Annotated in this window: 53 protein-coding genes (1 of these 53 cut by a window edge); 15 read left to right on the forward strand and 38 right to left on the reverse strand. The window is 68.5% G+C overall.

All coding sequences use genetic code 11. The features are described 5' to 3' along the window. Nucleotides 1–38: 38 nt before the first annotated feature. From asnB to LCL61_RS41975, 5 genes are all read right to left on the reverse strand, one after another. On the reverse strand, nt 39–1952 hold the full coding sequence (gene asnB, locus LCL61_RS41955; protein ID WP_340684831.1) for an asparagine synthase (glutamine-hydrolyzing): 1914 nt from the start codon (nt 1950–1952) through the stop codon (nt 39–41). 15 nt (nt 1953–1967) lie between these two features. Then, nucleotides 1968–3698 (reverse strand): Wzz/FepE/Etk N-terminal domain-containing protein, encoded by a 1731-nt coding sequence (locus tag LCL61_RS41960; protein WP_340684832.1) that lies wholly within the window; start codon nt 3696–3698, stop codon nt 1968–1970. Then, nucleotides 3695–4975 carry an exopolysaccharide biosynthesis protein gene (locus LCL61_RS41965; protein ID WP_340684833.1) on the reverse strand — a complete coding sequence of 427 codons (1281 nt, stop codon included), beginning with the start codon at nt 4973–4975 and terminating at the stop codon, nt 3695–3697. The genes LCL61_RS41960 and LCL61_RS41965 overlap by 4 nt, the downstream gene beginning before the upstream one ends. A gap of 137 nt (nt 4976–5112) precedes the next feature. Beyond that, nucleotides 5113–6300: a glycosyltransferase family 4 protein gene (locus LCL61_RS41970; RefSeq protein ID WP_340684834.1), complete on the reverse strand. Its 1188-nt coding sequence runs from the start codon at nt 6298–6300 to the stop codon at nt 5113–5115. Continuing rightward, nucleotides 6281–7597 (reverse strand): nucleotide sugar dehydrogenase, encoded by a 1317-nt coding sequence (locus LCL61_RS41975; RefSeq protein WP_340684835.1) that lies wholly within the window; start codon nt 7595–7597, stop codon nt 6281–6283. The genes LCL61_RS41970 and LCL61_RS41975 overlap by 20 nt, the downstream gene beginning before the upstream one ends. 424 nt (nt 7598–8021) lie before the next feature. On the opposite strand from LCL61_RS41975, the gene LCL61_RS41980 reads away from it, so the two are divergent. Both LCL61_RS41980 and LCL61_RS41985 read left to right on the forward strand, forming a co-directional pair. Beyond that, a complete protein-coding gene (locus LCL61_RS41980) occupies nt 8022–9017 on the forward strand; it encodes a hypothetical protein (RefSeq protein WP_340684836.1) in 996 nt (331 codons plus the stop codon). Between the two features lie 178 nt (nt 9018–9195). Then, nucleotides 9196–10596, forward strand: coding sequence for an SdrD B-like domain-containing protein (locus tag LCL61_RS41985; RefSeq protein WP_340684837.1), 1401 nt, complete (start codon nt 9196–9198; stop codon nt 10594–10596). 54 nt (nt 10597–10650) lie between these two features. Here the strand turns inward: LCL61_RS41985 and LCL61_RS41990 are convergent, their stop codons facing one another. The 3 genes from LCL61_RS41990 to ddaH form a co-directional block, all read right to left on the reverse strand. Then, a complete protein-coding gene (locus LCL61_RS41990; protein WP_340684838.1) occupies nt 10651–11313 on the reverse strand; it encodes a glycoside hydrolase family 75 protein in 663 nt (220 codons plus the stop codon). Between the two features lie 105 nt (nt 11314–11418). Beyond that, a complete protein-coding gene (locus tag LCL61_RS41995; protein WP_340684839.1) occupies nt 11419–12075 on the reverse strand; it encodes a polysaccharide deacetylase family protein in 657 nt (218 codons plus the stop codon). 92 nt (nt 12076–12167) lie between these two features. After that, complete coding sequence (gene ddaH / locus LCL61_RS42000; protein ID WP_340684840.1) at nt 12168–13013, reverse strand: dimethylargininase; 846 nt, start codon at nt 13011–13013, stop codon at nt 12168–12170. Between the two features lie 74 nt (nt 13014–13087). On the opposite strand from ddaH, the gene LCL61_RS42005 reads away from it, so the two are divergent. The 4 genes from LCL61_RS42005 (at nt 13088) to LCL61_RS42020 (ending at nt 17603) form a co-directional block, all read left to right on the forward strand. Next, on the forward strand, nt 13088–13534 hold the full coding sequence (locus LCL61_RS42005; RefSeq protein ID WP_005151923.1) for an Lrp/AsnC family transcriptional regulator: 447 nt from the start codon (nt 13088–13090) through the stop codon (nt 13532–13534). 57 nt (nt 13535–13591) lie between these two features. Next, nucleotides 13592–14344 carry an enoyl-CoA hydratase gene (locus tag LCL61_RS42010; RefSeq protein ID WP_340684841.1) on the forward strand — a complete coding sequence of 251 codons (753 nt, stop codon included), beginning with the start codon at nt 13592–13594 and terminating at the stop codon, nt 14342–14344. 287 nt (nt 14345–14631) lie between these two features. Beyond that, complete coding sequence (locus tag LCL61_RS42015; protein ID WP_340684842.1) at nt 14632–16539, forward strand: 2-oxoacid:acceptor oxidoreductase subunit alpha; 1908 nt, start codon at nt 14632–14634, stop codon at nt 16537–16539. Then, complete coding sequence (locus LCL61_RS42020) at nt 16536–17603, forward strand: 2-oxoacid:ferredoxin oxidoreductase subunit beta (RefSeq protein ID WP_340684843.1); 1068 nt, start codon at nt 16536–16538, stop codon at nt 17601–17603. The genes LCL61_RS42015 and LCL61_RS42020 overlap by 4 nt, the downstream gene beginning before the upstream one ends. Nucleotides 17604–17725: 122 nt before the next feature. On the opposite strand, the gene LCL61_RS42025 is transcribed toward LCL61_RS42020, so the two are convergent. Then, nucleotides 17726–19051 carry a LapA family protein gene (locus LCL61_RS42025; protein WP_340684844.1) on the reverse strand — a complete coding sequence of 442 codons (1326 nt, stop codon included), beginning with the start codon at nt 19049–19051 and terminating at the stop codon, nt 17726–17728. A gap of 15 nt (nt 19052–19066) precedes the next feature. After that, nucleotides 19067–20092: a polyprenyl synthetase family protein gene (locus LCL61_RS42030; RefSeq protein ID WP_340688814.1), complete on the reverse strand. Its 1026-nt coding sequence runs from the start codon at nt 20090–20092 to the stop codon at nt 19067–19069. A gap of 159 nt (nt 20093–20251) precedes the next feature. Between LCL61_RS42030 and LCL61_RS42035 the strand changes: the two genes are divergently transcribed. Then, entirely contained in the window at nt 20252–20419 is a 168-nt protein-coding gene (locus tag LCL61_RS42035; RefSeq protein ID WP_340684845.1) for a hypothetical protein, read from the forward strand. 1 nt (nt 20420) lies between these two features. Here the strand turns inward: LCL61_RS42035 and LCL61_RS42040 are convergent, their stop codons facing one another. Then, nucleotides 20421–20726 (reverse strand): DUF6204 family protein, encoded by a 306-nt coding sequence (locus LCL61_RS42040; RefSeq protein WP_340684846.1) that lies wholly within the window; start codon nt 20724–20726, stop codon nt 20421–20423. Nucleotides 20727–20905: 179 nt separating this feature from the next. On the opposite strand from LCL61_RS42040, the gene LCL61_RS42045 reads away from it, so the two are divergent. Continuing rightward, on the forward strand, nt 20906–21565 hold the full coding sequence (locus LCL61_RS42045) for a hypothetical protein (RefSeq protein WP_340684847.1): 660 nt from the start codon (nt 20906–20908) through the stop codon (nt 21563–21565). Nucleotides 21566–21677: 112 nt separating this feature from the next. Next, nucleotides 21678–22313 (forward strand): SRPBCC family protein, encoded by a 636-nt coding sequence (locus tag LCL61_RS42050; protein ID WP_340684848.1) that lies wholly within the window; start codon nt 21678–21680, stop codon nt 22311–22313. Here LCL61_RS42050 and LCL61_RS42055 read toward each other — a convergent pair. From LCL61_RS42055 to LCL61_RS42065, 3 genes are all read right to left on the reverse strand, one after another. After that, entirely contained in the window at nt 22289–23029 is a 741-nt protein-coding gene (locus LCL61_RS42055) for an HNH endonuclease (RefSeq protein ID WP_340684849.1), read from the reverse strand. The two genes, LCL61_RS42050 and LCL61_RS42055, sit on opposite strands and share 25 nt — an antisense overlap. Beyond that, nucleotides 23026–24213, reverse strand: coding sequence for an AAA family ATPase (locus LCL61_RS42060; RefSeq protein ID WP_340684850.1), 1188 nt, complete (start codon nt 24211–24213; stop codon nt 23026–23028). The genes LCL61_RS42055 and LCL61_RS42060 overlap by 4 nt, the downstream gene beginning before the upstream one ends. 162 nt (nt 24214–24375) lie before the next feature. Then, nucleotides 24376–25524, reverse strand: coding sequence for a hypothetical protein (locus tag LCL61_RS42065; RefSeq protein ID WP_340684851.1), 1149 nt, complete (start codon nt 25522–25524; stop codon nt 24376–24378). Between the two features lie 305 nt (nt 25525–25829). Between LCL61_RS42065 and LCL61_RS42070 the strand changes: the two genes are divergently transcribed. The 4 genes from LCL61_RS42070 to LCL61_RS42085 are packed head-to-tail and all read left to right on the forward strand — an operon-like array spanning nt 25830 to nt 28923. Further along, nucleotides 25830–26246 carry a hypothetical protein gene (locus LCL61_RS42070; RefSeq protein WP_340684852.1) on the forward strand — a complete coding sequence of 139 codons (417 nt, stop codon included), beginning with the start codon at nt 25830–25832 and terminating at the stop codon, nt 26244–26246. Then, nucleotides 26246–26869: a DUF3558 domain-containing protein gene (locus LCL61_RS42075; RefSeq protein WP_340684853.1), complete on the forward strand. Its 624-nt coding sequence runs from the start codon at nt 26246–26248 to the stop codon at nt 26867–26869. The genes LCL61_RS42070 and LCL61_RS42075 overlap by 1 nt, the downstream gene beginning before the upstream one ends. Next, nucleotides 26869–28143, forward strand: a complete 1275-nt coding sequence (locus tag LCL61_RS42080) for a PPE domain-containing protein (protein ID WP_340684854.1) — start codon at nt 26869–26871, stop codon at nt 28141–28143. The genes LCL61_RS42075 and LCL61_RS42080 overlap by 1 nt, the downstream gene beginning before the upstream one ends. A 27-nt stretch (nt 28144–28170) precedes the next feature. Continuing rightward, on the forward strand, nt 28171–28923 hold the full coding sequence (locus LCL61_RS42085) for an ESX secretion-associated protein EspG (RefSeq protein WP_340684855.1): 753 nt from the start codon (nt 28171–28173) through the stop codon (nt 28921–28923). Here LCL61_RS42085 and LCL61_RS42090 read toward each other — a convergent pair. The 21 genes from LCL61_RS42090 to LCL61_RS42190 all read right to left on the reverse strand — a co-directional run bounded on the left by LCL61_RS42090 (nt 28876) and on the right by LCL61_RS42190 (nt 52049). Next, nucleotides 28876–29652, reverse strand: a complete 777-nt coding sequence (locus tag LCL61_RS42090; RefSeq protein ID WP_340684856.1) for a helix-turn-helix transcriptional regulator — start codon at nt 29650–29652, stop codon at nt 28876–28878. The two genes, LCL61_RS42085 and LCL61_RS42090, sit on opposite strands and share 48 nt — an antisense overlap. A 32-nt stretch (nt 29653–29684) precedes the next feature. Further along, nucleotides 29685–30470 carry an alpha/beta hydrolase gene (locus LCL61_RS42095; protein ID WP_340684857.1) on the reverse strand — a complete coding sequence of 262 codons (786 nt, stop codon included), beginning with the start codon at nt 30468–30470 and terminating at the stop codon, nt 29685–29687. Nucleotides 30471–30567: 97 nt separating this feature from the next. Beyond that, on the reverse strand, nt 30568–32133 hold the full coding sequence (nuoN, locus tag LCL61_RS42100) for an NADH-quinone oxidoreductase subunit NuoN (RefSeq protein WP_340684858.1): 1566 nt from the start codon (nt 32131–32133) through the stop codon (nt 30568–30570). 2 nt (nt 32134–32135) lie between these two features. Next, a complete protein-coding gene (locus LCL61_RS42105) occupies nt 32136–33686 on the reverse strand; it encodes an NADH-quinone oxidoreductase subunit M (protein ID WP_340684859.1) in 1551 nt (516 codons plus the stop codon). After that, nucleotides 33686–35584: an NADH-quinone oxidoreductase subunit L gene (nuoL, locus tag LCL61_RS42110; protein ID WP_340684860.1), complete on the reverse strand. Its 1899-nt coding sequence runs from the start codon at nt 35582–35584 to the stop codon at nt 33686–33688. Before nuoL ends, LCL61_RS42105 begins: the two co-directional genes overlap by 1 nt. A 12-nt stretch (nt 35585–35596) precedes the next feature. After that, nucleotides 35597–35896 carry an NADH-quinone oxidoreductase subunit NuoK gene (nuoK, locus tag LCL61_RS42115; RefSeq protein WP_005151882.1) on the reverse strand — a complete coding sequence of 100 codons (300 nt, stop codon included), beginning with the start codon at nt 35894–35896 and terminating at the stop codon, nt 35597–35599. Continuing rightward, entirely contained in the window at nt 35893–36753 is an 861-nt protein-coding gene (locus tag LCL61_RS42120) for an NADH-quinone oxidoreductase subunit J (protein ID WP_340684861.1), read from the reverse strand. Before LCL61_RS42120 ends, nuoK begins: the two co-directional genes overlap by 4 nt. Then, complete coding sequence (gene nuoI / locus LCL61_RS42125) at nt 36753–37295, reverse strand: NADH-quinone oxidoreductase subunit NuoI (RefSeq protein WP_340684862.1); 543 nt, start codon at nt 37293–37295, stop codon at nt 36753–36755. The genes LCL61_RS42120 and nuoI overlap by 1 nt, the downstream gene beginning before the upstream one ends. Then, the gene (gene nuoH, locus LCL61_RS42130) at nt 37282–38619 is read right to left on the reverse strand and encodes an NADH-quinone oxidoreductase subunit NuoH (RefSeq protein WP_340684863.1); all 1338 of its coding nucleotides are present in this window, start codon (nt 38617–38619) and stop codon (nt 37282–37284) included. The genes nuoI and nuoH overlap by 14 nt, the downstream gene beginning before the upstream one ends. After that, nucleotides 38616–41084, reverse strand: a complete 2469-nt coding sequence (locus LCL61_RS42135; protein ID WP_340684864.1) for an NADH-quinone oxidoreductase subunit G — start codon at nt 41082–41084, stop codon at nt 38616–38618. The genes nuoH and LCL61_RS42135 overlap by 4 nt, the downstream gene beginning before the upstream one ends. After that, on the reverse strand, nt 41081–42361 hold the full coding sequence (gene nuoF, locus LCL61_RS42140) for an NADH-quinone oxidoreductase subunit NuoF (protein WP_340684865.1): 1281 nt from the start codon (nt 42359–42361) through the stop codon (nt 41081–41083). The genes LCL61_RS42135 and nuoF overlap by 4 nt, the downstream gene beginning before the upstream one ends. Next, on the reverse strand, nt 42361–43233 hold the full coding sequence (gene nuoE / locus LCL61_RS42145) for an NADH-quinone oxidoreductase subunit NuoE (RefSeq protein ID WP_037332932.1): 873 nt from the start codon (nt 43231–43233) through the stop codon (nt 42361–42363). The genes nuoF and nuoE overlap by 1 nt, the downstream gene beginning before the upstream one ends. Beyond that, nucleotides 43230–44600, reverse strand: coding sequence for an NADH-quinone oxidoreductase subunit D (locus tag LCL61_RS42150; protein WP_340684866.1), 1371 nt, complete (start codon nt 44598–44600; stop codon nt 43230–43232). Before LCL61_RS42150 ends, nuoE begins: the two co-directional genes overlap by 4 nt. After that, nucleotides 44597–45361, reverse strand: coding sequence for an NADH-quinone oxidoreductase subunit C (locus LCL61_RS42155; RefSeq protein WP_340684867.1), 765 nt, complete (start codon nt 45359–45361; stop codon nt 44597–44599). The genes LCL61_RS42150 and LCL61_RS42155 overlap by 4 nt, the downstream gene beginning before the upstream one ends. A 5-nt stretch (nt 45362–45366) precedes the next feature. Further along, a complete protein-coding gene (locus LCL61_RS42160; protein ID WP_005151847.1) occupies nt 45367–45915 on the reverse strand; it encodes a NuoB/complex I 20 kDa subunit family protein in 549 nt (182 codons plus the stop codon). A 6-nt stretch (nt 45916–45921) separates the two neighbouring features. After that, nucleotides 45922–46329, reverse strand: coding sequence for an NADH-quinone oxidoreductase subunit A (locus LCL61_RS42165; protein ID WP_340688815.1), 408 nt, complete (start codon nt 46327–46329; stop codon nt 45922–45924). Nucleotides 46330–46834: 505 nt separating this feature from the next. Then, complete coding sequence (locus tag LCL61_RS42170; protein WP_340684868.1) at nt 46835–48121, reverse strand: geranylgeranyl reductase family protein; 1287 nt, start codon at nt 48119–48121, stop codon at nt 46835–46837. A 10-nt stretch (nt 48122–48131) separates the two neighbouring features. Further along, nucleotides 48132–48821 carry a demethylmenaquinone methyltransferase gene (locus LCL61_RS42175; RefSeq protein ID WP_340684869.1) on the reverse strand — a complete coding sequence of 230 codons (690 nt, stop codon included), beginning with the start codon at nt 48819–48821 and terminating at the stop codon, nt 48132–48134. 122 nt (nt 48822–48943) lie between these two features. Further along, the gene (locus LCL61_RS42180) at nt 48944–49714 is read right to left on the reverse strand and encodes an AfsR/SARP family transcriptional regulator (protein ID WP_340684870.1); all 771 of its coding nucleotides are present in this window, start codon (nt 49712–49714) and stop codon (nt 48944–48946) included. A 69-nt stretch (nt 49715–49783) separates the two neighbouring features. Continuing rightward, complete coding sequence (locus LCL61_RS42185) at nt 49784–50887, reverse strand: glycosyltransferase family 1 protein (protein WP_340684871.1); 1104 nt, start codon at nt 50885–50887, stop codon at nt 49784–49786. A 43-nt stretch (nt 50888–50930) separates the two neighbouring features. Beyond that, complete coding sequence (locus LCL61_RS42190; RefSeq protein ID WP_340684872.1) at nt 50931–52049, reverse strand: glycosyltransferase family 1 protein; 1119 nt, start codon at nt 52047–52049, stop codon at nt 50931–50933. A gap of 111 nt (nt 52050–52160) precedes the next feature. Between LCL61_RS42190 and LCL61_RS42195 the strand changes: the two genes are divergently transcribed. Next, complete coding sequence (locus LCL61_RS42195) at nt 52161–52991, forward strand: inositol monophosphatase (protein ID WP_340684873.1); 831 nt, start codon at nt 52161–52163, stop codon at nt 52989–52991. A 137-nt stretch (nt 52992–53128) separates the two neighbouring features. Here the strand turns inward: LCL61_RS42195 and LCL61_RS42200 are convergent, their stop codons facing one another. From LCL61_RS42200 to menD, 3 genes are all read right to left on the reverse strand, one after another. After that, nucleotides 53129–53572 (reverse strand): DUF3592 domain-containing protein, encoded by a 444-nt coding sequence (locus LCL61_RS42200; protein WP_340684874.1) that lies wholly within the window; start codon nt 53570–53572, stop codon nt 53129–53131. 22 nt (nt 53573–53594) lie between these two features. Next, a complete protein-coding gene (locus LCL61_RS42205) occupies nt 53595–55109 on the reverse strand; it encodes a M1 family metallopeptidase (protein ID WP_340684875.1) in 1515 nt (504 codons plus the stop codon). 108 nt (nt 55110–55217) lie between these two features. Further along, complete coding sequence (gene menD, locus LCL61_RS42210; RefSeq protein ID WP_340684876.1) at nt 55218–56894, reverse strand: 2-succinyl-5-enolpyruvyl-6-hydroxy-3-cyclohexene-1-carboxylic-acid synthase; 1677 nt, start codon at nt 56892–56894, stop codon at nt 55218–55220. A gap of 57 nt (nt 56895–56951) precedes the next feature. Between menD and LCL61_RS42215 the strand changes: the two genes are divergently transcribed. Continuing rightward, on the forward strand, nt 56952 holds a 1-nt sliver of the coding sequence (locus LCL61_RS42215) for a 1,4-dihydroxy-2-naphthoyl-CoA synthase (RefSeq protein WP_007030899.1). It continues 923 nt past the right edge of the window; just 1 of its 924 coding nucleotides falls inside the window; only part of the start codon is in view: it crosses the right edge, with 1 base visible at nt 56952; its stop codon lies beyond the right edge, outside the window.

The raw sequence follows: 56952 nt of genomic DNA on the forward strand, positions 1-56952 counted from the left end.
TCCGATCTGGCGATTCGGCTTCTAACCCGAATCGCCACTCACGACCCGCTGGACCAAGCTGTGACGGCGCCGCGATACCAGTACTCGAGGGTCAAGATGTGCCAGAGATGCTTGGATCGGTCCTGCTGACCGGACGCGTCTTCGTCGACGAGCTTCCGCAGGGCCTCACGACGGAGGAACCCGGCCTTCACCAATTCACCTTCGTTCGTCACCTCGCGCACCAACGGCGCGAGGTCGCGGCTCATCCAGGCCCGCAGCGGCGCGCTGAACAGGCCCTTCGACCGGTGCACGATCTCGGCGGGAAGGATCGACAGCGCCGCTTCCTTCAGCGCCATCTTCCCTTGGCGCTTCACGATCTTCCGGTCACCGGGGATCCGAAACGCGGCCTTCACGACCTCGATGTCGACGAACGGCGTCCGCACCTCGGCCGACGCCGCCATACTGGACCGGTCGGTGTAGGCGAGGTTGAGCCCCGGCAGGAAGAGCCGGGAATCGGCGAGGCACATGCGGTTCACGAAGTCCGACAACGTGTTGTCGTGGTAGGTGTCCGCGTGCTCGGTGATCACGTCGTCGACGGCGACGGCGAGGTCCGGGTTCAGCAGACCGGTGAGTTCGGCCTGGTCGTACATCGTGTAGCTGCGCCGGAACGCGGTCTCCTCGGGCAGCTCCGCGAACGAGAGGAACCGCTTGGCGAAGCGGACCGACCGGAATCCCCGTTTCGACGTCGCCACCGGCAGTCTGTCCACAAGGGACTCCACCGGGCGACGGACGAGGCCGGGAATCCGCTGGTACTGAACGGCGATCTTGTTCGCCAGATGCTTGCGATACCCGGCGAACAGCTCGTCGGCGCCCATGCCCGAGAGCATCACCTTGACGCCTGCCTCGCGAGCGGCGGCGCAGATCAGGTAGCTGTTGATCGCCGCCGGGTCACCGATCGGCTCGTCGAGGTGGTACGTCATCCGCGGCAACAGATCGAGCACCTGCGGCGCGATCTCGATCTCGTGCAGGTCGACACCGAACTTCGCGGCGACCTTCTTCGCGTACATCAGGTCGTCCGGCATCGCTTCGAACTTCGCGTCCTCGGCCCGGAAACCGATGGTGTACGCGGAGATCCCCGGCCGCTCGCGCGCGGCGAGCGCGGTCAGGTAGCTGGAGTCGAGCCCGCCGGAGAGGAACGTCGCGACCGGCACGTCCGCGATCAGGTGCTTGCGCGTGGAGTCCTCGATGACGGCATTGAGGTCGAACTCCCCCTCATACGCGGCCCCCTCTTCGGCGACCTGGCGCAGCGACCAGAAGGTGCCGCGTTCGACGTCGCCGTTCGGCCGGAACCGCGCCCAGCTGCCCGGCGGCAGCTTCTCGGCCTCCTTGAACGCGCAGCGGCCGTCCGGGACCCAGTAGTAGAGCAGGGAAGCGACGAGCGCGGTGTCGTCGACGGTCAGCGAGCCGCCCAGTTCGGCGGCCAGTGCCTTCAGCTCGGACGCGAAGGCGACCCCCTTGCCGCGGCGCACCAGGAAGAGCGGCTTGATCCCCAGCTGGTCGCGGACCAGCACCAGCTCGCCGGACCGCTCGTCGAAGACGCCGAACGCGAACATTCCGCGCAACCGGTGCAAACCCACGGTGCCCCACGCGCGCCAGGCTTCCAGCAGGACCTCGGTGTCGGACGTCCCCCGGAAGCGCACACCGGCGGCTTCGAGTTCCTTCCGCAGCTCCGGCGCGTTGTACAGCTCGCCGTTGTAGGTCAGCGCGAGCCCGTCCTTGACCATCGGCTGCGCGCCGGTCTCGGTCAGGTCGACGATCGACAGCCGCCGGTGTCCCAAGTGGACTTCGCCATCCCCGGCACGATGGTCGTACCTGCCGGAACCGTCGGGTCCCCGGTGGGCGAGTGTCTTGGTGAGCCGATCGGTGAGCGGCCCCCCGTCCGGCCAGAAGTAAGCCCCTGCGATGCCGCACATCTGCTTTCGCTCCCCTTACAAGGCTTCGGCGTTATCCGGTGACACAGGCGAGAATCGTTTGGTCGGCTGATCGGCGTTGTCGAGGTCCTCGGACCGCCGGTACGGCGTCGGCGGATGGCGTCGCGCGCCCTTCTTCTCCCTCGACGGCTCCAGCACCCGCTCGACGGGGCTTTCGGCGGCCGTCTCGACCGGCGCCACCGTCGAGAGACGCCGCACCGGGACGTCCTCGGGGAACATCTCGACCGGCTTGGGCGCGGGCCGCGGCATCTGCCGTTCCGGCGCGCCCGGGCGCGCGGGCGCCACCGTCCGCGCGGGGACGGGCAGCGGCTCCGGCACGGCACCGGCGCGACCGCGCAACGCCGTGTGCAGACCGTCCCACAGCGTCCCGTCGGTGTGGTCGCGCGGATCCGGGTCCACCACGACGACGCCGATGATCGGGATCCGCCGATCGGCCAGCTGGCGGGCGACGGTATGCAGCCATTCGGTGTTCGCGTGCCCGGCGCGCACGACGAGGATCGTCTCCTCGCCGAGGAACTCGAGGTCGGTCCACGCCGTGCCGGGCTCGATCGAGCCGACACCGATGCGCCTCTCCGCCGCGGCCAGCGGGACGTCGCCGCGGTCCAGCACCTGGATCGGGCTTTCGCCTGTCAGCTCGCGGAGGTTCGTCTTCGGCAGGTCGTCGACGAGCGAGACCGGCCCCTTCCCGGCCAGCTCGCGCGCCATGTCGACGGCGAGCGCGGCGGTGACCTGGCGGGCGCCGAGGTCGAGCAGCGACACCGAACCGTTTTCCCGCCGAACGGCGCGGACCAGTGTCGTCGCGACCCGCTGCCGCCGGGTCGCCGCGCGAGAGCGCCGCAGGAAACGCGGTGGTTTGGGCAGCTGCGCGATCACAGAGGCGCCGAGGTGCTGCGAGATCTCGCGGCGCAGGACCGGCCGGTCCTTCACCACGCTCGTGACGGCCGCGAGCCCGAGCCCGGCGAGCAATCCCAGCGCCAAGCCGATCCCGGCGTCGGTGGCGAGGGTCTTGAGCAGCGAACGCGGCGGGATCCGCGGCGCGTCCACGATCTGCGTCCCGGCGGCGACCTTCGGCGTACCGATGCCCGCCTCCTGCGCTCGGCCGTCGTAGTCGGAGATCTTGGACGTCAGCTCCGCGCGGCGCGAGTACAACCGCTCCAGCTGCGCGGGGTTGGCGTTCCGGCCCTTGGCCTCTTCGGCGATGATCGACGCTTCGATCGGGGTGAGCTCCTCCTGGGCCTGGTTGCGCTGGTCGAGCAGGGCCTTCTGCTGCGCCGCCGCGGCAGCCTGGTTGCGGCCGACGTACTCGGTGATGAAGGCGTCGGAAATCGCCTGCGCGCGGGCCAGTGCCTCGTCCTCGGTCTTGCCCTTGACCGTCAGCTGGAGGACGTTGTTCGTCAGGCCCAGCCCTTCGTAATCCTTCAGGAACTCCTCCGGCGCCTGGGTGCTGTTCAGCTTCTTGAGCGCCTCGGTGGCGATCTTCGTCGTCTGGAGCACGGCGACGTCGGTCCGCATCAGCGTTCCGCTGTCGGTCGGCGAGTCGTCGGGGTGGATCACGAGGATCTGTGCGACCGCGGTGGGCGGCGGCGGCAGGAGCATCGCGACCAGCCCGCCGGCGATCAGCCCCAGCAGGGCGGTGGCCACCCACAGGCGACGTCGTCTGCGTACCGAGACGACCAGCCGCTGCAGGTCGATGAGCGGCTCGGACTTCGGTTTTTCGGCGCTGGTCACGCGGTACCTGCCAGTGCTTCGTGGTCGGACGGGGTGGGCGTACCGGGGCGGGTGCGGGTCGGCCGGACCGGGCGGATCAGCACGGTGCCCACCGTGGCGAGACCGGCGTCGGCGATGGCTTCGGCGATCCCGACCAGCTCCCACGCGGACCGGGAGCCGACACTCGCCACGACGAGGACTCCTTCCGCGTCGGTGTCCGCGACGACGGGCCGCGCCGGGGAAACCGTCACGACGGTGAACCATCGGCCGGCGAGAGCGGCGAGCCGTTCGGCGGCCGCCAGCCCGGCGGTATCGCCGTGCGCGGCGACCACGAGCAGCCGCCGGTGCGGCAACCGGGAGATCAGGCGCTGGTACAAGACGTCGGAGTCGATCTCGTCGGCGAAGACGTCGACCCGCGGGACGTTCCACGGCCTGTCGTCACGGAGGAGCTTGGCCCGCAAGGTGGTGCCGTCGGACGGCCGCTCCACGGCGTCGAAGGTGGCCAGCACCGGAGCGCCGATCGCCGCGGCGATCTCCTCCTGGTCCCGCAGCCGCCGGTCGGTGCGGGCGGTGAAGAGGTGGCCGAACAGGCCGATGAGGAAGAACAGCGCCGTGCCGCCGAGCGCGAGTTGCGCCCACGTGGGCGCGGCCGCCGAGGACGGCAGCTCGGCCGAGCCGAGGACGACCATGTTGCCGAGGCCACTGGCGGTGTCGGCGGCGTTCAAACTGGACATCGCCGACTCGATCGACGAGCGCAGGCCCTGCAGTTCGGTGCGGAGCTGGACGCTCTCGACGGTCGTCTTGCCTTCGTTGACCTTCGCGGAGAGTTCGCTGATGCGCTGGTTGGTCTGCACGACTTGCTGCCGCAGTGTCTCGCGGCGTTCCTGCGCCTGCTGGACCGCCGCGTCGCCGGAACCGGCGATGATCTGCGTCGAGTACTTCACGAACTCGCTCGCGATCCGGTCGGCCATCCGCTGCGTCTGTTCGGCGGTGTCACCGGTGGCCTCGATGGTGATGACATTGCCCTGTGCGACCGACGTGGCCACCTTGTCCCGCAGATCGGCGCCGGTCTCGCCGTCACCGAGTCCGGCGGCGGCCCGGTCGAGCACGACCGAACTGGTCGCCACCTCGGCCTGGGTGAGCAGTTCGTCCGCCTCGCGCGGGCCCTGCAGCAGCACGCTGGACGTCGTCCGGTAGCCGGGGGAAAGGATCAGCGACGATCCCGCGCCGACCAGGGCGCCGAGGAGGGCGAGGACCACGAGGGTCCGCCACCTCCCGCGCAGAACCTGTCCGATCATGGACAGGCGCACCGTGTCGTCAGTCAAAGCCGGGATCTCCGTCCGGTGCGTGGGGTGTGTATGAATCCCGTCGGACCGGCCACCGCGTTGGTTACAGGGTTGCCCGACTCTTGTTCAAAACGCGACCGGGAAGTCGATCACCGGACCGCGGCCGCATAGGCCGCGAGCAGGGCTTTCTGGGAGTTCTCCCACGACAGCGGACCGGCGACGCGCGCCCGTCCCAGCTCACCCATCGCGGCCCGCTGGTCCGGCGAGTCGAGCAGATGCGCGATCAGCTTCGCGAACTCCGGCTCGTCGTTCGCCGGGGCGTAAAGGGCGGCCTCTCCGGCCGAAACCCTGGCCTCCCGCAACTCGAAGGAAACGATCGGACGGCTCATCGCCATGTACTCCATGATCTTGTTCATGGTCGACACGTCGTTGAGCGGGTTCAAGGGATCCGGCGAAAGACAGACGTCGGCCGCTGACAGATAGCGCAAAAGGTCGGCGTCGGGGATCCGGCCGGTGAACTCGACCTGGTCGTCGAGCTTCAGTTCCTTGGACAACGCCACCATGGCGTCGAAAGCGTCGCCGGAGCCGATGAACACGGCGTGCCAATCGGTGCGGCCGACCTCGTCACGCAACGACGCGAGCGCGCGCAAGGCGTAGTCGACACCGTCCTGCGGGCCCATCACGCCGAGGTACGCCAGCAGATGCGGCTTGTCCTTCTTCAGCTCGGGCTCGACCGGGACCTGATGGAACCGCTCGACCACGGGCGCGCTGCGCACGACGAAGACGTCGTCCGGCGACTTACCGCCGCGCTTGACGGCGACGTCCTTGTAGCTCTCGTTGGTCGCGATGACGACGTCGGCCGTCTTGTACGTGCGGCGCTCCAGCGCGCAGACCGCGCGGTACAGGAAGTCCTCGCCGCGGTCGAAGCGCGAGAGGTACAGCTCGGGGCAGAGGTCGTGCTGGTCGAAGATGAACTTCGCGCCCTGGCGCTTGAGGTACAGCGCGACGAGGAACAGCAGGTCCGGCGGGTTGCAGGCGTGCACGACGTCGACCCGGCCGACCTTGCGGGCGAGCCGCAGCGTGTGCCACAGCGCGGAGCCGTACTCCTGGACGTACCCGGCCGGACCACCGGTGGCGGCCTTCAGCGGGTACCGCAGGATGTGGACGCCGTCGATGGTGGCTTCGGCTTCGGTGTCCCGCTTCGTCCCTTGTGGACAGATGACGTGGACTTCCCAGCCGGCGTCGCGAAGCGTCTGGCACTCCTGCCAGACGCGGCGATCGAAGGGGACGGACAGGTTCTCGACGAGGATGAGAGCTTTACCAGGCAAGACCGACATATCCCTCTTCAGCCCGGCGACGGTCGGCGTCGGGTACGCGGACGAGATCGACGATGGTGTGGCCACCGCCCGCCGGGAGGGCCGCGAGGACCTCCGGGTCGGTGCAGCCGATGAGGCAGACTTCGGCGTGGTCGACGACCTCGCCGATGGAGCCGGCGAGCAGCTGGCCGAGATGCGGCAACCTGCCCTCGATGTACTCGCGGTTCGCGCCGATCAGCCGCGAAAGGCTGACGTTGGCGTCGTAGATGCGGAGGTCGTATCCCTTGCCGAGCAGGCGCTCGGCGAGTTCGACGAGCGGGCTCTCGCGCAGATCGTCGGTGCCGGGTTTGAACGACAGGCCGAACAGTCCGACCTTGCGTTTCCCGGTGCGCGCGACCAGCTCGAAGGCGCGCTGGAGGTGTTCGTCGTTGGAGGGCAGCACGTGCGACAGGATCGGGACGGAGACGTCCGCGCGGTGCGCGGCGTAGACCAGGCCGCGTAGATCCTTGGGGAGGCACGAGCCGCCGAAAGCGAACCCGGGGCGAAGGTAGGCGGGGCTGATGTTGAGCTTGCGGTCGGCGAGGAAGACGTCGATCACCTGATGGGAGTCGAGCCCCAGCGCGCGGCAGATGGCGCCGAGTTCGTTCGCGAAGCCGATCTTGAGGCCGTGGAAGGAATTGTCGGCGTACTTCGTCATCTCGGCGACCGGGATCGGGACGCGGAAGACCTCGCCGGGAAGGCCTTCGTACAGCGCCGCGACGACGTCGCCGCTCGCCGCGTCGAGCTCGCCGATGACGGTCTTGGGCGGGTCGAAGAAGTCCTTGACGCTACTCCCCTCGCGCAGGAACTCGGGGTTCACCGCGACCCCGAAGTCGACGCCCGCCGTGCGGCCGGACGACTTTTCGAGGATGGGGACGAGAAGATCCAGGCAGGTGCCGGGGAGCATGGTGCTGCGGAAGACGACGGTGTGTCTTCGCGTCTTGTTCTTGAGGGCTTCGCCGATTTCCTCGGCGACGCGCTCCAGGAACGCCGTCGACAGGCTGCCGTTCGGCGCCGACGGGGTACCGACGCAGATCAGGGAGACTTCGCTGTCCGCGATCGCCTGTCTGACGTCGGTCGTCGCTCTCAGCTTGCCCGTGGCGACGACCTCCGCGGTCAGTTCCCCGATCCGCTCTTCGACCACCGGCGCCTTGCCGCTGGAGACGAGTTCGATCTTCACCGGGTTCACGTCGACCCCGACGACCTCGTGCCCGCGTCCGGCGAGGCACGCCGCCGACACGCAACCGACGTAGCCGAGCCCGAAGACACTGATCTTCATGACGAATTCCTCCAGCCGCATTCCGCTGCCCGTTGGTCGGTGGGAGGACCGGCTTCGTTACCGGTGTCCGGCATTCGCCTGCTTTTGGCGGAATGCCTGTGCGGCAAGGGAATTACTCATCGTCCGCAGGGCGCGAAACGCTACAGGAAGCGCGTAACGATCTCGTGAGCGTTCAGGCTGCGGTGAGGGATGGGGTCGGGGTGGTCGTGAGTGGTGAGTGCCGCGCTCGGCGACCGCCGGGTGTTGATCTCCAGCACGACCTGCCCGGAGAAATNGTCGTGAGTGGTGAGTGTCGTTAGAACGACACTTACCACTCACGACCACCCCGACCCGATTATCCACAGCCACCTCCCCTCCCCCTTGCTTTGTCCACAGATTCGCTTCATGCCCACCGTGACCGTCGCCGGACGGCGATCGTGGGAAGGTGCCCACCCACAGACGCTGGTCGGAAGACTCCATCCCGGCCGGACAACGCCCGAGCTGGCCGGTCCTGCTGGCGGAGCAGCATGGAATCGTCTCTCGGCGGCAATTGCACGCCTACGGCCACACCATGTCGGATATCAGGGCGAACCTCGCGGGCGGACGCTGGCAGCGGGTTCTCCCGCGTGTTTACTCGACATTCACCGGCGGCTTGTCTCGCTCGGCCAAGATCCACGCCGCGCTGCTCTATGGGAGCGGTTACGCCATCTTGAGCCATCGGACGGCCGCCGAAGAATGGAAAATTCTGCCGGTCATCGAAGGACCTGTCGAAATCACGGTTCCGTACACCTTCTCCGCGATCTCGCAGGCTCCCTTGGTCATAGTCCACAGATCCCGCGCACTGCCCCATATCGCCGCCGGGACCGACCCCCCACGCGCCAGGGTCACCGACACCATCCTCGACCTGGCCACTTCTCAACGGACACCGCGTCAGGCGACCAACACCATCGTCGACCTGCTCGGCCGGACCAGGATCTCGGTGGCCGCGATGGAGGCGTGCGTGCTGGTCAGGCCACCGTTTCGCTATCGCCCCGCCATCCGGCACGGCCTCGCCCTCGTCGGCGGCGGCCTGATGTCAGCACTCGAAGTGGCCTACAAGGAGGACGTCGAAGATCTTCATGGCCTTCCCCGCGGAAGCCGGCAAACACCCTTCGAGGTCGACGGAAAGACACTCTGGGAGGACGTCACCTACGACGCACGGGGCGCCGCCGTGACGGTCCGGCTCGACGGCAGGTCGACGCACTCGACACCGGGTGTCGCCTTCCGGGACCGTCGCCGCGACAACGCCGCGGAACTGGCCGGACGGGCAAGGCTCGTCTACGGGTGGCGTGACGTCAGGGATTCACCGTGCGCGGTGGCCGCCGAGGTTCGGACCATCCTCATCCGTGAGGGCTGGACCCCTTCCAACTCAAGGGAAAACACCTGTCCGCACTGCCGCTGATCGCGGGAAAGACCTCGAGGATACGTCCAGGACGCCGTACGGTTGCCCTGCCGCGACGCCGGAATGTTCCGCGGTGGCCACTCGCCCGAACCGGACTTTAGGTTCGATCCGTCAACGATGATCGCCTGGGGGCGTCCGCATGGGACGGGTGCGCGTCAGGCGGGACTGGGGAACACCAATGCGAAGAACATCGCTGCGCACGCTCGGCGTGCTCACCGCGGCCTTCACCCTCGCCGGGCTGGCGACGGCCACACCCGCGAGCGCCGAGCCGGGCCCGAACCTCAAGGTGACGGCGACGGTCGTCCAAGGCCGCTATCTGCCGGGAGACGAGATCCCGGTCGACGTGACCATCACCAACCTCGGCGATGTCCCCGCCACCGAGGTCAGGGGGAACAACTACACGGTCTCGGGGCCGTACTTCACAGTTCCCCGGGGAGCTTGGGGTGATCTGGCGAACGAAGGCCCCGGAGCCTCCTTCGCGCCCGGAGAAACCCGAACCTACCGCGTGGTCGGCAAGTCGATGTACGGCAGCAAAGAGGATCCCGCCGTCCAATTCGAGGTGTACACGCCCGGCGATGTCGACTACCGGGACAACACTTCCATCGTCACCCTCGAACACGTTCCGACCGGTACGACCGATCGCGTCGCCGGGCAGCTGTACGGCGACGCGAACGAGGACGGTATGCCGTCTCCCGGAGAGGGCCTGGCCGGGGCCGAGGTCCACTTGAACGGCGTGGGCATGACCGGCGAACTGATCACTACCACCGACTCCGCCGGCCGGTTCGAATTCGCCGCCATACCGGTCACCCCCAGCGCGGGTATCTACTTCTCGAAGGTCCCCGGCGACTGGGTCGCCCCGTACATCGGTGATCTCCGGGTGGACGGAAGCGGATCGCAGGCCGCACTCGAAATCAAGGCCACCCGCCCCCTGACCGACGTGCTCCAGGCAAGCGGCAGTCTCGACAAGGCGAGCTACGCCGTGGGCGAGACCGCCAAGGCGACGCTCGTTCTCACCAACGTCGGCGACCGGCCGCTCGCCGACCTGTGGGTGGGGTGCGATCCGATGGGCAACGGACAGCATCTCGAGATCGCCGATTCCCAATGGGGCGACTTCAGCCCGATGAAGCAGGCGGGCGCGCTCGCGGCGGGTCAGCGCCTGGAAATCACGGTCACGGGCAGGGTCCCGGAGAAGGCGAGCTACTTCGGCAACGTCCACCTGACGTGCTACGTCGAAGGCAAAACCGCTTTCTCTGGACCGGTCGCCGATGCTGAGGGCAAGGTGCCGGGCAAGCGGGCCGACTCCCGCGGCCGGCTCTGGACCGACAAGAACGGCAACGGCCAGTGGGACTCCGGCGAGCAGGTGCCGAACGTGACCGCCACCTTGAGCACCGATGGCGGGAAACTCGTGTCGCTCGCGAGGACCGACGCCGAAGGCTGGGTGACCTTCCCGAACGTCGCGGTCGGTGTCTACCGGTTGCGGGCAGTCGCGCCGTGGCGAGCGGTCGGCGACACCGATGTCCACGTCATCGCCCCGCCCTACGGGTTCGGCGACTGGCACCAGCAAGTGGTCCGGCGCTGATCCACCGCACCGGTCGGCCCCGGGGGCGAAAGCTCCCGGGGCCGGCGACTTCCGTTATCCCTGAACGAACTTCGCCGCCAGGGCCTGTCCGACCGAGGTCGACTTCCCGTGGTCCTCGATCGGCGAAACCTTCGAGTTCTTGAAGCAGATGTAGGTCACGCCCGAGTCGACGCCGCCGTTCTTCGGATCCGGGTTGATCCCCAGCGCCTTCGCGGCCGCATAGGACGCTTCGCCGATGATGTCCTTCGGACCGGTGTCACCGATGACGGTGTAGAGCACCTTGCCGTTGTAGATCACCGCGCACGAACCGGCGCCCTTGAGGCCGGCCTTCTCGAAGTTCCACGTGCTGCTGATGCTCGGCACGACGACGTAGGGCGTCTGGTCGGCGATCAGCGCCTTACCGTCGGAGCGCGGATACGCGGTGCCGTCCTGGAACCACGGGTCCGTGTTCTTGTTGCACCGCGCGGTCGGCTGCCCGTCGCAGTCGACGTCCATGTCGGCCTTCCAGAACACGGCGCCGCCCGCGTCGCAGACCGCGATGGTCCGGCCGGTTTCCTCATCGGTCTTGTACTTGCCGTTCGACACCTGCTTGCAACTGGTGGTCTTCGCCAGCAACTGCTGCGCGGTCGGGGCCGCCTCCGGTGATGCGGCGGCCGTCGCCGCGGGAGCCGACCCGGCGACCACGACCATCGCCGAGAACAGGAGCAGCTTCCGCATACCGAACACCCCTTTGTTAATAAAACTTCTTTACCGAGGGTGCTCAGAATGCCTTCGCCGACGTTTCAGCTCAAGAGTTATTTTCCCACCACGCAAAGAAAACGGTCAAAATCGGGCAAGCCTGGCGACCCGCGCCATAAGCCGTCCCGCTCGGCGGTACAGGCCCTCCCGCTCACCGAGCACACTGTCGATCCACTCCTGGTCGACGTCGTGCAGGACCTCGATCCGAGGCCGTAGCCAGCCGTCGCGCGAAGCCGCGCCGCCTTCGGTCGTGTAGACCCTCGTCGCGCCGAAACGCCGGAGCCTGCTGAGCACCCGCCGGTCGTAGGCGCCGAACGGCGGCGCGTACGCGCGCACGGGTTTCCCGCTCAAGTCCGCGAGCAGTTTCGGCGCGGTTTCCAGTTCACGCCGGGCGTTCCGGTCGTCCAGCCGCCGCCAGTCTCGATGCTCCCAGCCGTGCGAACCGATCGACATCCCCGCCTCGACCAGCTCACGAAGGCCGTCCGCGTCGAGGAAACCCCGCTGCCCGATCCGGCCCGCCAGCGGGAAGAACTCAGCCGTGAGATCGCGCTCCACCAGTCTGGGGAGCGCGATCTCGACGTCCGAGGAGTTGCCGTCGTCGAAGGTGAGGCTGACGTCTTCGCGTCCGGCCACCGTGTCGAGCACCCGCTCGAACTGTTCGACCGTCACCCAGGTTTCGTTCTCGCCAGGATCCAGCGCGCGCACGGGTTTGCCCACGCCGCCGATCGCCAGGATCACCATCCGCGCCTCATTCGGGACCGAGTGTCTTTCCCCGATTAATCGAATTGGCGAATGGAGTAGTTACACGATCCTGCAAGATGTCCCCGAACGGATTACTTGCGGATCTCCAGGGTGCAGCACTTCGGGCCGCCGCCCGCCTTCCTGAGCTCGGAAATATCCACGAAGAGGACCTCGTAGCCGCGTTCGGTCAGCCGCGCCGCCAATCCGGTCGCCTCGACCGGCAGAACGACGTTGCGGCCGTCGGACACCCCGTTCAGGCCGAAGCACTCCGCGTCGGCCCGGTCCGCGATTACCGCGTCCGGGAACATCCGCTCCAGCACCTTCCGCGATCCCGCCGAGAAGGCGTCCGCGTAGTAGGCGATCTGGGCGGACGTGGTGTCGGTGGCCTCGGCGAGCACGAACAACGCGGTGTCGAGGTGGTAGTAGCTCGGGTCGATCAGCCGCAGCGACACGACCGGGACACCGAGGACCTCCTGCGCTTCGGCGTGCGCGGCCGGGTCGGTCCGGAAGCCGGTGCCGGCGAGCAGGACCTTGCCGGTCCACGCGAAATCGCCCTCGGCCTCGTTGATCTTCTCGGGCATGGTGATGTCGCGGTAGCCGTGCTCGACGAACCAGCGGCGGAAGTGCTCGGCCTCGGCGGTGCGCTGCGGCGCGCGGAACCGCGAGCCGAGGACACGGCCGTCGACGACGGTGCCGGAGTTCGCGGCGAACACCATGTCGGGCAGGCCGGGCTGGGCCTCGATCTCCTCGACGGTGTGGCCGAGGCGCCGATAGGTGTCGCGGAGTTCGGTCCATTGCGCCGTCGCGGTGTCGACGCTCACCGGGACCGACGGGTCCATCCACGGGTTGATGACGTAGTCCACCGCGAAGTACCGCGGCGGGCACATGAGGTAGCGGCGCGTCATGGGTACACGGGGCTGCTGCTCCAGTTCCGGCATACCCGAAGGGTAAGGCTCACCTAATTCCGCAATCAATCGCTGTTCGCTGCGCACATACCTGCTAAACATTGCGTGTGAACACCATCGACCAGCGAATCGTTTCATGTCTGATGGCCAACGCGAGGTCCAGCTACGCCGACATCGGCAAGGTGGTCGGCCTGTCCGCGCCCGCGGTGAAGCGACGGGTCGACAGACTGCTCGAAACCGGGGTCCTGCGCGGGTTCACCGCGGTCGTCGACCCCGAAGCGCTGGGCTGGGGCACCGAGGCGTTCGTCGAGATGACCTGCAACGGCAACATCACCCCGGCCAGGATCCGCGCCCGGCTGGAGCCGTTGCCGGAGGTCGTCGCGGCGTACACGGTCTCGGGCGCGGCCGACGCGATCGTCCATCTGCGCGCCTCGGACATCCACCATCTGGAGACCGCGCTGGAACGGCTGCGCGGGCTGGAGATCGTAGACCGCACGGTATCCACCGTCGTCCTTTCCCGGCTGTTGGAACGGCCGCCGACCCCCGAGGCATGAACCTTTTCCGGCTGCTGGAACGCCCGCCGACCCCCGAAGCGTGACACCCTCGTCCCCGTGACCGATCAGATCCGCTCCAGCCACGACGACGGCATCGCCGTGCTCACCATCGACGCGCCCGCCACCCGCAACGCCCTGACCCTCGACCTCTCCGCGCAGCTGGCCGAGGCCGTTTCGCGCGCCGAAGCCGACGAAAGTGTCCACGCATTGGTCATCACCGGCACACCGCCGGCCTTCTGCGCGGGCGCGGACCTGGACACGCTCGCCGGCGCCAGCGAGGACGGACTCCGCGCCATCTACGACGGATTCCTCTCGGTTGCGCGGTGTTCCCTGCCCACGATCGCCGCGGTCAACGGTGCCGCCGTGGGCGCCGGGCTGAACCTCGCGCTCGCCGCGGACGTCCGCATCGTGGGACCGAAGGCCAAATTCGTGGCCAGATTTCTCGATCTGGGCATCCATCCCGGCGGCGGGATGACGTGGATGATCCAGCGGCTCGTCGGTCCGCAGAAGGCCGCGGCGATGACGCTCTTCGGTGAAGTCGTCGGCGCCGAAGCCGCTGTCGAATGCGGGCTCGCGCTCCGGCTCGTCGAAGGAGATCTGATCGAGGCCGCCCGTGAACTGGCGAAACCCGCCGTCGACGCTCCACGAGACGTCCTTCTGGCGACGAAGCGCACGCTCCGGCACACCGCGGGACTGACCGACCATTCGGCCGCCGTCGACGCCGAGATCGCGCCGCAGCTGACCTCACTCACCGCACCCGCGTTCACCGAACGGCTGGCCAGGCTCAGGGCCTCGATGACCGGCCGATGACCGTTCCTCGACCGGACTTCACTACGCTGGAAGGAGATACGGCTCACAATCGAGCCGCATCGCCGACCGTTACCATCGGTAACAGATAAACCGGATAATCCCCGCTCAGCGCCGAGCTCAGGACACTCCAGGAGTAGGTCCAGACCGTTTTACGGCAACCTGGAAAGTGTGCCGAGGGCTAACCTCGGGACATGGCACCTGTGACCTGGCCGACAGCCGGGCGAGGCACGCCGATCCCCGGCACGGCCGGGGACGACGCACGTCGGGAGAGAGGGAATCCCTGACCTATGAGCACGAGTGCGAACGGCAACGGCTCCTTGTCGGCCGTCAGGCCGACCGAGGTCGCCAAGCTGGACCGGGTGGTCATCCGGTTCGCCGGTGACTCCGGTGACGGCATGCAGCTGACGGGCGACCGGTTCACCTCCGAAGCGGCCGCCTTCGGCAACGACCTGTCGACCATGCCGAACTTCCCCGCGGAGATCCGCGCGCCGCAGGGCACCATCCCCGGCGTCTCGAGCTTCCAGGTGCACTTCGCCGACTACGACATCCTCACGCCGGGCGACCGGCCGGACGTCTTGGTCGCCATGAACCCCGCCGCGCTGAAGGCGAACCTCGCCGACGTCCCGGCCGGCGGGACGATCATCCTCAACACCGACGAGTTCACGAAGCGGAACCTGGTCAAGGTCGGGTACGACAACGATCCCCTCGACGACGACACCCTTTCGGCCTATCAAGTCCACCGGGTGGCCATGTCGACGTTGACCAGAGGCGCGCTCGAAGCGACCGGACTGTCCAAAAAGGACGCCGAACGCGCGAAGAACATGTTCGCGCTCGGGCTGCTCTCCTGGATGTACCACCGGCCGACCGAGGGCACGGAACGCTTCCTGCGCGAGAAGTTCGCGAAGAAGGCCGACATCGCCGAGGCCAACATCCTGGCCTTCCGCGCGGGCTGGAACTACGGCGAGACGACGGAGTCGTTCGCGACGACGTACGAGGTCGCGCCCGCGAAACTGAACCAGGGCACGTACCGCCAGATCACCGGGAACACCGCGCTGGCGTACGGGCTGGTCGCCGCCGGGCAGCAGTCCGGCCTGCAGATCCTGCTGGGCACGTACCCGATCACCCCCGCGTCGGACATCCTCCACGAGCTGTCCAAGCACAAGAACTACGGCATCCTCACCTTCCAGGCCGAGGACGAGATCGCCGGTATCGGCGCCGCGCTCGGCGCCTCCTACGGCGGCGCGCTGGGCGTCACCTCGACGTCCGGGCCCGGGGTCGCGCTGAAGTCCGAGGCCATCGGTCTCGCGGTGATGACCGAACTGCCGCTGGTCGTCGTCGACGTCCAGCGCGGCGGCCCGTCGACCGGCCTGCCGACCAAGACCGAACAGGCCGACCTGCTGCAGGCGATGTTCGGCCGCAACGGCGAATCCCCGGTGCCGATCATCGCGCCGCTGTCCCCCGCCGACTGCTTCGACGCGGCGATGGAGGCCACCCGGATCGCGCTGAAGTACCGCACACCGGTGTTCCTGCTGTCGGACGGCGCGATCGCGAACGGCTCCGAGCCGTGGCTGATCCCGGATGTCGAGGACCTGCCGGATCTGCGCGTGGAATTCGCCACCGAGCCGAATGCCGAGGACGGTTCCGGGGAATTCTGGCCGTATGTGCGTGACCCCGAGACCCTCGCCCGAGCGTGGGCGGTGCCGGGCGCCGCCGGCCTCCAGCACCGCATCGGCGGGCTGGAGAAGGCCGACAAGACCGGCCACATCTCCTACGACCCCGACAACCACGACAAGATGGTCCGCCTGCGCCAGGCCAAGATCGACGGCGTCGACGTCCCGGACCTCGTCGTCGACGATCCGAGCGGCGGCAAGGCACGGGTGCTGGCGCTCGGCTGGGGCTCCTCCTACGGGCCCATCGGCGCCGCGTGCCGCCGCGTCCGCAAGGACGGCATGCCGATCGCGCAGGCGCATCTGCGCCATCTCAACCCGTTCCCGGGCAACCTCGGCGACGTACTCCGTTCGTACGACACCGTCGTCGTCCCGGAAATGAACCTCGGCCAGCTTTCGATGCTCCTGCGGGCCAAGTACCTCGTCGACGTGAAGTCGTACACGAAGGTCGCCGGGCTGCCCTTCAAGGCCGAAGAGCTGCAAGGCGTCTTCACGGAGATCATCACCAGTACGGAGGGGGCGAAGTGACCGCGATCGACCTGGGGATCCCCACCCTCGGCGGCTTGGACCTTGTGCCGACCGAGACCGAACCGCAGAAGGCGAAGGACTACAAGTCGGACCAGGAGGTCCGCTGGTGTCCCGGCTGCGGGGACTACGTCGTGCTCAACGCCGTGCAGTCGTTCCTGCCGACACTCGGCCTCAAGCGCGAGAACATCGTGTTCATCTCGGGGATCGGGTGCTCGTCCCGGTTCCCGTACTACCTGAACACCTACGGTATGCACTCGATCCACGGCCGGGCGCCGTCGATCGCCACCGGGCTCGCGACCGCGCGGCCGGATCTGTCGGTGTGGGTCGTCACCGGTGACGGCGACGCGCTGTCCATCGGCGGCAACCACCTGATCCACGCGTTGCGCCGCAACGTGAACATCAAGATCCTGCTGTTCAACAACCGGATCTACGGCCTCACGAAGGGCCAGTACTCGCCGACGTCCGGGCCGGGCATGGTCACGAAGTCCACCCCGATGGGCTCGGTCGACACCCCGTTCAACCCGCTTTCGCTGGCGATCGGCGCCGAGGCGTCGTTCGTGGGCCGCGCGCTCGACTCGGACCGCAAGGGACTGACCGAGGTGCTGGAGGCCGCCGCGAAACACCGCGGGTCGGCGCTGGTGGAGATCTACCAGAACTGCCCGATCTTCAACGACGGCGCCTTCGACGTCCTCAAGGACAAGGACGAGGCCGCCACCCGGCTCATCCCGCTGAAGGCCGGCGAGCCGATCAAGTTCGGGCCGCAGGGCGAATACGGGGTCACGCGGAGCGGCTGGGCAGGCCTGGAGGTCGGGAAGGTCGCGAACATCGGCGAGGAGAACCTCGTCGTGCACGACCCGGCGATCGAGGACACCTCGTACGCGTTCGCGCTTTCGCGGATCGGCGACCAGAACCTGAACCACGTGCCGACCGGCATTCTGCGGCAGGTCGAGCGGCCCACCTACGACGACCAGGCGCGGGCCCAGGTCGCGGAAGCCCGGGCCGCCCGCGAGCCCGACCTGCAGGGCCTTTTGCGCGGCAAGGACACCTGGACCGTCGTCAGCTAGCCCAGAACTGCAATGAAGGGGCCTTTCATCGCAAATTTTGCGGTGAAAGGCCCCTTCATTGCNCGCTCTTCCGATCTGGCCTTTCATCGCAAATTTTGCGGTGAAAGGCCCCTTCATTGCAGTCAGGTGAGGGGACGGAAGCCCACGCGCTCCGCGTCGGCGGCCGAGCGGAACCAGACCTCCGCGACCATCTTCGGGAACTGCGGCGAGTCCTCCGTGCAGTACCGCAGGGCGGTCACGCTGGCCTTGACCGCGAAGTCGTCGGCGGGACGGCCACCGCCCGGACGCGGCATCGCCGAACCGGGACCGAACGGACCGGGCGGGACGGACTCCGTCACCGGAGCGACCTGCCGGGCGGGCGGGGGCTCCGGAGCCGGCATCGCGTCGCCGGGCTGGACGGCGGGCTCGAACAGCGAACCGCTCTGCCCACCGGACAGTTCCGGCTCACGACGTTCGATCGCCCGCATCGACGGCTGGATCGGCTGTGGCGGCTCGAAACCGCCGCGCACCGCACCCCGCGGCGTGCGCTTGGGCAGCACCTGGGTGGCTTCGGCGGACGTCTCGGGCTGCTCCGAGTCGAGGAGACCGGCCTTCGCTTCTTCATCGGAACCGAAGGCGTACGCGGGCGGGTCGTGCAGCTCCTCTTCCCGCTCGAACCAGTTGGTCTCGACGGGGGCCTGCTCGGTCTCCACGCGCGACGCGGGGCTGAACAGCGAAACCGGCTCCGGCTGCGTCTCGGCGCCTTCGGGGTCCAGCTGCATCTCCAGGCGGGACCGGTACGGCCCCTCGCCCGGCGACGACGGCTGCGGCTCGGGTTCCGGCTCAGGCTCCGGCTCGACGTCCAGCTTCGACGCGGGCTGGAGGTAATCGGTCGCCGCGGCGACGTACGGGTTCTCGGGCTCCGGCTCGGGTTCCGGCTCCGGCTCCGGCTCCGGCAAGGCCGCCGGGATGTACTGCGTCCGCTCGGCCGAGGGCTCCGGATCCGGCTCAGGCTCCGGGTCCGGCTGGGGCGCGGTGCGGTACTCGGCCTCGTACTCTTCTTCAGGCTCGAAGATCTGCGGCGCGGAGTACTCCGGCTCCTCGGCGGTGTCCTCGTGCACGTCCTTGGCGGGCTCCTCGGCAGGCTCGGTCCACTGCTGGGCGGGCTCCTGCTCGGTGAGCGTCTCGGGGTACGCGGGTTTCGGCTCCTCGACGGCCGCGAACTCCTCGTCCAGCTCGTCGTGCGACGGCTTCGCGAGGTACGCGGTCCCGCCGGCGACGGCCGCGGCACCCGCGCCGAGGCTCACCCCGGCCGGCAGCCTCGACGTCTCGGCGTGCGCGGTGGCCAGCGAGCTTTCCAGCTCACGGATGCGTTTGCGCGCCGGGAGCACCAGCACCAACCAGGTGAGCAGCGCGCCGACGACGAACGCCAGCAGACTCCACAGCCAAACCTGTCCGAAAATGGACATCTAACCTGCCCTTTGTCAATGCGTTCGTGCGACCAGGTAGTCGGCGACCGATTCGCAGGCGTCCCGGGCGGGCGACGCGGGCAGCGCCGCGAGTTCGGCACGCGCCCGACGAGCGTAGTCGGAAAGAGTTTCGCGTGCGCGTTCGAGTCCGGACGAGGCACGCAGCAGGTCCAGGGCCTCGGCGACGAGCTTGTCGTCCGAGATCGGGCCCGACAGCAGCTCGACCAGGCGCGGATCGGTGGCCGGGTCGGCCAGCGCGTACAGCATCGGAAGGGTGCGGACGCCTTCGCGCAGGTCTGTTCCCTGCGCCTTGCCGAGCTCGTCCGAGGCGGACGCGATGTCGATGACGTCGTCGGAGATCTGGAACGCCGTCCCGATGATGTCACCGAAGCGGCGGAGCGCGTCGATGTAGTGGTCGGGCGCGCCGGACATCATCCCGCCGAACCGGCCGGAGGTGGCGATCAGCGAGCCGGTCTTCTGCGCGATGACCGTGAGGTAGTGCTCGACCGCGTCGTCGCCGTCTGCCGGGCCGACCGTCTCGCGCATCTGCCCGGTGACCAGCTCGCCGAAGGTCTCGGCGATGATCCGGGCCGCGTCGGTGCCGAGGTCCGCGACCAGCCGCGAGGCGTGCGCGAACAGGAAGTCGCCGGTCAGGATGGCGATGGTGTTGTCCCAGCGGGCGTTGACGCTCTCCGCGCCGCGGCGCATCGTCGCCTCGTCCATCACGTCGTCGTGGTACAGCGTCGCGAGATGCACCAGCTCGACCGCCGCCGCGGCGGTGACCACCTGGTCGCCCTGCTTCGGCCCGAACTGCGAGGCCAGCAGCGTGAACAGCGGACGGAAACGTTTGCCACCCGCCTCGACCAGGTGCGAAGCGGCGTCCTCGACGGCCTTGACGTCACTGCGGACGACCTCGCGAAGCAGCGTCTCGACGTCGGCGAGACCGGTCGCGAGCGTGCGCAGGAGCTGCTCGTCGGCGATCTGGAGCCCCACGGACGCGCGCAGGTCCTCGATGGCACCACCTGGGGCAGGTGAAGACACAGACACGTCGGCTCCGCTCTCTTTGACACCGTTCGGGGTTGCTCCCAGCGTAGTGGCTAGCAGCTGAGGCCTGTTGACGTGCTGTCCAGGGGAAACGGTGACGAAGATGACACCCCCGCCGAGTATCCTGCCCGCTTCGGCGCGAACTGGGGGAACAACATGGGAAGTCCGGATGATTTCGGCGACAGACCGGCGTGGAAGCCTCCCGCCGAAGACCACCGCGAGCAGCGTTCGACGGTGTGGATCACCGTCGTCCTCTTCGCCGTGTTCATGGCGATGATGCTGGTCGTGGCCGTGCTCGTGGTGGGCGGCGTGAAGGCGGCCTGAGTCAGCGGCGGCGGATCTTGATGTCGTCCATGCAGGTCGCCTTGCCCGCGACGTCGCGGTACGGATAGCCCTTGGCGTCCAGCAGGTCCATGACCTTCAGCTCGGCTTCGTCGAGCACGTCCCGCTCCTCTTCGCCCCGCAGCGTGATGCGGAAGGTGAACGCGCCGAGGTGCGCGCTGTAGCTGAGCAGGCCGTCCTCGGTGAACCCCATCACCTGGTGCTGATCAAGCTCGGCGAGCAGCCTGGCGCGAGTGTCGGCGTCGGGGTGGTCGAACTTGCCGTTGACGAGGACGCGGTAGGTCGGCATACGCTCGAATATACAGACCTGTATCCGGATACGAATCAGAATATCCAACGGGTCTCCATGATCCACGGTCGAGTGAAACGACCGTCACGCGCGCAACGGGCGAATCCGACACGCAGATAGTGGTGACAAAGGAAGAACGGCCAACCGGCTCGCTCTCCGTCACGTGAGGAGGACGTGGAATGCGCATCACCATCGCAAGCCGGGCAGGCCTGGTCGGCGCGCTGCTGCTGGCGGGTCTCGGTGCCGGGGTGACCCCGGCCGCCGCGTCGAACCCCGCGGGCGTGGCCTCGCTCGGCTCCGCCGCCTTCACCAAGGGCACCTCGGCGCCGATCTCGATCGCCTCGCTCGCCGACTGCGCGGTCGAGGGACCGACGAGCAACTCGTCCGGAGTCGTGACCAGGACCGGGATCACGTTCGGTGGCGGCACGTCGACGTGCACGACCACCGTCGTCGACCCCGAAAACGACGTCACCACGACGAAGTCGGAGGCCAAGGGGCAGAACTTCGAGCTGTCGGCGCTGGTCTCGTCGAGCGGGCCGCGGATCAAGATCAGGTCCTATTCGGTCAGCTGCACAGCCACGCAGACCAGCACGAACGCGAGCTGGACCTACGGCGGCGCGACCGGGCTCGGCACCCTGCCGTCGCCGGTGCCGGTCGGCTACGTCAAGCCGATCACCAAGTCCAACGGCACCCTGCTCGCCGAGGCGATCTTCAACGAGCAGACGTTGCCGGGCGACGGCAGCATCGGGCTGACCATGCTGCGGATCAAGTTCGCCCCCGGCTCGAACATCACCGGCGAAGTGGTCGTCGGGCGCACGGCCTGCTCTCCCACTCCGTAAGCCATCCCGCCGGGAAAGGGGCGTCCGGGACTCGCCGGGCGCCCCTTTTCCATTCTGGCTTATATAAGTATCGGCTGATATCTTGTCGGCAACCGAGCCGAGGAGGGCACCGATGGTCGACGTGACCAGCCAGATCAACTCTGTCCAGCGCAGGCTGGGCAAGCGCGTGGTCGAAGCGAGCGAGGCGGTGACGGCCACCGTCAGCCAGGTCTACGACACCGGCCTCGACGACCTCTGGGACGCCTGCACCAATCCCGAGCGCATCCCGCGCTGGTTCCTGCCGATCAGCGGCGATTTGCGCGTCGGCGGCAAGTACCAGCTCGAAGGCAACGCGGGCGGAACGGTCGAGCGCTGCGACCCGCCCAAGAGCTTCGCGGCGACCTGGGAGTACGGCGGCGACGTCAGCTGGATCGAACTCCGGCTGAGCCCCGAAGCCGACGGGCGCACCCGGTTCGAACTCGACCACACCGCCGTCCCCAACGAGCACTGGAACCGGTTCGGGCCCGGCGCCGTGGGCATCGGCTGGGACATGATGCTGAACGGGCTCGCGCTCCACCTCGAATCCGGCGAGGCCGCCGACCCCGAGGCCGCCATGGCCTGGATGACCAGCGAAGAGGGCGTGCGGTTCATGACACTGAGCAACGACGCCTGGTACGAGGCCGACGTCGCCAACGGGACGGACGCGGCCACCGCCCGCACCCGCGCCGACGCCACCTTGGCCGCCTACACCGCGCCGCCGGAGAGCTGAAGGTCCTCGGCGAGCTCCGGGGCGCGAAGCAGGTCGATGAGCTCGTCGTCCGCCCGGAACACGGCGCGGGCTCCCGGCATCCCCGCCTGCCGGAGCATCGCGTGGAGGACGTCGGCGTGCGGCTGGTCGAGCAGGGTCCAGACCATCGCGCGCCGTTTCCCGTCGTCCCCCAGTTCGCGCGCGGCCTGCCAGCCCATGACGAGCGCGCTCACCTGGTTGACCGCCGTTTCCCGCCCCCGCGCCAGTTGCGCGCGATTCAGCCCGCACACCTTGATGGTCTGCTCGCCCTTTTCGGTCAGCGCGCGGTAGGTCCCGATCGACAGCACCAGGAACAGGTGCTCCAGCGGGTCTTCGGCGGTCGGATCGATGAGCAGGCTGTCGCCGTCTTCGTCCACCGGGAAGAGGTCGCGTTTGTGGTGGCTGTTGCAGTACTCGCAGGCGAGCACGTGGTTGAGCCAGTCGAACGCACGCCCCGGATTCCGCGCGATCGGCTCGAAATGGTCCACAGTGGACCCGAGGCCGTCACCGCAGTACATGCAGTAGCCGCGGCCGGCGGCCATCACGTCCAGACCTGCCCGCAGAGAACGCCGCACGGCACGCGAAACCCGCCAGAGCCGCCGGGCTTCTTTCGTGTCACCGGGAGGGATCCGCGCCGTCAGCTCTTCGAGATCGGCCACCACCCGGCCCGGCAGCGCGATCCGGCGGATCCCGATCACCGATCGTCGGCCTCGAACCGCCTGGCCACCTCGTCGACCCGGCTCGGCGGCGAACTGCTCAGTATGCCCCGCAGGCGTTCCCATTCCCGGACGCCGTTCGCGTCCGCACGGCCGGACGCCACCTGGAACTCGAGCTCGGCCAGATGCTCCCGCAATTCGACCGCCTGCGGCGAATACGGCGTGTCCAAGCCGAAAAGGTCGGACAGCACGGCGTCGTCGCCGGAGCCGAACACGACCCGCTCGTACAGCTCCTCGGAGACCACGCGCGGCGGCACTTCCTCGTCGGGCCCGGAAAGCCGGATGAGCCCGCCGGGGTCCGCCGCCTGGCAGACGTAGGGGCTGTGCGTGGTGACGATGAACTGGATCCGGGGGAAATGCGCCTTGAACCACGATCCCATGCGTTTCTGCCACGACACGTGGAGATGCGCGTCCACCTCGTCGATGATCACGACACCGGGACTCTCGTGGTCGAGGCCGGCGCCGTCGAGCTGTTTGAGCAGGTCGACCACGAGCGCGGTCACCGTGCGATAGCCGTCGCTCATCTCGCGCAGCGGGAACCGGTCGCCCCGGTACTCGACCCAGAGCCCGTCCGAATCGACGTCCCTGATCCGGTAGCCGCTGGGAAGGAGACCGTCACCGAGGATCTCCAGCGCCGCGTCCTTCAGTTCACGGGCGCCCGCTTTTCCTTCCAGGGCACGGAGATGCTGATTGATCAGCCAGGTGACGCCCTCGGCGAGCGAGGCGTCTTCGTGGAACAGGCTGGCCATCCGCGCCAGCGATCCCGCGCCGCGCATCCACGACTCGGCCTCGCCGCTCCCGCCCGCGAGCCGCCGGAACGGCCCGTACGCCGCGCAGAACGGCTGGCCCGGTGGAAGTCCGGAGATCGGCAGCAGGCCGGAGTCGAGCCAGCGGACCTCGACCGGCGCCGGGCCCTCCTCGCGCATCACCGACAGCTCGATCGACCCGGACGTCTGATCGTTCGAGATCCAGCTGCCGGCGTCCGACAGCAGCCCCCAGGCGACGTCCGGCGCCGCCGCGACCGCGATGGCGCGCAGCAGCGAGGTCTTGCCGGAACCGTTGCGCCCGGCGAGCACCACCCAGCCAGGGCCGGGCAGCCGGAGGTCGACGGCGCGGGCGCCGCTGAAGCCGCGGATGTTCTCCAGCCGGACCCGCTCGATGTACATGGAGAAAAGCTTAGTGCCTGTTGGCGGAGCTGAGATGTGGCCGGAAAGGGACCATACGCGTGAATCCGCCCGGCCGAAGACCCCGCTATCGCGGTGGCAGCGCCCTGCCGACGTCGATCGCGGTCGCGGGTTCACCAACAGACACCTACGACGGCGCGGACGTCACCTGGCCACCCGAAAGTGGGTCGCCATGACAAGCTCCATCACGGCGTGCGCCTTGGCGACGTCCACGGCCGGTAGCGCCCTGGACCGCGGCCATTCGTCGACGCCCCGCTCCTGCTCCGACGAAATCAGCAGCCGGACATGCCCGCGCGAGCCGAGATTCCCGAACGGCGAGACGTACATGAGGAGTCCGCTCTCGTCCTTGGTGCGAAGGGTGACTCCCGGATTCCCGCTGAACGAGTGCTGACGATGATCTTTGAAGGTGCCGTTCGGATCCGCGTGCCAGTCACCGGGTGCGCCGCCGTTCGCGGTGACCCCGGCTTCGATCTGCACCCGATGGCGCGGTTCGACGAAGTAGCAGGAGCCCGGCGTGGCGATCGGCTCGAACTCCGGCCCGAAGGTCTTCTTGACCGCATCCCGGAACACCGCGCACTCGACGTTCGGGTCGGCGGCGCCGGCGGCCAGGATCACCTCGGCACCCGCGGGCACCTGGGCCTCGACCGCCGGATCGCAGGTCTCACCCTTGCTGGTGGAGACCCAGTTGGCGCAGGCACCGACGCGGGCGCTGTCCTGAGCGTCCGGCGGGTAGACGAGGTCGCGGGGCAGCTTCGCGGCTCCGGCGGTGGCGAAGTCTCGGAGAAGCCCGCAGTCCTTGCTCCGGCTCTGGAGCCCCAGCTCGAACTGGACCGCGCGTTGGAAACTGACCGGCACGGTGATCGCGCAGCCGCTGACCGCACCCTCACGACGGGATTCGACCTGGTACGCCTTCACTCCGCCGAGGTCGACGACGGCTCCGTCGTTCCGGAGCGCCGCATGGGCAGGGTCCACGTCCTGGACGTAGAGCAAGGCCTCGTAGCCGTCGCGGAAGAGAGTGCACATCTTCCTGCCGTACTTCACCTTGGGCTCGCGCGTCACGGGCCGGGTATCGCCTCCCTTCCTGCGGCCGTAGGCGGCCAGGTCGATCAGCTCGCAGAAGTCGAGGGCGGCCAGCGACGCGTCGACAGCCTTCGCGTCGCGATCCGCGGGACGTGGTTGCTTGGGCTGCCATTTCGGAAACTGCGGTGGCGGCGGGGGCGTATCCACGGAATCCGTACAAGCCGCAAGCAGCCCGAGGAGTACTGCGCCGAGAATCACTCTTCGAAACTTCATTACGCAGAGTGTGCAAATTGGGTCCGTAGCCCACCAGCAAGAACCCGGTTTCCTGGGGCAGGTTCACACGATTGATTTTCACGGATAGTCACCAGGTTCGCTGACGCTATTCAGCGAGGAACGGGACTTTATGCAGCCGGGTTCACCGCCCCGGGAACCCTGGTAATCTTCCCGGCGTCGGATTACGCAGGGTGCATCGGGGAGACGCGCCTTGTAGCCACGGGAGGGGCAGATGACGACGGTGACTTCGGGGCGGCTTCGGCCATTCAGCAGGGAACGTTTCGGCGCCATGGGGGTGCATGGCCATGCCTGACGGGACACCTGTCTACCAACCAGGCTTCAACCCGGGCTCGGTCTGCAAGGCCCCGCCTACTGGCGGCTCCTACGGGACGCCGGTAGCGGAAGGCGCGGGGTTCAAGTACGACGAGGCGACCCTCCATGAGCTGGTGAACGAGTGGTCCACCCTCGCGCAGGAGTACAAAGACGACCTCGATGCAGCTGGCAAGATCGCCCGTGCCCTGCCGCCAGGGCTCGAGTACGCCAGCGGAAACAACGCTGACGTCACCCAGCACTCCGGCAAAGCGCTCACAGCAGCTCTAACGCAGCGCGTCAACTACTGTCAGAACATGGCCACGAAGTACCGGGTCGCCCTCGGTAAGTACGCCACTGCGGAAGATCACGCCACCACAGTCATCAACCAGCAGCCGAAGGGCATCGCCTGATGCGACGCACCATCCTTGTCTTCTGCGCAGCAACCCTCGCCCTCGCCGCGTGCTCCACTCCCACCACCACCAATGGAACCCCCACGCCCACTAGCGGCGGCGGCTCGAACTCGAACCCGCCGAAGTCCGCAAATCCGGCTCCCGAGGTACCGAAGGTGGAAAAACCGATCGACCTTGCACAGATCAAGCAGACGCCCTGCAAAGCTTTGACTGAAGCACAAGCCGAAGAGCTCCTCGGTCCTACCACTGAGACTGCCGCACAGCCGGATGGCGCGGCTGGCCCTGCCTGCAGGTGGTCCGTCCCCTCCACCACCCGGCCGCGAGTCAACGTGATTTTCAGCAAGTCTCCTGATGGAGGGACAGCAAGTGTCTACCAAGCGAAGGGCGGCGCTTACGAGCTGGTTGAACCGCTCAAGCCGATCGACGGATACCCACTGACCGCCTACGGCACAAAAGACGAACGCCCCTCAGGCAAGTGCTCCGTAGCTTTGGGAACTAGCGATAACGAGACGATCGACATCGTCCTGGAGCAGTCTGAAGCCAACATCGGCAAGAAGGACCCCTGCGACGCCGCCCGCGAAGCCGCGATCAGGGTCTTGACCACCGTCCGAGGGGGCAACTGATGGTCGCCGAAGGACCGCTCACCGCCGCCCAGATCTACGAGCAGATCACCAAGGGTGAAGGCACCGGTTCGCTCTCCGAGGCTCAGCGCGCCGCCTTCAACCTGACACAGCGGCACCACGAGCGCGCGCAGAAGCTCTCCGCACTCACCCAGAAGACCATGGCCGGCTGGCAGGGTGGCGCCAGTGACGCGGCCGCCGACGCGACGAAGCCCGTTGTGGAGGCCGCGTACGACGACGCGATGCATCTGGCCGTCGCCCAGTCGGCGATCAGCGCGCAGATGGACGCGTTCGGCACGGCCAAGAATTCGGTCAAGCCGGTTCCGCCCGAGCAGCCCGCACCGACGGCCGAGGACGTCAAGGCTGTCATGAGTGGCGGCCTGGTCGGCTACTGGAGCAAGGTCCAGGGGTATCAGGCCGACAGCCAGCACAACATCGACACCTTCGCGAGCTACCACTCCGCCAGCACCGCCAACGGTGACGAGCTGCCCGCCCAGTACGCGCAGCTCACCGACCCCGGCGGCAGCGTCACCCTGGACGAGGGCGGCGGGGGAAAGCCGGCGGTGAGGGGTTTCGGCGACGGCTCCGACGGACGCGAGCACGGTGTCGGCGAGCCCTACCGAGGTCCGAGCGGTCCCAGCGGGCCGAGTGGCCCCAACGGACCGAGCGCACCGGGCGCAGCTGACAGCGGCCCGCAGCCTGGGCAAGGGCCCCAGCCGGGTCAGCATCAGCCCTACCCCGTCGGCCAGCAGCCGGACGACGGGACCCGCGCGAATTCGTACACGCCGCCCCAGACCACTCCGGTCGTGCCGCCGGCGGCGAGCCTCGACTTCGGGCCGACCGGCAAGCCGAACCCCACGTACAACACGCCTGGCGCTTTCCCGCCCGGGTACGGCCCGGGAACGACCGGGCCCACGCCGTACGGTCCGGGCACGGGTGGCAGGTCACCCGGAGTACCGAGCGGCGGCGGTTTCCGCGGACCCGGCGGGACGGGTGGAGTAGGCGGGCCCGGACAGCAGTCTGGCATGGGTGGCCGAAGCGGAGCCGGGATGCCCGGTGACGGCGTGGCCGGCCGCGGTGCGGCGGGAGCAGCGGGCTCGACCGGTCGCGGCGGGGCGAACGGGATGCCGATGGCGCCCGGCGCCGCTCGCGGGAAGGGCGAGGAGGACAAGGAGAAGAAGGCTCCGGCGTACCTCCAGAACCCGGATCCCGACGAGACCTTCGGCGGTTACACCGAGAAGCCGATGCCGCCGGTGATCGGCGAGAAGAAGAAGTAGCACCACAGTCCCAGGGGAGGGAGGCACGTGGTGCTCGCGCGCCCGGTCGAGATCACGCTCGACACCTTGTTGACCGCGTTCCGTCACGCCGGCTGCGGAGATCCGCATCTGATCTTCGCAGGCGGGCTGCGCTACATCCCGCCGTCGTCGCGGAACGGCGAGGACAGGGCGGCGTTCGAGGAGCTCGCCGGGCTCGGGTTCACCGAGGGCAAGCGGCTGACCAGCGACTTCGAGGACGTCCTGCACATACTCGACCGGCCGAACACTGAGTACTACGCGACGTTGCGAACCGAGACGGAGCAGTACAACGTGCTCGTCGCCGTACGCGGACGGGCCGCGGTGACCGCGATCTGCGAGGGGAACCGCGTGTGGCTGAAAGGCGTGCGGACCGCCGACCGCGCGGCGGCGCTCGTGATGAACCTGCCCGAGTACCCGCCGGCGCGGTTCGCCCCGTTCTCCTTGCCCCAGGACGACTTCAACGGCGACAGTGGGGACGGTCTCTACGACGAGCCCGAGTCCCGAAGCCGCGAAGCACGGCAGCTGGACGAGGTCTTCGAGCAGCCCTATTTCGGTGTCGGTTTCTTCGCCGCGGCCATGCGCCCTGACGGGGGAAAGCGCACAGAGGCCACGGACGGCCTGTCCTATCTGGACCTCGACTCCGGACGGGTGGCCATGCACGTGAGCGGTTCTCCCCGGAACCGGTACATCACCGTCCTGCCCGGCGAACCCACGTTACTGGCCCAGAAAGTCGCCGCGCTGCGGGCAAGTCTCGACCACTGACTCGATCAGGCGCACCGACCGCGCCGGATCCAGCGCGACAGCGTCCACAGTGGACCGGAGGTAGGGCTCGACATCGCAGGGCCGGTGCAGGAACAGCCCGCATCGCCGATGTTCCAGGTACACCACCGGTGGGGCGCCGCCGAATTCCAGCAAAACGTAGGCATCACCCGCATGTGCCCCGGCGGCGAACGGGATGACCCGGAGTTCGACGGTGGGCCGCTCCGCCATCGTGATGAGATGCCGAAGCTGATTCGCCATCACCCGCGGCCCACCGACCTGACGGCGCAGCGCCGCTTCGTCGATATAGGCGACAAATCTCTTCTGGCCCAGCACTGCGGCGGAAGAGTTCGTAGCCCTCGCGTAGGCGGGCGTCCGAAGCAGATCGGGCAGGAGCGTTGCCCCGAAAGCGACGATCTTGGTGGCCTCCTTTTCGTACTGCGCAAGCGTTTCGCTCTGGAAGGACGCGTTGGCGAACCACCACGGCCCGCTGTCGCGAGACAACGAGAGCAGGGCCTCTCGCCGCTCCCCGGTGATCTGATAGACCGCGAGCAGCGCCGACACCTCCTCGGCGGACGCCGCGCGGACGCCGGTTTCGATCCGGCTGATCGTCGACTGGGACCACGCCAGTTTGTCGGCCACTTCGGTCGCGGCCAGTCTGGCGGCCTTCCGCGCGGCTCGCAGTCCGTCGGCGAGGGCCCTCGCCTGGGGTGTGGGTCTCGGCTTCGGCATCGCGACCACCCTGCCCAGTGCGCTCGGGCAAGTCATTCCCCGAGCCGGGCGACCTCGTGCACGGCCGCGGAAATGGCACGGAAGTCCTTGCGCAGCAAGGCTCCATGGTTGCTCTCGACCTTCGCGCTCACCTTGATGTTCGGATTGCGCGCGGTCACACCGTCGAGACTCGTCCGGATCTTTTCCTGCTCGTCTCCCTTGCTGCCGAACGAGGTTCCCGACGCGACCACGTATCGCGTCGGGACGGTGATGCCGTCGAGCACCGGGCCCAGCTCGGCCTCCCGCGAGAGCTTGCCTAGTTCGATGTTGCTCTCCGCCTGCTCGGCGGCGGACATCCGCGGGGTCAGCCCGGTCGGGCGCAGCAGCGGCATGACCAAATTGAGGCGCTTGAACAGCTTCCGGATCCGCTGTTCCATGGCGTCGTCCATCCAGTCGTACGGGAACGCGCCGTCGACCAGGACGGCGCCGATGGTCCGCTCCGGGTTCCGGGCCGCCCAGTGCGCCGCGACGACCGCGCCGTAGGACCAGCCCACCACGACGGCCCGCTTCACTTCCCGAGCTTCGAGGACCGCGTCGACATCGCGAACGGCCGCCTCGAAGGAGTAGTCGGACGATCGCTTCGACTTGCCGCGGGCACGCTCGTCGTAGGTGATGTGGCGGAAGTCCGAGCCCAGGTCGGCGAGGATCCGCCGCCAGTAGCCCTGGGTCGCGAACTGGCCGTTGAGGTAGACGATCGGGATGCCGGGGCCACCGGAGTCGGTGACGGCCAGCGCGGTGTCTTCGACGGGGAGCATCCCGGTCCAGGTAGAGGAAGTCATGAGGGAACTATCGAGGTGCGGCCTGACACCGCTCTGACGTCGCCCTGACACGAAAAAGCCCCCTCACGACAGCGAGGGGGCCTTCCGCGAAACCGGACTACTTGAGGGCGAAACCGCCGGAGCCCGCCCAGTCGAGGGCGAACGCCGGGAGCAGGCCGAGCACCAGCGTGACGATGACGCCGAGCGTGATCGCCGTGGTGGTGAACGCTCCGGGCACGGTGACGGTCGGGCCGTCGGGGGCGGGCTCGGAGAAGTACATCAGCACGATCACGCGCAGGTAGAAGAACGCGGCGACGGCGCTGAAGACCAGGGCGACGACGACCAGCGGCGCCATCCCGTCGGACAGGGCCGCCGAGAACACCACGAACTTCCCGACGAAACCACTGGTCAGTGGGATACCGGCCAGCGCGAGCAGCAGGAAGGTGAACACACCGGCCAGCACCGGAGACCGCTTCGCCAACCCTGCCCAGGCGGACAGGTGCGTCGCCTCGCCGTTCGAGTCCCGTACCAGCGAGACGACACCGAACGCGGCGAGCGTGGTGAAGCCGTAGGCCAGCAGGTAGAACAGCGTGCTCGACAGGCCTTCCTCGGTCATCGCGATCGCACCCACGAGCAGGAACCCGGCGTGCGCGATGGACGAGTAGGCGATCATGCGCTTCACGTCGGTCTGCGTCAGGCCCAGCACCGCGCCGATCAGCATCGAGATGATCGCGACGCCCCAGAGCACGCCGCGCCATTCCCAGCTGGTCGACTCGAACGCCACCTGGAACACCCGCAGGATCCCGCCGAACGCGGCGACCTTGGTGCAGGCACCCATGAACGCGGTGACCGGCGTCGGCGCGCCCTGGTAGACGTCCGGGGTCCAGGTGTGGAACGGGCCGACCGAACCCTTGAACAGCAGGCCGACCGCGAGCAGCCCGAGCCCGGCGAACAGCAGCGTGTCCGACCGGTCCGAACCGGCGGCGGCGTTGGCGATGTCCGACAGCTTCACGGAGTTCGCGTAGCCGTAGAGCAGCGCGAGACCGTAGAGGAAGAACGCCGACGAGAACGCGCCGAGCAGGAAGTACTTGACCGCGGATTCCTGCGAGAGCAGGCGACGGCGACGGGCCAGACCGCACATCAGGTACAGCGGCAGGCTCAGCACCTCGAGCGCGATGAACATGGTGAGCAGGTCGTTGGCCGCGACGAACGCCATCATGCCGCCGAGCGCGAACAGCGTCAGCGGGAAGACCTCGGTCTGCATCCCGGTGGTGCCGACCTGCGCGCGGTCCTGGACCGTGCCGGGGCGGATACCGGCCTGCGCGACGAAGGCGCCGCCCGGCTCGACCGAGCGGTCCGCGATCAGCAGCAGTGCGCCCAGTGCGAGCGCCAGCAGCGTGCCCCACAGGAACAGCGACGGCCGGTCGACGGCGATGGCGCCGCTGAAGGTCGTGACGCCGCCCTTCGGCGCGGAGGTGCTGGCGTACCAGGCGAGGAAGACGCCCGCCGCCCCGATCCCGACCAGGGACAGGAAGACCTGCGAAGGCCACCGCATGTGCTTGGGCAGGAAGGCTTCGAACAGCACGCTGACACACGCGGCCCCGAGGATGATCAGGATCGGCGTGACGGCGAAGTAGTCGATCGACGGCACCTGCACCGGTGGCGCCTGAGTCAAGAGGAGCACTGTTACTTGCCTCCCTGCAAGGACGACATCGTCGCCTGCACCGACGGGGTGATCGTGTCGAGCACCGGCTTGGGATAGAACCCGAGCGCGATGATCAGCACGACCATCGGCGCCAGGATCGCGATCTCCCGGCCGCCGAGGTCCTTGATGGCTTTGGTCGCCCCGAGTTCCGGAGCCATGGCCGTCCCCGGCCCGCCACCGGCGCCGATGAGGGCGTCACCGCGGACGGGGCCCTGCATGACGCGCTGGTAGAGCCAGAGCACGTACGCCGCGGCCAGCACCATGCCGACCGTCGCGATGATCGTGTACACCGGGTAGTCCACAAAGGACCCCAGCAGCACCAGGAACTCACTGATGAAGGAGTTCGTGCCGGGCAGCGACAAGGTGGACAGACCGGCGATGAGCAGCATCCCGCCGAGCAGCGGGGTCACCTTCGCCATGCCGCCGTAGTCGGAGATCCGCGTGGACCCGCCGCGCATCACGATCAGGCCGACGACCACGATCAGCATGCCGGTGGCGAGGCTGTGGTTCAGCATGTACGACACCGAGCCGACCATCGCCTGCTCGTTGAAGGTGAAGATACCCAGCGCGATGAACCCGAAGTGGGCGATCGACACGTAGGCGATGAAGCGCTTCATGTCGCGTTGCCCGGCCGCGAGGATCGAGCCGTAAAGGACACCCGCGACGGCGAGCACCAGCACCCATGGCGCGAGTTCCTTGCTGGCCTCCGGGAACATCGGGAGGCAGTAGCGCAGGAACCCGAACGTGCCGACCTTGTCCAGCACACCGACCAGCAGGACCGCGACGCCGATCGGCGCCTGGCCCGCGGCATCCGGCAGCCAGGTGTGGAACGGCACCAAAGGGGCCTTGATCGCGAACGCGAGGAAGAACCCGATGAACAACCAGATCTGGGTACCCAGCGGAGCGTCGCGGACGACCGTGACGAGCGTTTCCCAGTCGAAGGTGCCCTTGCCGAGCTCGTCCGACGCCAGCGAGTACGCCCCGATCGCCGAGGCCAGCATGATCAGGCCGCCGAGGAACGAGTACAGGAAGAACTTGACCGCCGCGTACTGCCGGTTCGCGCCGCCGTAGCCGCCGATCAGGAAGTACATCGGGATCAGCATGATCTCGAACAGCACGTAGAACAGGAAGACGTCGGTCGCGGCGAACACCGCGATGGTCAGCGCCTCCTGCACCAGGATCAGCGACAGGAAGCCGCCGGCCGAGCGTCCGGCCGGGAGCTTGTCGGTGAGGCCCAGCGCGCCGACCACGATCGGCACCAGCAGGCCGATGACCGCGATCATCACCAGCGCGATGCCGTCGATGCCGAACGAGATGTGGATGCCGAAGTTCGGGATCCAGTCCATCGAGGACTTCTGCTGGATCCGGTCCCCGGCCGGCGAATAGCTCGCCCACATCGGGATCACCAGCAGGAACGTCAGGAGCGACACCACGAGCGCGGTGAGCGTCGCCAGCCTGTCGTTTTTCTTCATCCCGGCGACGACCGCCGCACCGAGCAGCGGCAGCAGGATGGATGCGAGAACCCAGGTCATCAGGAGAACCTCACCAGCAGGAGTGCCGCCAGAAGCAGGAATGTGCCGCCCAGCATGGACAGTGCGTACGAGCGGACGAAGCCGGTCTGAAGGCGGCGCAGGCGCCCGGATCCGCCGCCGAGCGCGGCGGCGAGGCCGTTGACCGCGCCGTCGACCCCGCGGTTGTCCACGTAGACCAGCGCGCGGGCGAGCCAGGTGCCCGGACGGGCGACCAGCGTCTCGTTCAGGGTGTTGCCGTACAGGTCGTTACGCGCGGCCTTGACCACGGCCGAGACCCGCTCGGGGCGTTCCACCGGAACGTCCTTGCGGCCGACGAAGAACCACGCCGCCGCCGCGCCGAGCACCGACAGCGCCACGGTGAGGATCGGGACCAGCGCGTGCGGGATGACACTGTGGCCACCCTCTTCGAGCGGGCCGACCACCGGCGAAAGCCATTCGGCGAACCGGTCGCCGAGGGCGAAGAACGCACCGGCGCCGATCGAGCCGACGGCCAGGATGATCATCGGCCACTTCATCACCGCGGGCGATTCGTGCGGGTGGAAGTCGCGACCGTCGCTGGACTTGATCTCCTTCCAGCGTTCCTTGCCGAAGAAGGTCATCACCATCAGGCGGGTCATGTAGAACGCGGTGAGCCCGGCGCCGAGCAGTGCCGCGCCACCCATCACCCAGCCGCGCCAGCCGCCCTGGCTCAGCGCCGCTTCGATGATCGCGTCCTTGGTGAAGAAGCCCGAGAGCGGCGGGATGCCGATCAGCGCCAGGTAGCCGAGCGCGAAGGTCCAGAAGGTGACCGGCAGGTGCTTGCGCAGCCCGCCGAACTTCCGCATGTCGACCTCGTCGTTCATGGCGTGCATGACCGAACCGGCCCCGAGGAACAGCCCGGCCTTGAAGAAACCGTGCGCGACCAGGTGCATGATGCCGAGCGCGTAGGCGATCGGCCCGAGGCCGACGGCGAGCATCATGTACCCGATCTGGCTGACCGTGGAGTACGCCAGGACCTTCTTGATGTCGTCGTAGGCGCAACCGATGATGCACCCGATCAGGAGCGTGACCGTACCGACGAGCGTGACGATCAGGCGGCCGTCCGGGGTGGCGTTGAAGATCTCGTGCGCGCGGGCGACCAGGTAGACGCCGGCGGTGACCATCGTCGCCGCGTGGATGAGGGCCGAGACCGGGGTCGGGCCCTCCATCGCGTCGGGAAGCCAGGCCTGGAGCGGGAACTGGCCGGACTTACCGCAGGCGCCCAGCAGCAGCAGGATCGCGATCGCGGTGACCGCGCCGGTCGGGATCTGGCCGACGGCACCGAAGACCTCGGCGTACCCGGTGCTCCCGACGTACTTGAACATCAGGAAGATCGCCAGCGCGAGCCCGACGTCACCGACGCGGTTCATCAGGAACGCCTTCTTCGCCGCGGTGGCCGCGGACGGGCGGTCCTGGTACCAGCCGATGAGCAGGTACGACGCGAGACCCACGCCCTCCCAGCCGAGGTACAGCGTCACGAAGCTGTTGCCCAGCACGAGGATCAGCATCGAGGCGACGAACAGGTTGAGGTACGCGAAGAACCTCGACCGGTCGCGGTCCTCGGCCATGTAGCCGATCGAGTAGAAGTGGATCAGCATGCCGACGCCGGTGATCAGCAGCACGAACGTCAGCGAAAGCGCGTCGATCCGGAGCCCGAAGTCGACCTGCAGCGCCGAAACCGGGATCCACGAGAACAGTTTGACGTCCGCGGTGGCCTTCGTGTCGGCCGTGAAGAACAGGATCAGGCCGTACACAAAGGACAGTGAGACGGTCGCGCTGCCGAGGAGGTGTCCCCAGCCCCTGGCCCGCTTGCCCGCCAGCAAAAGAATAAGGGCGCCGAGAGCCGGGAAGGCCACCAGCAGCCACGATGATGCGGTCACTCTCGGTGCTCCCTAGTACTTCAGCAGGTTGGTGTCGTCGACCGAGGCCGAGCGCCGGGTGCGGAAGATCGCCATGATGATCGCCAGCCCCACCACGACCTCCGCGGCGGCCACGACCATCACGAAGAACGCCATCACCTGGCCGTCCAGCGACCCGTTGATCCGGGCGAACGTGACCAGGGACAGGTTCGCCGCGTTCAGCATCAGCTCGATGCACATGAACACGACGATCGCGTTGCGGCGCACCAGCACCCCGACCGCGCCGATGGCGAACAGCAGCGCGGACAGGAGCAGGTAGTACGTCGGGGTCATTCCTTCTCCCCTTCAGGCTTGCCGACCAGAGCGTGGGCGTCGGGAACCTCTTCCGTTCCGGCGACCTGCTTCCGCTCGTTTTCCAGCTGGGCGGCCGAAGTCGACTCGATGATCTCCGAGAGCGACTCCCTGGCGATCGAGCCGTCGGGCAGCAGCGCCGGGGTGGCGACCGAGTTGGCCGTGGCGAAGACACCCGGGCCGGGCAGCGGCGAGGGCCGGTCGTGCTTGCCGGTGAACCGGTCGACGACGAGTTCCTTCTGGTTCTTCTTGCCGCCCTTGGCGTGCCGGTCGGTGAACGCGAGCACCATCGCGCCGAGCGCGGCGGTGATCAGCAGCGCCGAGGTGAGCTCGAACGGGAACAGGTACTTGGTGAAGATCAGCCGTCCCAGCCCACCGGGGCCGCCACCGTCGACGTTCGCCGGGTCGACCGGCAGGGCCGGGGTCACGTTGGCCATCGCGCGGGCGAGGCCCGCGGCGAGCAGCCCGCCGACACCGATGCCGAGCAGGGTCGCCATGACCCGCTGTCCGCGCAGCACTTCGACGACCGAGTCGGAACTCTCCCGGCCGACCAGCATCAGCACGAACAGGAACAGCATCATGATCGCGCCGGTGTAGACGATGATCTGCGTGAAGCCGAGGAACGGCGCCTGCTGGATCATGTACAGCGCGCCGAGGCACAGCATCGTGAGTACCAGCCACAGCGCCGAGTGCACGGCGTTGCGGGAGAAGATCATGCCGAGCCCGCCGAGCAGCGCGAGCGGGCCGAGCACCCAGAACGCGATGGTCTCGCCGGTGGTGATCCCGGCCGAAACGTCCGTCTGCGCGAGGAAAGCCGTGATCCCCGTATTCAGAGTCATCACAGCACGGCCTCCGAACTGTCCGCGGGCTTAGGGCGCGCCAGCTCGGGGCCGTTGACGTAGTAGTCCTGCTCGTTGTCGCCCAGCCGCATCGGGTGCGGCGGCTGCTCCATGCCGGGCAGCAGCGGCGCGAGGAGGTCTTCCTTGGTGTAGATCAACCGCTGCCGGTCGTCGTCGGCCAGCTCGTAGAAGTTGATCATCGTCAGGGACCGGGTCGGGCAGGCCTCGACGCACAACCCGCAGCCGATGCAGCGCAGGTAGTTGATCTGGTAGTCGGCGCCGTACCGCTCACCGGGCGAGTACCGCGCCTCTTCGGTGTTGTCGCCGCCTTCGACGAAGATCGCGTCCGCCGGGCAGGCCCACGCGCACAGCTCGCAGCCGACGCATTTCTCCAGCCCGTCCGGATGCCGGTTGAGCTGGTGCCTGCCGTGGTAACGCGGAGCCGCGGGGGCGCCCGCCTCCGGGTACTCCTCGGTGGCGACCTTCTTGAACATCATGCCGAAGGTGACACCGAAACCCTTGATGGGATCAAACATCCCCATCGCCGGCCTCCCTTCCACTGGAAACCGCCGCGGGCTTGCGCTTGGCAGCCCGGGCTTCGGCCTTCGCGAGGGCCTTCTGACGCGGGGTCTTCTCCGGGACCTGCAGGTCCAGCGGCGGCACGGGGAATCCGCCGCCGGTCACCGGGACGTAGTCGTCGTCCGGGACCTTCTTGTCCGGGATCAGGAAGCTCAGGATGACGACGAAGAGGATGAGTGCGCCGCCGCCGAAGAGGATCTGCGGGGTGGACAGGCCACCCGAGTTCTTGATCGCGCGGACCGTGACGATCACGACGATCCAGACCAGGTTGACCGGCACCAGGACCTTCCAGCCCAGGCGCATGAACTGGTCGTACCGCAGCCGCGGCAGCGTGCCGCGCAGCCAGATGAAGCCGAACAGCAGGATGAACAGCTTGGCGGCGAACCAGATCAGCGGGAGCCAGCCCTGGTTCAACGCGTGGTCCGCGCCGACGAACGGGAACTTCCAGCCACCGAGGAACAACGTGGTCGCGAACGCCGAAACGATCACCATGTTGACGTACTCGGCGAGGAAGAACATCGCGAACTTCATCGAGCTGTACTCGGTGTGGAAACCGCCGACCAGCTCGGATTCGGCCTCGGGGAGGTCGAACGGCGCGCGGTTGGTCTCGCCGACCATGGAGATCAGGTAGATCACGAAACTCGGCAGCAGCAGGTAGAAGTACCAGCCGGTCTGCTGCGACTCGACGATCGCCGACGTCGACATCGAACCCGCGTAGAGGATGACGCCCACGATGGACAGACCCATCGCGATCTCGTAGGAGATCACCTGAGCCGCGCTTCGCAGTCCACCGAGCAGCGGATACGGCGAGCCGGACGACCAACCGGCCAGCACCAGGCCGTACACGCCGATCGAGGAGCAGGCGAGGATCACCAGCACGCCGACCGGCAGATCGACCAGCTGGAGCGTGGTCCGCTCACCGAAGATCGAGACCACCGGGCCGAACGGGATCGCGGCCAGCGCGATCAGCGCCGGCACCGCGGAGATCACCGGCGCGAGGAAGTACACCTTGCGGTCGGCGGTGTCCGGGATGATCTGTTCCTTGAACGGCAGCTTGATCGCGTCCGCGAGGGACTGCAGGTAGCCGCCGGGGCCGACCCGGTTGGGGCCGGGACGGTTCTGCATCCGGCCGACCGCTTTCCGCTCCCAGACGATCAGGAAGATCGTCAGGATCGGGCCGATCAGCAGGATGACGACCGTCTTGATCAGGATCAGCCACAACGGGTCGTCGGCCAGCAGCGCCGCCCGCTCGGCGGCGTCCGGCATCTGGCTGAGCAACGGAGTCACTTCTCACCTCCGGTGAGGGTGACGGCCGAGCCGTGCCCCGCGCCGAGAGAGGCGCGGACGGCCGAGCCGTCGGAGTTGCCCGGGAGCCACACGACGCCGTCCGGCAGGTCCGCGACCTCGATCGGCAACGTGATGGAACCGCGTTCGGTGGAGACCTTCACGGTCTTGCCCAAGCCTTCGGCGGTCTTCGCCGAAAGCTTGGCGACGACCTCGCGCTGGGTGCCCTTGAGGTGCGGCTCGCCGTCCTGCAGCGAACCGTTGTCGATCAGCTGCCGCCAGGTGGCGAGGAGGGCCTTGCCGTTCCCCGCGCTCGCGGCGGCGGGCGCCACCGGCTCGAAGACCGCTGGCTCGGTCTTGCCGGGCAGCTTCGCCAGATCGGCGGCCGAAGCGGCCGGGGTCTGCGTGAAGATGTCCGCGTCCATCTCGACGGCGAGGGTGTCGAGCACCCGGCAGTCCGGCAGTGCGCCGGCGCCTTCGAGGGTGACGGCGAACTCGCGGCGGCGGCCTTCCCAGTTCAGGTAGCTGCCCGCCTTCTCGACCGCCGGGGCGATCGGGAGGACGACGTCCGCGTGCTCGGTGACCCCGCTGTGCCGCAGTTCCAGGCTCACCACGAACTTCGCGTTCTCGAGCGCGCGGCGGGCCAGCTCCGGGTCCGGCAGGTCGTCCGGGTCGACGCCGCCGACCAGCAGGCCGTCGATGTCGTCACCGGAAGCGGCCTTGAGAATCGCGGTCGTGTCGCGGCCTTCCGCGGCGGGAAGCGTGACGCCCCAAGCCTTTTCGATCTCGGCGCGAGCTTCGGCGTCGGTGACCGAGCGACCACCGGGCAGCAACGTCGGCGCCGCGCCCGCCGCCAGGGCACCGCGTTCACCCGCGCGACGCGGGATCCACGCGAGCCGGGCGCCGGTGCGCTCCACCAGCCGGTGCAGGGCCGAGAACAGGCCGGGGACCTCGGCGGCACGTTCGCCGACGAGGATCACCGCCCCTTCCGAGGCCAGTGCCTGGTCGACGTCCTGCGCGTGCTGCGCGATGCCGTCGATCGCGGCGGCTTCGGAACCCGGCGCGCAGGCCAGCAGTTCGCCGAAGGTCTTGCGGACCGACGAGGTGGTCCACTGTCCCAAGTGGACGACGCGGGTGCGGTTCTTGCGGGCCGCCTTGCGCAGCCGCAGGAACACGATCGGCGCCTCGTCCTCCGGCTCGAACGCGACGCACAGCACCGTGCGCGCCCGCTCGATCTCGCGGAAGGTGACGCCGCTTTCCGGTGTCGTCCCGACCACGTGCGACGCGAGGAAGCCCAGCTCCTCGGCCGAGTGCGGGCGGGCGCGGAAGTCGATGTCGTTGGTGCCCAAGGCGATCCGCGCGAACTTCGAGTACGCGTACGCGTCCTCGACGGTCAGGCGGCCACCGGTCAGCACCGCGGCGCCCTTGCCGTCGCGTGCCTTGGCCAGCCCTTCGGCGGCCGCGCGCAGCGCGTCGGTCCAGGAAGCCTCTTCCAGCACGCCGTCGGCGTTGCGGATGAGCGGGCGGCGGATGCGGTCGTCCGCGGTCGAGTAACGGAACGCGAACCGGCCCTTGTCGCAGATCCACTCTTCGTTGACCTCGGGGTCGTCGCCCGCGAGCTTCCGCATGACCTTGCCGCGGCGGAAGTCGGTCCGCTCGGCGCAGCCGGAGGAGCAGTGCTCGCATACGCTCGGCGAGGACACCAGGTCGAACGGCCGCGAACGGAACCGGTACGCGGCCGACGTCAGCGCGCCGACCGGGCAGATCTGGATGACGTTGCCGGAGAAGTACGACTGGAACGGCTGCCCCGATGTGGTCCGGGAAGCCAGGTCCAGCACGTCCGCGGTCTCCGCGGTACCGATCTGCTGGTGGGCGCCGCGTTCCAGCAGCTCGATGAACGGGTCGCCGGCGATCTCGCGGGAGAACCGGGTGCAGCGCTGGCAGAGCACGCACCGCTCGCGGTCCAGCAGCACCTGCGAGGAGATCGGCAGCGGCTTCGGGAACGTCCGCTTCGTGTCGACGAACCGGGAGTCCGCGCGGCCGTGCGCGAGCGCCTGGTTCTGCAGCGGGCATTCGCCGCCCTTGTCGCAGATCGGGCAGTCCAGCGGGTGATTGATGAGCAGCAGCTCCATCACACCCTGCTGGGCCTTGTCCGCGACGGCCGAGGTCAGCTGGGTCTTCACGACCATGCCGTCGGCGACCGTCATGGTGCACGAGGCCTGCGGCTTCGGCATCGGGCGGCCGCCCATTTCGACCTCGACCAGGCACTGGCGGCAGGCACCCGCCGGGTCGAGCAGCGGGTGGTCGCAGAAGCGCGGGATGACCGTGCCGAGCCGTTCGGCGGTGCGGATCAGCAGCTCGCCCTTGGGCGCGATGACCTCTTCACCGTCGATGACCAGCTTGACGTGGCCCTCGGGGACCGGAGTGTCCTCTGTGGACGTCCCGGGCTTGTCGGGTGCGATCGTCATGCCTGCGCCCCCACCAATTCGCGCTTGTTTGCCTGACACAACGCGAGGAATTCCTCGCGGAAGTACTTGATGCCGCTCTGGATCGGCGAGACCGCGCCGTCGCCGAGGGCGCAGAACGAGCGGCCGAGGATGTTGTCGCAGACGTCGAGCAGGGTGTCGATGTCCTCCTCGGTGCCCTTGCCCTCGACCATGCGCTCCAGGATCTGCGCCAGCCAGTACGTGCCCTCACGGCACGGCGTGCACTTGCCGCAGGACTCGTGCTCGTAGAACTGCGTCCACTTCATCACTGCCCACGGCACGGAAACGGTCTCGTTGAAGACCTGCACGGCCGTCGTGCCCAGCATCGACCCGGCTTCCGCCGCGCCTTCGAAGTCCAGCGGAACGTCGAGGTGTTCCTTGGTGAACATCGGCGTGGACGAACCACCCGGCGTCCAGAACTTCAGCGGGATGCCGTCCTTCATGCCGCCCGCCATGTCCAGCAGCTCGCGCAGCGTGGTGCCGAGCGGGCATTCGTACTGGCCGGGCTTCTCGACGTGGCCGGAGATCGAGTAGATCTTCGGGCCGGGCGACTTCTCGCGGCCCATCTCGCGGAACCAGCTCGAGCCACCGTTGACGATGTACGGCGCGCTGGCGATGGTCTCGACGTTGTTGACCGTCGTCGGCGCGGCGTAGAGCCCCGCGGCGGCCGGGAACGGCGGCTTGAGCCGCGGCTGGCCGCGACGGCCTTCCAGCGAGTCCAGCAGCGCCGTCTCCTCGCCGCAGATGTACGCCCCGGCCCCCGCGTGCACGGTGATGTCGAGGTCGAATCCGGAGTCGAGGATGTTCTTGCCGAGGTAGCCCGCTTCGTACGCCTCGCGCACGGCCGCGTTGAGGCGGCGGATGCAGTGCAGCGCCTCGCCGCGGACGTAGATGAAGCAGTGGTGCGAGCGCATCGCGTACGAGGCGATGATGCAGCCCTCGATCAGCGAGTGCGGGTCCGCCATCATCAGCGGGATGTCCTTGCAGGTACCCGGCTCGCCCTCGTCGGCGTTGATGACGAGGTAGTGCGGCTTGTCCTCGTTCGGCGGCATGAAGGACCACTTGATGCCGGCCGGGAAGCCCGCGCCGCCACGGCCGCGGAGGCCGGAGTCCTTGACCAGCTGGACGATCTGCTCGGGAGTGGCCTTGAGCGCCTTGCGGATCGCGGTGTAGCCCTCGAGGGCTTCGTAGGACTGGATCGTCCAGGAGTTGGGCGAAAGCCAGCGCTTCGTGAGGACCGGGGTGATGGGATCGGCCATTACTTCTTCTCCACTTCGGGGAGCGGAACGTCCTTCATGGCGGGAGCGGTCCAGCCGCGGTCCTGCGCGACCTGCGCTCCCCGCAGGGTTTCGACGGCCTGCGAAGGACCGTCGACGTCCGTGCGGTACTGCTGCGCGTCCTCCGGGAAGAACCCGGCGAGCTGCAGTTCGGCGCCCTTGAAGTTCGTCAACGGCGCGCCTCGCGTCGGGGCCGGCTTCTTGCCCGCCTGCAACGCGTCGACCAGCGCGACGGCCTTTTCCTCGGTCTGGTTGTCGAAGTACTCGTAGTTGACCTGGATGACCGGGGCGAGGTCACAGGCCGCGAGGCATTCGGCGTGCTCCAGCGTGATCGAGCCGGGCTCGTTCGGCGTGCCCGCGGTCTCGTTGTGCCCCAACGGCTTCTCTTCGGAACCGAGATGCGTCTGGAGCTTCTTGTAGATCGCGTCGCCGCCCATGGCCGCGCAGAGCGTATTCGTGCACACACTGACCAAGTGCTCGCCGCACGGGCGGCGCTTGTACATGGTGTAGAACGTCGCGACCGCGCTGACCTCGGCGTCGGACAGGTCCAGGTTCTGCGCGCAGAAGGCGATGCCCTCCTGGCTCACGTAACCCTGCACCGACTGCACCAGGTGCAGCATCGGCAGCAGCGCCGACCTCGACTGCGGATACCGCGCGATCAGGTTCTGCGCCTTGGCGTACGTGTCGGCGTCGAAGATGTCTTCGAGCTTCGCGTTCTCCAGGATCCCCTCCGCCTCGGCGGGATCCGGCGCGATCGCGATCACGTCGACGTCACCACCGGCGGCGATGTGGGTCTGCTCGGCCAGGCTGGTGCCGGGCTCGGGCGTCGGTGTCGTTCCGGGCTGGGTGCTCAACGGTCCACTCCCCCCATGACGGGGTCGATCGAGGCGATGGCGGCGATCACGTCCGCCACCAGGCCGCCTTCGGCCATCGCGGGCATCGACTGCAGGTTCACGAAGCTCGGTTCGCGCACGTGGACCCGCAGCGGCCTGGTGCCGCCGTCGGAGACCAGGTGCACGCCGAGTTCGCCGCGCGGCGACTCCACCGAGGTGTAGGTCTGGCCCGGCGGGACCTTGAAGCCCTCGGTGACCAGCTTGAAGTGATGGATCAGCGATTCCATCGACTGGCCCATGATCTTGCGGACGTGCTCGAGCGAGTTGCCCATGCCGTCGCTGCCGATCGAGAGCTGCGCCGGCCAGGCGACCTTCTTGTCCTCGACCATGACCGGGCCCGGCTCGAGCTTCTTCAGGCACTGCTTGATGATCCGCAGGCTCTGGTGCATCTCCTCGACGCGCAGCAGGTAGCGCGCCCAGCAGTCCGCCTCGGTCGAGGTCGGGATGTCGAACTCGAACTCGTCGTAGCGGGAGTACGGCTCGGTCTTGCGCATGTCCCACGGGAGACCGGCGCTGCGCAGCACCGGGCCGGTGACACCGAGCGCGAGGCACGCGTCGACCGGCAGGTACCCGACGCCCTTGAGCCGGTTACGCCAGATCGGCTGCCCGGTGAAGAGCTTGTCGTACAAGGGAAGCCGCTCGTCCATCGTCTTGACGAACTGGCTGACCACCTCGTGGTAGTCGGCGGGCATGTCCTGCGCGAGACCGCCGGGGCGGATGAACGCGTGGTTCATCCGGAGACCGGTGAGGTGCTCCAGCAGGTGCAAGACCTCTTCGCGCTCACGGAAGCCGAGCGTCATCGCCGTGGTCGCACCGAGTTCCATCCCGCCGGTGGCGATGTAGACCAGGTGCGAACCGATGCGGTTGATCTCCAGCAGCATCACGCGCAGCAGTTCGGCACGGCGCGGGGCCTGGATGCCGAGCAGCTTCTCGACGCCGAGGCAGTACGCCATCTCGGTCGACAGCGGGGCGAGATAGTCCATGCGCGTCACGAAGGTGACGCCCTGGGTCCACGTGCGGTACTCGCAGTTCTTCTCGATCCCGGTGTGCAGGTAGCCGATGACCGAACGGAGCTGGGTGACGGTCTCGCCCTCCATCTCCAGCACGAGCCGGAGCACGCCGTGCGTCGACGGGTGCTGCGGGCCCATGTTGATGACCATGCGCTCGTCGTGGCGGGAGTCCTCGATGAGGTCTTCCCAGTCACCGCCGGAGACGGTGTAGACGCGGCCTTCGGTGGTCTCGCGGGAGTCGGCGTACTCGACGCTGTCGCTGCCCTCGGGCGAAGTGTCGGTGCCCGTGGTGACGTCGGAGAGGTGTTCGGTGCTCACGAGTACGACCTCCGCTGGTCCGGCGGCGGGATCTCCGCGCCCTTGTATTCGACCGGGATCCCGCCGAGCGGGTAGTCCTTGCGCTGGGGATGACCGTCCCAGTCGTCCGGCATGAGGATGCGGGTCAGCGCCGGGTGGCCGTCGTAGACGATGCCGAACATGTCCCAGGCCTCCCGCTCCTGCCAGTCGGCCGTCGGGTAGACCCCGACCAGCGACGGGACGTGCGGGTCTTCGATGTCGAGGGTGACCTCGAGCCGGATGCGGCGGCGGTAGGTCATCGACGTGAAGTGGTACACCGAGTGCAGCCGCTGCGGCACGTCGACGCCGTAGTCGACGCCGGACACCGAGCTGAGCAGTTCGAAGCGGAGACCGGCGTCGTCGCGCAGGACCTTGGCGATCTCGACGAGGTACTCGCGGGAGACGTAGAAAGTGATCTCGCCGCGGTCGACCGTGGTCTGCTGGATCGCGTTCGCCGGGATCTTGTTGTCCGCCAAGGCCGCGTAGAACTCGTCGGCGAATTCGTCGAACCAGCCGCCGTACGGACGCTCCGCCGGAGGCGGGCTGTACGCGGGGAGGCGGACGCCGCCGTAACCGGAGGTGTCGCCGGTGCCGCGCACGCCGAACATGCCCTGGCGCTCTTTACCGGTGACGACCGGCTCGGCCGGACGGGTGCCTTGGGGTTCGAGGCCGCCTTCGGGCCGGTCGGCGCTGGACTGCTCGCCGCCGGTTTCCGGGGTTTCGGGGGAGTTTTCTTCGGGCACGTCGCTCACTTCTTCGCGTACTTGATCGAGGAGGCGATCAGCTCGGTGCGCTCACCGCTGGCGGCGCGGATCGCGGCCCGGCGGGCGTTGATCGGCTCGTCCTGGATCTTGGCGTGCAGCTTCAAAATCGCGTCGAGCAGCATCTCGGGGCGCGGCGGGCAGCCGGGGAGGTACATGTCGACCGGGACGATGTGGTCGACGCCCTGCACCACGGCGTAGTTGTTGAACATCCCGCCGGAGGAGGCGCAGACGCCCATCGCCAGCACCCACTTGGGCTCGGCCATCTGGTCGTAGATCTGGCGGAGCACCGGCGCCATCTTCTGCGTGACGCGGCCGGCGACGATCATCAGATCCGCCTGGCGCGGCGTCGCGCTGAAGCGCTCCATGCCGAAGCGGGCGATGTCGTAGCGGGAACCGCCGACGGTCATCATCTCGATCGCGCAGCAGGCGAGACCGAAGGTGGCGGGCCACATCGAGTTCTTGCGCGCCCAGTTGACCAGGCCCTCAAGGCTGGCGAGCAGGATGCCGTTGGGGAGTTTTTCTTCGAGGCCCATGCTTCTCTAGTTCCAATCCAGGCCGCCGCGACGCCATACGTAGGCGTACGCGAAACCGACCGTCGCGATGAACAGCACGATCTCCACCAGGCCGAACATGCCCAGCGCGTCCGCGGAGACCGCGAACGGGTAGAGGAAGACCATCTCGATGTCGAACAGGATGAACAGCATCGCGGTGATGTAGTACGCGACCGGCATCCGGCCGCCGCCGACGACCGGCTGCGGCGACGGTTCGATACCGCATTCGTAGGCCGCGAGCTTCGCCTTGTTGGCCCGGCTCGGGCCGACGAGCGGGCCGAGCAGCACCGAAAGCACCGCGAACGCGAGAGCGAGGACGAACAAGAGGACCAGGGGGAGGTACATGTCCAGGTTCGGCACCGAGGGGGTGGTCGCCTGGGTCAGCACGGGCAACATCAGCACGGGGTTTTCGCCATCCTTTCCGCGCCGCTGCGGTTTTCGAGTCGGGGTTCACCGCTTCCCTCGGTCGGCACCCTAAGTCACCTGGGTCACACCGCCGAGGGTTAGGCAACCCTTACGGGCCGTGCATGACGGCCCCCTTGCTTGTGAAATAGTTCACAAGCCTCCCGTCGAGGATGTGAAGCGATTCACAAAGCATAGGGCGAGTGTAGGACGTGACTCACATTCTTGTCCCTAGGCCCCGTGCTATAAGGCTGCCCTAACTTGACCGCACGGCCAGTACGGTTACTTCCGGCGTGCGGTACCGATGACCTGCGACGTCGTTCCCAAGATCGGCTTCCGGGGTCCGTTTGACCACATTTGTCCTGTGACCGATACCACTGCCCGGAGTACCCGTGACTGGTCCAGACGTGTGGAGCTGAAGGGGACCTTCCCCGCGTCAGATGCGACGAAAGGGCCCTTCACCGCGTGAGATGCGGTGAAGGGCCCCTTCAGCCCAGCGTCAGCGCGGGGAAGGGGTCGCGCGCGCCAGAGCAGCGATCAGACGGTCGACGCCGTCCCCGCCCTTGGCGTCGTAGCAGCCCGAAAGTCCCTTGTACACCAACGGAAGGATCGAGTTGATCCGCAGCCCGTACTTCGTCGCGGCGTGCATGATCTTCGGCTTCCCGATCAGCTTCGCGAACACGTTGCCGAGCCGGTAGTAGCCGCCCATCAGCTCCGCGACGGCGCGCGGGTAGCCCTCCAGCGCCCGCTCGCGCGAAGGTCCTTCACGCCGCGCCAGCGCCTGCACGACGAACTCCGACGCCAGCTGCGCGGACTCCATCGCGGCCGAGATGCCCTCGCCGTTGAACGGGCTGACCATGCCGCCCGCGTCGCCGAGCAGCAGCAGGCCGTCGCGGTAGTGCGGGGTGCGGTTGAAGCCCATCGGCAGACCGGCGCCGCCGACCTTGCCGATGGCGTTCTCCTCGCGGTAGCCCCATTCCTCGGGCGTCCCGTCGAGCCACTGGCGCAGCAGCGCGCGGTAGTCGGTGCTGCGGAACGCGGCCGACGTCGACAACATGCCGAGGCCGACGTTGACCGTGCCGTCGCCCAGCGGGAACGCCCAGCCGTAGCCGGGCAGCAGCTTGGGGTCGCGCGGGTCCGAGCGGTCCCACAGCTCCAGGTGGCCTTCGATGAACGGATCGTCGTGGCGCGGGCTCTTGTAGTACTGCCGCACCGCCACGCCCATCGGGCGCTTCTCGTTCTTCTGGATGCCGACGCTCAGCGCGAGCCGCGCCGAGACACCGTCGCAGGCCAGTACCAGCGGAGCGCGGTAGCTCACCGGCGTCTTCTCCGGGCCGACCTTCGCCTCGACGCCGATCACGCGGCCGGTCGGGCTGGTGATGGCACCGGTGACGGTGGTGCGCTCGTAGAGCCGCGCGCCCGCCTTGACCGCGGTCTTCGCGAGCAGGTCGTCGAAGTCCTGACGGGTCCGCGAAACGCCGTACGGCGGGTAGCTGGTCAGGTCCGGCCAGTCGAGCTCCAGCGTGAGCTCGCCGGTGAGGATCCGCAGGCCGCGGCTGTGCACCCAGCCCGCGTCCTCGCTCGTGTCGATCCCCAGGTCGATGAGCTGCTTGACGCCACGCGGGGTCAGGCCGTCGCCGCACACCTTCTCGCGCGGGAACTCGGTCTTCTCCAGCAGCAGCACGTCGACGCCCGCGCGGGCGAGGTACGTGGCGGCGGTGGAGCCGGCCGGTCCGGCACCGACGACGATGACCTCGGCGTCGTGGTCAGGATTGCGACGTGTCATGACCGCGAGTTTATGCGGGCTTTTTGGCGCGGTGGATGGCGACGACGCCGAACGTGAGGTTCAGCCACTCCACCTCGGTCCACCCGGCGCTCGCGATGATCTCCCCGAGTGTCCGCTGATCCGGCCACGCCAGCATGGATTCGGCCAGGTAGGAGTAGGCCTCGGGGTTCGACGAGGTCCTGGCGCCGACCCACGTCAGCAGCTTCGCGATGAACTTCCGGTGCAGGAACCGGATCGGCGGGAATGTGGGCGTCGACACCTCGCAGATCACCAGACGGCCGCCCGGTTTGACCACGCGCGCGATCTCGGTGAGCGCGGCCTTGGTGTCGACGAAGTTCCGCAGCGCGAGCGAGATGGTCACCGCGTCGAAGCTGTCGTCGGCGAACGGCAGCTTCATCGCGTCCGCGGCCACCATCGGGACGCCGCGGTGCTTGCCCGCCTTGAGCATGCCGACCGAGAAGTCCGCCGCGAGACACCACGCGCCGTTGCGCGCGTACTCGACGGTGGACACGCCGGTGCCCGCCGCGAGGTCCAGCACCTTCTCGCCGCGTTTGGCGTCCAGCACCCGGCCGGTGATGGTGCGCCAGCGGCGGTCGAAGCCGAAGGTCATGAACGAATTCGCGCGGTCGTAGCCGTCCGCGACGTCGTCGAACATGGCGGCGACTTCGTGCGGATCCTTGTCAAGACTCGCTCGGGACATACTTCAATCTAAACAGCCAGGCGCAGCCTGTCAGCTGAGGGCGGTGGTGGGGCGGGGTCTGGGCTAACCCCGAGGTCCTGAGACACGTCGGCCAAGCGGGAGCAAAGCGGCGCCCCGTAGGTTCACCTGGCCCGGTGAAGCAACGCCGGGGCACGGTGCGCACCGGCCCCCGCGACCTCGCCGGCGAGGATCCTCCGCTCCAGCAACCGCAGTTCCGGCCCGGGTTCGAGGCCGAGCTGATCGACCGAGACCCGGCGCGCACGCCGGTACGCCGCCAGCGCGTCGGACGTGCGCCCGGCTCGCCAAAGAGCGTCCATCAGGAGGTACTGGGCACGCTGCCGCAACGGATTCCGCCGCACCAGATCCGCCAGCTCGACGGCCGCGCTCGCGTGCCGCCCGAGGTCCAGTTCGGCCTGGTAGAGCTCTTCGAGCAGGACCAGCCGGTGCTCCGAGAGGCGCATCGTCTCGTCCGAAAGCAGCGGGACGTCGAGGCCTTCGTAAGGCGCGCCATGCCAGTGCGTGAGGGCCTGCCGGATCAGCGAGGCGCGCTGCGCGGGGTCGGCGGACTTGAGCGCTTGACCCGCCAGCGTCTCGAAGGTCTCGACGTCGAGTTCGCCGGGGTGGACCTCCAGCCGGTAGCCGCCGTTGTCGAAGCCGAGCCGGTCGCCTTCGGGCAGGGCCTGCCGCAGCTTGTGGACGTGCCAGTGCAGCTTCGGCACCGCTCGCGGCTCCCACTTGCTCTCCCACAGGGCCTCGGTGAGCACGTTCACCGGCACGAAGGTGTTCGCCCGGACCAGCAGTACGCCGAGGAGCGTTCTCCTCATCCGGCCGTGCAGCGGGACCGACCGCGATCCGGAAGAGATGCTGAACGTGCCCAGTACTTCGAACCTCACGTGCCGTCCTCTCGCTCGATGGCGTGAGGGGACGATGAATGCCGGTTGTACAAAAGAGATACAAAGTGATCACTTGAGTGCGGAGAGCATTCCCTGCACCGATCTCGGCCAGGCGAATTCCTCCGCGCGAGCCCGGGCCGCCGCACGCCTCGCGTCCTCGGGACGCTCCAGCAGACCCGTGACGGCGCCCGCGAAGGCCGGGGCCCGATCGTCGACGGCCTCGCCGCAACCGGGCCGCACGATCTCCCGCAGCGCCGACGACGCCGAGACCACCACCGGCGTCCCCGAAGCGAGCGCCTCCAGCGCGGCCAGCCCGAACGTCTCGTGTGGACCGGGCGCGAGGGAAACGTCGGCGCTGGCCAGCAGCCGCGCGACGTCGCCGCGTCCGGTCAGGAAACCGAGGAAGGTCACCGGCAGCCCGCGCGCCCGCCGCTCCAGCGCACGCCGCCGAGGGCCCTCACCGGCGATCACCAGCCGCACGCGGTGCCCCGCCTCGGTCAGCTCGGCGATGGTGTCCACGCTGCGCTCGACATGCTTCTCCGGCGACAGGCGTCCACAGTGGACGAGCAGGGCGTCGGCGTTCCCGGTCAGCGTGTGCCGCCAGCCGTCGTCGCGCCGGGCCGGGGTGAACGTCGTGAGGTCGACGCCGAGCGGAACCCGGCGCACGTTCGGCGCGGCGATCCGGTCGAACTCCGCGCGGGCGAACGCCGTCGTGCAGACGACCGTGTCGTAGTGCCGCGCCATCCGCCGGTTCGCGACGTCCGCGACGCGCCGCGCGACGGGTTCCGGCATCAGGAACTGCTCCAGCAGCCTGTCCAGCCGCTCGTGCGAGATCACCATGCTGGGCACGCCGTTGCGCCGCGCCCACACGCCCATGCCGCGCAGGGTCAGCCTGTCGGACACTTCCAGCCGGTCCGGTTCCAGGCGTTTCAGCACCGCGCGCACCCGGTGCGGATCGACCGCGCGATAGCCGCCGGTGCCCGGGATCTGCGGTGCGGGAAGGGAAAACCGGCGGACTCCCGAGGGCAGTGTCTCGTCCGCGTAGCGCCGCCCCGGCACCACGAGAGTCACTTGATGACCGCTCGCCACGTAACCGGCACCGAGGTGATGCAGCGCCGTCCGCAGCCCGCCCGAGCGTGGCCCGTAGAAGTTGGCCAGCTGGACTATATGCATTCCAGTCCGCCTCGTGCCCGGTTCCTTCCCAGCCGGTACATCGTCAGGCCGCGCGTGCGATCTTGCCCTGGACGGCCTCGTAGTGGCCGACCAGTTCATGGCAGACGGCGGGCCAGGTCCGGCCCAGCACGACCTTGCGCGCCTTCTCCCCCAGCCTTGCTCGCAACGCTTCGTCGCGCAGGTCGTTCACCTTGTCCACCAGCGCCGTCGCGAACCCGGCCCGGTCGGCGGGCAGCAGGTACCCCGTGCGGCCGGGCAGGACCAGATCCTTCGGCCCGCCCGCGTTCGGCGCCAGCACCGGCAGCCCGGACGCCATCGCTTCCTGGATGGCCTGGCAGAACGTCTCGTGCGGTCCTGTGTGGACGAACACGTCGAGGCTCGCGTACGCGGCGGAAAGCTCCTTGCCGTACCGGGCGCCGAGGAACGCCGCACCCGGGATCCGCTCGCGCAGCATCGGCAACTCCGGCCCGTCACCGACGACGACCACGCGGATGCCGTCGACCCCGGCGAGCGCGGTCAGCCGCTCGACCTCCTTCTCCGGCGCGAGCCTGCCGACGAAACCGACCAGCAGTTCGCCGTTCGGCGCCAGCTCGGCCCGCAACGCGAGGTCGGCGTGGACCGGCGAGAACCGCTCGATGTCGACGCCACGCGCCCAGCGGTGCACCCGCGGGATCCCGTGCAGTTTCAGCTGCTCCACCGAGTCCGTCGACGGCGCGAGCGTGCGGTCGGCCCGCGAGTGCAGGCGGCGCACCCAGCGCCAGGCCGCGCGGGCGGCGATGCCGAAGCCGTACGCGGCGGCGAACCCGGCGATGTCGGTCTGGTACACCGCGACACACGGCACCCGCAGCCGCCTGGCCGCGGCGAGCCCGCGGGCGCCGACCACGAACGGTGACGCCAGATGCACCACGTCCGGGCCGAAATCGGCCAGCGCGGTGAGCACCGTCCTGGTCGGCACGCCGATCGGGAGGGAGTTCACGCCGGGGAAGTCGAGGGCGGGGATGCGCACGACCGGGGCGCCGAGGTACTCCACGGGACCCGGCCCCGGGGCGATGATCAGCACGTCGTGCGCGCGGTCGCGGAGGTGTTCCACGACGCGGAGCACGGAGTTGGTCACGCCGTTCACCTGGGGCAGGAAACTTTCGGTGACTATCGCGACTCGCACGCGGATCACTGTCGCATCCGGTTGTGACGCCCACGCCAACAAAAACGGAACAGACGACATGTCATCTCAAGGTCGTGTTCCGTAAACCAGGCTCGGCCACACTAGTCAGGCATGACCCTCCTGTCGTCAAGGCCGCCTCAGCCCGTCGAGCCAGGGCTGGTGTCGAGGGCCCTCGAAGTGGCCGGGCGGCTGGCCAACGACGCGACCGACGTGATCACCGCGACCGCGGGCCGGGGCGCCCAACCCGATCCGAAGGACTCGCCCTTCGACTGGGTCACCGACACCGACCGGATTCTCGAACGCCACACCCGGCGCGTGCTGACCGCGGAATTCCCCGGCGTCCCCGTCGTCGGCGGTGAATTCGGTGCCGACCACGGGGCCGACGTCGCGGAATACCGCTGGGTGGTCGACCCGGTCGACGGCACCGCGAACTACGTCGCCGGTGTCCCCTGGTGCGCGTACAGCCTCGCCCTGATCGACGCTTCGGGTCCGGTGGTGGGCGTGGTCGCGGACCCGTACCGCGCCCAGATCTACGCCGCCGCGCGCGGCCGCGGCGCGCGGGCGAACGGCAAGCCGATCACGCTCACCGACCGGTGCGGGACCGCCGGGGCGATCGTCTGCACGGAGCTCACGCGCAAGGGTGTCTGGCCGGGGATGGGCCAGTTCATCGAACGGGCCGCCGCCGCGCACGCCGGGGTCCGGGTGCTCGGCTCGGCGGCGCTGGCGATCGCCCAGGTCGCGCTGGGGCACGCGGCCGCGGCGGTGCTGCACAGCTACCGCGAATGGGACGTCGCCGGATCGGTCGCGCTGGCCATCGAGGCGGGTGCCGTGGTCCTGGACCGGCACGGGGAAGGCGCGGCCCTGCCCGTCGACGCGCTCCTGGTCGCGGCGCCGGGGGTGGCCGACGAGGTCTTGGGCTGGTGGCAGGAGTCGGTCGGCTGAGTTCGCCGCCCAATCACGCGAGTTCGCCGATTCCGCACAGCAAGCTCGCGCGACTGGGCACGCAACTCACGTGATTGAAGGCGGGACTCGCGTGATCAGGCGGACGACACGCGTGTCTGGATGGACGACTCGCGTGATCAGGCGGACGACTCGGCCCGTGACCGGACGTTCTGCCGCCGGATCCACCACAGCAGCGGGCCGGCGATCAGCCAGGTGAAGAAGATCATGCTGCCCAGCGGCAGCAGCGTGTTCGACGCCGAGCGTCCGGCCACCCGCGCGAGTTCCGGGTCGCCGACGTCGTACTCGATGTTCACGAGCTGCCCGGCGGCGAGCCCGGCCGGGTAGAGCACACCGTTGGCCGGGCTGTGCATGATGCCGTCGGGGGTCGCGTAGTTGATGATCGTGCGGTCGAAGGCCACCGACTCGACCTGCGCCGTCGCCTGCCCGAGCTGCGCTTCGATCGCGCTGTCGTTGCGGATGGCGGCGAACAGCAGTGAGACGCCGAGCACGGTGACGAGTGAGGCGACAACGAGGGTGGCATACCACCCGATGCGCCTCACCCGCTCCGCTTTGGCCGTCACGCCGCGAGCGTAGCGCTACCCGTCAGTGGGCGTGTCGCTCGGCGAGGAATTCATGGGTCGCCTTGATCTGCGCGTAGGACTTCGGTGCGACAGGCGCCACAGCGGCCCGGAGAGCCTGCGTGCCGTTGGGGCTCGCCGCGGGCTTGCCCTTGGTGTACAGCCACGTCTGGAACAGGTCGTACAGCGGCTTGCCCGAGATCTTCTCCGCCAGCGCGATGAACTCCGGGATCACCGCGGACTTGGCCTTCTTCACCTGCTGCCAGGTCTGCAGGATCCGGAAGAACGTGTCGTCACCCACAGCCTTGCGCAACGCGTGCACCGCGAGCGCGCCGCGGTCGTAGACGGCCGCGTCGAACTGGTTGTCCGCGCCCGGGTCGGCGGGCAGGACCTGCCAGAACGGGTCCTCGGCGGGCACCGAGTCGTAGATGTACTGGGCGAGTTCGTCGGCGGTGCCCTCGCCGGTCTCCTCCGACCACAGGAACTCGCCGTAAGAGGCGAAACCCTCGTTCAGCCAGATCTCACTCCACTTGCCGAGCGTGACGCTGTCGCCGAACCATTGGTGCGCCTGCTCGTGCGCCACGATCGAGGTGTTGGAGCCGGACCGGAAGGCCCTGGCGCCGTAGACCGGCCGTGTCTGGTTCTCCAGCGCGAAGGTGATGCCGGTGGTGACGACGCCGCCCTGCGCCTCGAACGGGTAGGGCCCGAACTTCGAAGCGAGGAATTCGGTGATCTCCGGCGTCCGCTCGATGCTGGCCTTGGCCGCGCCGAGCGATTCGCCGAGGTCTGCGCCATAGGCGGTGATGAACGGCTTGCCGTCCGGCGTGGTCTGCTCGTTCACCTCGAACTTGCCGACCTCCAGCGACGTGAGGTACGTCGCCTGCGGTTTGGTGCTGCGCCAGTTCCAGCGCGTCCAGCCCGGCCTCTGCACCGTCTTGCGCACGAGCGTGCCGTTCGACAGCGCGGCGACGTCGTTCGGGACCTCGACCGAGACGTCGTAGGTGGCCAGGTCGGTCGGGTGGTCGTTGGACGGGAACCACCAGGCCGCGCTCTGCGGTTCGTCGACGGCCAGCGCGCCGTCCGGGGTCTTCTTCCAGGCGGTGAAGCCGTCGATCTTCACCTTCGACGGCGTGTCCGCGTAGGCGACGACGACCGTCGCCGTCTGGCCTTTCTTCAGCGGCGAGGCCGGCGTGACGGTCAGCTCACCGGTGCCGTCGGTCGATGTCGCGAACTTCGCGGGCCGGTTGCCGACCCGGACGCTCGACACCTTCAGCCCGAAGTCGAGGTTGAACGCCGAGAGGTCCTGCGTCGCGGTGAGCAGGATCGTCGTGGCGCCGGACAGCAGGTCGGTGGACGGCTGGTAGGTCAGCCGGAGGTCGTAGTGAGCGACGTCGTAGCCGCCGTTCCCGGCGTGCGGGTAGTACGGGTCGCCGATACCGATCGAGCCGGGCGCGGGCGCGGCCGCCGCGGTGCCCGCGAGCAGCACCGAGACGACGCCCGCGGTCAATCCGGCGAAGCCGGCGCGAGTCTTCGAGCGCATTGCGAATCCTCCCAGGATTTGTCAGCGCGCTCGAACGTAGCCAGACGATCAACGCGGAGACACGTCCGAAGGAGGGGTTCCTAGCCCCTGGACTGAGATCAAAATCAGCTAGACAGCGCGTACGGCCGACGAAACCGCCGTACGGAGGCGCGCGTGCAGGTCACGGTGGCGCGTTCGGTCCACGCGGACCTCCACCACCCGCAGCCCCGGCGCGGGCTTGAGCGCCGCGCGGAACTCGGTGAGCGTCTCGGCGACGACGTGCGGCACGCGGTAACCGGCGCACAGGGCACCGAGGTCGGCGCCGTGCGGCGTGCCGAAGACCCGCTCGAAGCTGGCGTTGTGCTCGGGCGCGCCCTGCTCCAGCAGGGAGAAGATGCCGCCGCCGTCGTCGTTGAGCACCACGATCGTCAGGTCGGGGCGCTGTTCGGCGGGCCCGGTCAGCAGGCCGCTCGCGTCGTGCAGGAACGTCAGGTCGCCGAGCAGGGCGTACGAATGTCCCCTGTGGACGGTCGCGGCGCCGATCGCGGTCGACACCATGCCGTCGATCCCGGCGACGCCGCGGTTGCGGTGCACGAGGACGTCGGGCCGCAGCCGTCCGGCGAGGGCGACGTCACGGGTCGGGTTGGACGAGCCCACGACCAGCAGCGACCCCTCCGGGACCGCGTCGACCAGCTCGGTCGCCAGGCGCAGCCCGCTCGGCCACGGTTCGTCGGCCAGTGCTTCGGTCACCGCCGCCGACGCCGCCTTGTCCGCGCGCTGCCAGCCGGCGAGCCACTCCGGATCGGCCGGTTTGGTCGGCTCGTCGAACCACTGGCCGACCTGGCGGACGTTGTGCGCGGGCGCGGGCCAGTCCGAATCGGGCCGGACCAGCAGCACCTCGACGTCCGGATCGGACAGCACCCGCTGGACCTGCCGGAACACCGTCGGGCGCCCGATGCACAGGACCTGTTCGGGCTTGTGCCGCGAGATGAACTCCTCGACGCCGAGCAACCAAGCGCCCGACGAGATCGCCGTCGCGCCCGCCATCCCGATGCCGCCCGTCTCGGAGACGACCGGCCAGCCGTGCAGTTCGGCCCATTCGCTGGCCGCCTGCACGCCGGTGTCGCACGCGATGACCAGGCCGTGGCGGGCCGAGGGCACCACGAACGAGGGAAGCGCGCCGAAGTCGGGAAGCTCCGTCCAGCGAGCGCCGTCGGGGCGCCCTTCGAGTGACTCGTACCACTCGCCGTCATCATCGATATCGGGCACGAGCGGCTCCCGGAACGGGATGTTCAGGTGCACCGGCCCGCAGCGCCATTCGCCGTAAGCGGCGTTCCAGGCGCGGCAGATCTGGCCGCGCCAGTACGAGTTCTGCCCGGCGCGGCGTTCGGCGACGGCGAGCTCGTCGAAGTAGCGGACGGCGTTGCCGTAGAGCTGGTGCTGGTCGATGACCTGGCTCGCGCCGGCGGCCCGCATCTCGGGCGGCCGGTCGGCGGTCAGCACGATCAGCGGGACACCGGCGCGGTCGGCCTCCAGCACGGCGGGGTGGAAGTTCGCGGCCGCGGTGCCCGACGTGCACAGCACGGCCACGGGGCGGCCGGTGCGCGCGGCGATGCCGAGGGCGAGGAAGGCGGCGCCACGTTCGTCGATGCGGACGTGCAGCTGGAGCCGTCCGGCGGCCGCCGCGTCGTACAGCGCGATCGACAGCGGGGCGTTGCGTGAGCCCGGGCAGAGGACGACGTGCGAGACGGTGTTGCGGACGAGTTCGTCGACGATGACCCTGGCCTGCGCGGTGGAAGGATTCACCGGCAGACCTCGGGTTTCACACTACGACTCACGGCCACACGTCCTATTCTCCCAAACG

The organism is Amycolatopsis coloradensis (genome assembly GCF_037997115.1).
Classification (GTDB): Bacteria; Actinomycetota; Actinomycetes; order Mycobacteriales; family Pseudonocardiaceae; genus Amycolatopsis; species Amycolatopsis coloradensis_A.

What these genes read in the sequence shown, in the direction of transcription:
- asnB (WP_340684831.1), bottom strand. Translation starts at nt 1,952, where the DNA reads ATGTGCGGCATCGCAGGGGCTTACTTCTGGCCGGACGGGGGGCCGCTC.
- LCL61_RS41965 (WP_340684833.1), bottom strand. Translation starts at nt 4,975, where the DNA reads ATGATCGGACAGGTTCTGCGCGGGAGGTGGCGGACCCTCGTGGTCCTC.
- LCL61_RS41970 (WP_340684834.1), bottom strand. Translation starts at nt 6,300, where the DNA reads ATGTCGGTCTTGCCTGGTAAAGCTCTCATCCTCGTCGAGAACCTGTCC.
- LCL61_RS41975 (WP_340684835.1), bottom strand. Translation starts at nt 7,597, where the DNA reads ATGAAGATCAGTGTCTTCGGGCTCGGCTACGTCGGTTGCGTGTCGGCG.
- LCL61_RS41985 (WP_340684837.1), top strand. Translation starts at nt 9,196, where the DNA reads ATGCGAAGAACATCGCTGCGCACGCTCGGCGTGCTCACCGCGGCCTTC.
- LCL61_RS41990 (WP_340684838.1), bottom strand. Translation starts at nt 11,313, where the DNA reads ATGCGGAAGCTGCTCCTGTTCTCGGCGATGGTCGTGGTCGCCGGGTCG.
- LCL61_RS41995 (WP_340684839.1), bottom strand. Translation starts at nt 12,075, where the DNA reads ATGGTGATCCTGGCGATCGGCGGCGTGGGCAAACCCGTGCGCGCGCTG.
- ddaH (WP_340684840.1), bottom strand. Translation starts at nt 13,013, where the DNA reads ATGCCGGAACTGGAGCAGCAGCCCCGTGTACCCATGACGCGCCGCTAC.
- LCL61_RS42015 (WP_340684842.1), top strand. Translation starts at nt 14,632, where the DNA reads ATGAGCACGAGTGCGAACGGCAACGGCTCCTTGTCGGCCGTCAGGCCG.
- LCL61_RS42025 (WP_340684844.1), bottom strand. Translation starts at nt 19,051, where the DNA reads ATGTCCATTTTCGGACAGGTTTGGCTGTGGAGTCTGCTGGCGTTCGTC.
- LCL61_RS42035 (WP_340684845.1), top strand. Translation starts at nt 20,252, where the DNA reads ATGGGAAGTCCGGATGATTTCGGCGACAGACCGGCGTGGAAGCCTCCC.
- LCL61_RS42040 (WP_340684846.1), bottom strand. Translation starts at nt 20,726, where the DNA reads ATGCCGACCTACCGCGTCCTCGTCAACGGCAAGTTCGACCACCCCGAC.
- LCL61_RS42045 (WP_340684847.1), top strand. Translation starts at nt 20,906, where the DNA reads ATGCGCATCACCATCGCAAGCCGGGCAGGCCTGGTCGGCGCGCTGCTG.
- LCL61_RS42050 (WP_340684848.1), top strand. Translation starts at nt 21,678, where the DNA reads ATGGTCGACGTGACCAGCCAGATCAACTCTGTCCAGCGCAGGCTGGGC.
- LCL61_RS42060 (WP_340684850.1), bottom strand. Translation starts at nt 24,213, where the DNA reads ATGTACATCGAGCGGGTCCGGCTGGAGAACATCCGCGGCTTCAGCGGC.
- LCL61_RS42065 (WP_340684851.1), bottom strand. Translation starts at nt 25,524, where the DNA reads ATGAAGTTTCGAAGAGTGATTCTCGGCGCAGTACTCCTCGGGCTGCTT.
- LCL61_RS42070 (WP_340684852.1), top strand. Translation starts at nt 25,830, where the DNA reads ATGCCTGACGGGACACCTGTCTACCAACCAGGCTTCAACCCGGGCTCG.
- LCL61_RS42075 (WP_340684853.1), top strand. Translation starts at nt 26,246, where the DNA reads ATGCGACGCACCATCCTTGTCTTCTGCGCAGCAACCCTCGCCCTCGCC.
- LCL61_RS42080 (WP_340684854.1), top strand. Translation starts at nt 26,869, where the DNA reads ATGGTCGCCGAAGGACCGCTCACCGCCGCCCAGATCTACGAGCAGATC.
- LCL61_RS42090 (WP_340684856.1), bottom strand. Translation starts at nt 29,652, where the DNA reads ATGCCGAAGCCGAGACCCACACCCCAGGCGAGGGCCCTCGCCGACGGA.
- LCL61_RS42095 (WP_340684857.1), bottom strand. Translation starts at nt 30,470, where the DNA reads ATGACTTCCTCTACCTGGACCGGGATGCTCCCCGTCGAAGACACCGCG.
- LCL61_RS42105 (WP_340684859.1), bottom strand. Translation starts at nt 33,686, where the DNA reads ATGACCTGGGTTCTCGCATCCATCCTGCTGCCGCTGCTCGGTGCGGCG.
- nuoK (WP_005151882.1), bottom strand. Translation starts at nt 35,896, where the DNA reads ATGACCCCGACGTACTACCTGCTCCTGTCCGCGCTGCTGTTCGCCATC.
- LCL61_RS42120 (WP_340684861.1), bottom strand. Translation starts at nt 36,753, where the DNA reads ATGACTCTGAATACGGGGATCACGGCTTTCCTCGCGCAGACGGACGTT.
- nuoI (WP_340684862.1), bottom strand. Translation starts at nt 37,295, where the DNA reads ATGGGGATGTTTGATCCCATCAAGGGTTTCGGTGTCACCTTCGGCATG.
- LCL61_RS42135 (WP_340684864.1), bottom strand. Translation starts at nt 41,084, where the DNA reads ATGACGATCGCACCCGACAAGCCCGGGACGTCCACAGAGGACACTCCG.
- nuoF (WP_340684865.1), bottom strand. Translation starts at nt 42,361, where the DNA reads ATGGCCGATCCCATCACCCCGGTCCTCACGAAGCGCTGGCTTTCGCCC.
- LCL61_RS42160 (WP_005151847.1), bottom strand. Translation starts at nt 45,915, where the DNA reads ATGGGCCTCGAAGAAAAACTCCCCAACGGCATCCTGCTCGCCAGCCTT.
- LCL61_RS42165 (WP_340688815.1), bottom strand. Translation starts at nt 46,329, where the DNA reads ATGTTGCCCGTGCTGACCCAGGCGACCACCCCCTCGGTGCCGAACCTG.
- LCL61_RS42170 (WP_340684868.1), bottom strand. Translation starts at nt 48,121, where the DNA reads ATGACACGTCGCAATCCTGACCACGACGCCGAGGTCATCGTCGTCGGT.
- LCL61_RS42175 (WP_340684869.1), bottom strand. Translation starts at nt 48,821, where the DNA reads ATGTCCCGAGCGAGTCTTGACAAGGATCCGCACGAAGTCGCCGCCATG.
- LCL61_RS42185 (WP_340684871.1), bottom strand. Translation starts at nt 50,887, where the DNA reads ATGCATATAGTCCAGCTGGCCAACTTCTACGGGCCACGCTCGGGCGGG.
- LCL61_RS42195 (WP_340684873.1), top strand. Translation starts at nt 52,161, where the DNA reads ATGACCCTCCTGTCGTCAAGGCCGCCTCAGCCCGTCGAGCCAGGGCTG.
- LCL61_RS42205 (WP_340684875.1), bottom strand. Translation starts at nt 55,109, where the DNA reads ATGCGCTCGAAGACTCGCGCCGGCTTCGCCGGATTGACCGCGGGCGTC.